This is a genomic window from Sphingobacterium sp. JUb20 (genome assembly GCF_004342035.1).
GTDB lineage: Bacteria > Bacteroidota > Bacteroidia > Sphingobacteriales > Sphingobacteriaceae > Sphingobacterium > Sphingobacterium anhuiense.
Window position 1 is genome coordinate 230,686 of sequence record NZ_SLYV01000004.1, and the last position, 57,671, is coordinate 288,356.

Annotated in this window: 34 protein-coding genes (1 of these 34 running past the window's edge); 29 read left to right on the forward strand and 5 right to left on the reverse strand. The window is 38.4% G+C overall.

Features of this window, described 5'->3' with window-relative positions; all coding sequences use genetic code 11:
- From EDF66_RS08755 to EDF66_RS08795, 9 genes are all read left to right on the forward strand, one after another.
- A protein-coding gene (locus tag EDF66_RS08755) for a TonB-dependent receptor (protein WP_207898542.1) crosses the window boundary here: on the forward strand, positions 1-2,889 show its 3' portion. 582 nt of this gene lie to the left of the window's left edge; the window shows 2,889 of its 3,471 coding nt (coding positions 583-3,471); the start codon falls outside the window, past its left edge; the stop codon is at positions 2,887-2,889.
- A gap of 169 nt (positions 2,890-3,058) precedes the next feature.
- Positions 3,059-4,744 (forward strand): RagB/SusD family nutrient uptake outer membrane protein, encoded by a 1,686-nt coding sequence (locus tag EDF66_RS08760; RefSeq protein WP_132842045.1) that lies wholly within the window; start codon positions 3,059-3,061, stop codon positions 4,742-4,744.
- Positions 4,745-5,273: 529 nt separating this feature from the next.
- The gene (locus EDF66_RS08765) at positions 5,274-6,494 is read left to right on the forward strand and encodes an enolase C-terminal domain-like protein (RefSeq protein ID WP_132842047.1); all 1,221 of its coding nucleotides are present in this window, start codon (positions 5,274-5,276) and stop codon (positions 6,492-6,494) included.
- Positions 6,495-6,505: 11 nt separating this feature from the next.
- Positions 6,506-8,146 (forward strand): sodium:solute symporter, encoded by a 1,641-nt coding sequence (locus EDF66_RS08770; RefSeq protein ID WP_132842049.1) that lies wholly within the window; start codon positions 6,506-6,508, stop codon positions 8,144-8,146.
- Positions 8,130-8,570 carry an L-rhamnose mutarotase gene (locus tag EDF66_RS08775; RefSeq protein WP_243656016.1) on the forward strand — a complete coding sequence of 147 codons (441 nt, stop codon included), beginning with the start codon at positions 8,130-8,132 and terminating at the stop codon, positions 8,568-8,570. The genes EDF66_RS08770 and EDF66_RS08775 overlap by 17 nt, the downstream gene beginning before the upstream one ends.
- Before the next feature lie 152 nt (positions 8,571-8,722).
- A complete protein-coding gene (locus EDF66_RS08780) occupies positions 8,723-11,146 on the forward strand; it encodes a glycosyl hydrolase family 95 catalytic domain-containing protein (protein ID WP_132842051.1) in 2,424 nt (807 codons plus the stop codon).
- An 84-nt stretch (positions 11,147-11,230) separates the two neighbouring features.
- On the forward strand, positions 11,231-12,001 hold the full coding sequence (locus EDF66_RS08785) for an SDR family NAD(P)-dependent oxidoreductase (RefSeq protein WP_132842053.1): 771 nt from the start codon (positions 11,231-11,233) through the stop codon (positions 11,999-12,001).
- 57 nt (positions 12,002-12,058) lie between these two features.
- Complete coding sequence (locus EDF66_RS08790; protein ID WP_132842055.1) at positions 12,059-13,405, forward strand: alpha-L-fucosidase; 1,347 nt, start codon at positions 12,059-12,061, stop codon at positions 13,403-13,405.
- A 223-nt stretch (positions 13,406-13,628) separates the two neighbouring features.
- Complete coding sequence (locus EDF66_RS08795) at positions 13,629-16,427, forward strand: sugar-binding domain-containing protein (protein ID WP_207898544.1); 2,799 nt, start codon at positions 13,629-13,631, stop codon at positions 16,425-16,427.
- Between the two features lie 67 nt (positions 16,428-16,494).
- On the opposite strand, the gene EDF66_RS08800 is transcribed toward EDF66_RS08795, so the two are convergent.
- Together EDF66_RS08800 and EDF66_RS08805 are read right to left on the reverse strand one after the other, a co-directional pair.
- Positions 16,495-18,159: a RagB/SusD family nutrient uptake outer membrane protein gene (locus EDF66_RS08800; RefSeq protein ID WP_132842057.1), complete on the reverse strand. Its 1,665-nt coding sequence runs from the start codon at positions 18,157-18,159 to the stop codon at positions 16,495-16,497.
- A gap of 12 nt (positions 18,160-18,171) precedes the next feature.
- Positions 18,172-21,285, reverse strand: a complete 3,114-nt coding sequence (locus tag EDF66_RS08805) for a SusC/RagA family TonB-linked outer membrane protein (protein WP_207898546.1) — start codon at positions 21,283-21,285, stop codon at positions 18,172-18,174.
- A 492-nt stretch (positions 21,286-21,777) separates the two neighbouring features.
- On the opposite strand from EDF66_RS08805, the gene EDF66_RS08810 reads away from it, so the two are divergent.
- The 8 genes from EDF66_RS08810 to EDF66_RS08845 all read left to right on the forward strand — a co-directional run bounded on the left by EDF66_RS08810 (position 21,778) and on the right by EDF66_RS08845 (position 36,123).
- The gene (locus EDF66_RS08810; protein ID WP_132842061.1) at positions 21,778-24,018 is read left to right on the forward strand and encodes an alpha-L-fucosidase; all 2,241 of its coding nucleotides are present in this window, start codon (positions 21,778-21,780) and stop codon (positions 24,016-24,018) included.
- A 155-nt stretch (positions 24,019-24,173) separates the two neighbouring features.
- Positions 24,174-24,752 (forward strand): RNA polymerase sigma factor, encoded by a 579-nt coding sequence (locus tag EDF66_RS08815; RefSeq protein ID WP_132842062.1) that lies wholly within the window; start codon positions 24,174-24,176, stop codon positions 24,750-24,752.
- Positions 24,753-24,904: 152 nt separating this feature from the next.
- Positions 24,905-26,023 carry a FecR family protein gene (locus tag EDF66_RS08820; protein WP_132842063.1) on the forward strand — a complete coding sequence of 373 codons (1,119 nt, stop codon included), beginning with the start codon at positions 24,905-24,907 and terminating at the stop codon, positions 26,021-26,023.
- A 99-nt stretch (positions 26,024-26,122) separates the two neighbouring features.
- Positions 26,123-29,617 carry a SusC/RagA family TonB-linked outer membrane protein gene (locus EDF66_RS08825; RefSeq protein WP_132842065.1) on the forward strand — a complete coding sequence of 1,165 codons (3,495 nt, stop codon included), beginning with the start codon at positions 26,123-26,125 and terminating at the stop codon, positions 29,615-29,617.
- Between the two features lie 4 nt (positions 29,618-29,621).
- On the forward strand, positions 29,622-31,532 hold the full coding sequence (locus EDF66_RS08830) for a RagB/SusD family nutrient uptake outer membrane protein (protein WP_132842066.1): 1,911 nt from the start codon (positions 29,622-29,624) through the stop codon (positions 31,530-31,532).
- 14 nt (positions 31,533-31,546) lie between these two features.
- Positions 31,547-32,728, forward strand: coding sequence for a DUF5000 domain-containing lipoprotein (locus EDF66_RS08835; RefSeq protein WP_165902409.1), 1,182 nt, complete (start codon positions 31,547-31,549; stop codon positions 32,726-32,728).
- Positions 32,729-32,734: 6 nt separating this feature from the next.
- Positions 32,735-33,910, forward strand: a complete 1,176-nt coding sequence (locus EDF66_RS08840) for a DUF4998 domain-containing protein (RefSeq protein WP_132842068.1) — start codon at positions 32,735-32,737, stop codon at positions 33,908-33,910.
- Between the two features lie 134 nt (positions 33,911-34,044).
- On the forward strand, positions 34,045-36,123 hold the full coding sequence (locus EDF66_RS08845; protein ID WP_132842069.1) for a GDSL-type esterase/lipase family protein: 2,079 nt from the start codon (positions 34,045-34,047) through the stop codon (positions 36,121-36,123).
- 167 nt (positions 36,124-36,290) lie between these two features.
- Here EDF66_RS08845 and EDF66_RS08850 read toward each other — a convergent pair whose 3' ends face one another.
- Positions 36,291-38,534, reverse strand: a complete 2,244-nt coding sequence (locus tag EDF66_RS08850) for a glycosyl hydrolase family 95 catalytic domain-containing protein (RefSeq protein ID WP_132842070.1) — start codon at positions 38,532-38,534, stop codon at positions 36,291-36,293.
- Positions 38,535-38,664: 130 nt separating this feature from the next.
- Positions 38,665-39,531, reverse strand: coding sequence for an AraC family transcriptional regulator (locus EDF66_RS08855; RefSeq protein WP_132770220.1), 867 nt, complete (start codon positions 39,529-39,531; stop codon positions 38,665-38,667).
- A 244-nt stretch (positions 39,532-39,775) separates the two neighbouring features.
- Here EDF66_RS08855 and EDF66_RS08860 point away from each other — a divergent pair, with 244 nt between their 5' ends.
- The 7 genes from EDF66_RS08860 (at position 39,776) to EDF66_RS08890 (ending at position 51,259) form a co-directional block, all read left to right on the forward strand.
- Entirely contained in the window at positions 39,776-42,739 is a 2,964-nt protein-coding gene (locus tag EDF66_RS08860; protein WP_207898548.1) for a glycoside hydrolase family 2 protein, read from the forward strand.
- 18 nt (positions 42,740-42,757) lie between these two features.
- Entirely contained in the window at positions 42,758-44,389 is a 1,632-nt protein-coding gene (locus EDF66_RS08865) for a sodium:solute symporter family transporter (protein WP_132842072.1), read from the forward strand.
- A 32-nt stretch (positions 44,390-44,421) separates the two neighbouring features.
- Complete coding sequence (locus tag EDF66_RS08870) at positions 44,422-45,129, forward strand: RraA family protein (protein ID WP_132770214.1); 708 nt, start codon at positions 44,422-44,424, stop codon at positions 45,127-45,129.
- Positions 45,130-45,215: 86 nt separating this feature from the next.
- A complete protein-coding gene (locus tag EDF66_RS08875; RefSeq protein WP_132842073.1) occupies positions 45,216-48,116 on the forward strand; it encodes a glycoside hydrolase family 2 protein in 2,901 nt (966 codons plus the stop codon).
- A gap of 160 nt (positions 48,117-48,276) precedes the next feature.
- Positions 48,277-49,443, forward strand: coding sequence for a mandelate racemase/muconate lactonizing enzyme family protein (locus EDF66_RS08880; protein ID WP_132770210.1), 1,167 nt, complete (start codon positions 48,277-48,279; stop codon positions 49,441-49,443).
- An 8-nt stretch (positions 49,444-49,451) separates the two neighbouring features.
- Positions 49,452-50,240: an SDR family NAD(P)-dependent oxidoreductase gene (locus EDF66_RS08885; protein WP_132842074.1), complete on the forward strand. Its 789-nt coding sequence runs from the start codon at positions 49,452-49,454 to the stop codon at positions 50,238-50,240.
- Between the two features lie 179 nt (positions 50,241-50,419).
- Positions 50,420-51,259 carry an SMP-30/gluconolactonase/LRE family protein gene (locus EDF66_RS08890; protein WP_132842075.1) on the forward strand — a complete coding sequence of 280 codons (840 nt, stop codon included), beginning with the start codon at positions 50,420-50,422 and terminating at the stop codon, positions 51,257-51,259.
- Positions 51,260-51,330: 71 nt separating this feature from the next.
- Here the strand turns inward: EDF66_RS08890 and EDF66_RS08895 are convergent, their stop codons facing one another.
- Positions 51,331-52,242 carry an AraC family transcriptional regulator gene (locus EDF66_RS08895; RefSeq protein ID WP_132842076.1) on the reverse strand — a complete coding sequence of 304 codons (912 nt, stop codon included), beginning with the start codon at positions 52,240-52,242 and terminating at the stop codon, positions 51,331-51,333.
- A gap of 291 nt (positions 52,243-52,533) precedes the next feature.
- Here EDF66_RS08895 and EDF66_RS08900 point away from each other — a divergent pair, with 291 nt between their 5' ends.
- The 5 genes from EDF66_RS08900 (at position 52,534) to EDF66_RS08920 (ending at position 57,655) form a co-directional block, all read left to right on the forward strand.
- Entirely contained in the window at positions 52,534-53,442 is a 909-nt protein-coding gene (locus EDF66_RS08900) for an AraC family transcriptional regulator (protein WP_132842077.1), read from the forward strand.
- A gap of 66 nt (positions 53,443-53,508) precedes the next feature.
- Positions 53,509-54,819, forward strand: coding sequence for a sugar porter family MFS transporter (locus tag EDF66_RS08905; protein ID WP_132842078.1), 1,311 nt, complete (start codon positions 53,509-53,511; stop codon positions 54,817-54,819).
- Positions 54,820-54,934: 115 nt separating this feature from the next.
- The gene (locus EDF66_RS08910; RefSeq protein ID WP_132842080.1) at positions 54,935-55,723 is read left to right on the forward strand and encodes an SDR family NAD(P)-dependent oxidoreductase; all 789 of its coding nucleotides are present in this window, start codon (positions 54,935-54,937) and stop codon (positions 55,721-55,723) included.
- 3 nt (positions 55,724-55,726) lie between these two features.
- The gene (gene dgoD / locus EDF66_RS08915) at positions 55,727-56,875 is read left to right on the forward strand and encodes a galactonate dehydratase (protein WP_132842081.1); all 1,149 of its coding nucleotides are present in this window, start codon (positions 55,727-55,729) and stop codon (positions 56,873-56,875) included.
- An 18-nt stretch (positions 56,876-56,893) separates the two neighbouring features.
- Positions 56,894-57,655, forward strand: coding sequence for an HpcH/HpaI aldolase family protein (locus EDF66_RS08920; RefSeq protein ID WP_132842082.1), 762 nt, complete (start codon positions 56,894-56,896; stop codon positions 57,653-57,655).
- Positions 57,656-57,671: the final 16 nt, after the last annotated feature.

Here is a 57,671-nt window from a genome sequence, read left to right on the forward strand (position 1 = left end):
TTTGAGCCAAAAGAAGTTACCATCAAAAATAGTGATAATATCCAAGTTTCACTGTTATCAGCGATGAGTGATTTAGAGGAAGTAGTTGTTATTGGATATGGTACTCAGAAAAAAGTAAATTTGAGCGGTGCCGTTGCCAGCGTAGGTTCTAAGAGTCTGGAAAGTAGACCGCTTACTAACTTAGGGCAAGGTTTGCAGGGACTTATTCCTAATTTAAACATCTCGATGAATGGTGGGAAACCTGGTTCCACAGCCAATTATAATATTAGGGGTACAACGTCCATCAACGGTGGCGGACCATTGATCTTAGTGGATAATGTACAGATGGATCCCAATCTTATCAATCCTGCAGATGTCGAAAGTGTTACGGTGTTAAAAGATGCGGCTTCTACCGCGATTTACGGAGTGCGGGGAGCTTATGGTGTAGTTCTGATCACGACCAAGAGAGGGCGTAAAAATATGCCTGTACAGATTGATTATTCTATTGATTATGGATTGACCAGACCCACTAGGCTACCTAAGACAATGAATTCTGTTGAATTTATCAAAGGGCATATGGAGGCCAATAAAACAGGTACGCTTACGAGTGGTCAGACTGCTACAGACCCTTTTACAGCGTTGGATCTTCAAAAAGCTATGGAGTATATCGCTAATCCAATTCCTGAAAATTCGGTATATATACAGAATCCTACGGATGTGCGATATAGATATGTAGGAAATACGGATTGGGTTGCCGCATTGTATAATGGGCACGCCCCACAGGTACAGCAAAATATATCGTTGGCCGGCGGAAGCGAGAGTACTGTATATAGGGCTTCTTTAGGATATTTTGATCAAAAGGGTATTTTAAAAGCTGCTGATCAGGCATATAAACGTTATAATCTTGCACTGGAATTGCGCTCGGATCTTAACAAATGGCTCACAGTAGGTACAAATGTTAAGTTTAACAGAGAGAATGACAATAGTCCTGCTTCGAGATCTATTGGCAATGTGGAAATTTTAAATTCGGGTCTATGGCCTATTGTTCCAATTTATCACCCAGACGGAAATTTTGCTGGACAAGGTGGCTTTACTAGTGAAATAGCTGTATTGAAGCAGAACGGACGTTCGTTAACTTTAGAAAATGATCTTTGGCTAACTGGTTTATTTGAAATCAGACCCATTAAGAACGTAAAGATTATAGGGGATTATACCTGGAATACATATACGTTCAATAATACGAGTAATGTCAAATCATTTCATGAATATGGTGTTGATGGGATCGATCTGGGATTATATCCTTGGACAGCTACTTCGAGTGTCTCAGAAAGAAACAGTAATGATTCCTATAGAGTGTTTAATATTTACGGTCAATATGAGAACACCTTTGCTTCAAAACACTATTTTAAGTTTATGCTCGGATATAATGAGGAGTATAAGTATTTAAAAGGTTTCAATGCTTTGGCGAGAAACTTAATTAATCAGGAAATGCCGGCATTGGGCCTCAATAATGATGTTAAACCAGCAGTTGACGCAGCCATACAAGATCTCGCATTGAATGGTACTTTTTCTAGGATCAACTATATATATGATAATAAATATATAGTTGAGGTCAATGGTAGATATGATGGTACCTCACGCTATGGCAGAGGAAAAAGATACACTTTTCAACCAACTGGTTCGGTAGCATGGCGGATGTCTGAAGAGAATTTCTTTAAGCCGCTCAAATCTGTTTTAAGTGAATTCAAAATCAGAGGTTCTTATGGAACAATTGCCAATCAATACAATGATGCATATTATCCTTATGTAGCAACAATGCCTTACGGTTTAGGTCAATATATATTTGGCAATGAACAACAAACTGCTGTAAATGCTCCGGGGTTGGTAAGTTCTAATTTTACTTGGGAAAAGGTGACTACTGCCAACCTGGGTTTTGACTTTGCTTTCTTAAATAGTAAACTAACAGGTGCGCTTGACATCTATACCAGAAAAACAAGTAATATGCTAGTTGCCGGTTTTCCAGCACCTGCAGTATTGGGGACAGCTGTACCACAAAGGAATGCAGCAGATCTTAAGACTAAAGGCTTCGACTTGAGTTTAGATTGGAAGGACAAAATTGGTGAAGATTTTTATTACAATGTCACACTTGCGCTGTCAGATTACCAGGCTACAATCACCAAATTTGACCTCAATCCTTTAGGAACAATCGGAACTAGATATGTGGGTTATAAGGAAGGTGAAATATGGGGATATGAAACAGATGGTTTCTTTGCGACGGATGAAGAGGCCGCAGCAACCAATCAGTCCCAACTTTTTGGAGGGAAATGGTTAGCAGGTGATATTAAGTTTAAAGATCTCAACGGCGATGAGAAAATAGATTTTGGTAATAATACGATTAGTAATGCCGGAGATAGAAAGCTGATCGGTAACAGTACACCGCGTTATCAGTATAGTGTTAACATGGGTGCTACATACAAAGGTTTTGATTTTACGATGTTCTGGCAAGGAATCGGAAAACGTGATATGATGTTGGGCGGGAATCATTTCTGGGGTTTTACGAGTGAATGGGCGACTCCTTCCGAAGCTTTGGTCGGTAATTACTGGACTCCTGAAAACACAGACGCTTATTTTCCTAGATTACGGTTTGGCGGAGGAGGAAACTTTCAGACACAAACCAAATATCTGCAGAGTGCGGCTTATTTACGTTTAAAACAGCTTACGCTTGGATATACACTATCACCAAAGTTATTGGAAAAAATAAAGGTGAAAAATATTCGAGTATACGCAACCGGACAAAACCTTTTTGAATTCACTAAGCTTTACAAAAATTTCGATCCAGAGCAATTTGACAGAAATAATGATTATCCACTGAACCGAGGATTTTCGGCGGGAGTACAGTTGCGTTTTTAACCTACTGTATTGTTCATGATGAAGCCTATCTATAACGTATGGTGATGCATATTAAGCAAAGTGATATCCATCAAATCGAGAAGGTAAATTTAATAGATGAAAACAGATGTAGCAACTAAAAACAAATGTGAAAATGTTCCTTAGAGCTGACATCATTAAAAATTAAAAAATGAAAAATAAACATATAGTAGTGCTAGGTACATTGCTGACACTTAGTTTTTTGACGGCTTGTAAAAAGGAAGACTTTTTAGACAGATCGCCTCAAACTTCGTTTACAGAAAATACATATTTTAAAACCGAGACGGATTTAAAGTTATATACCAATCAATTTTATGGTACATTGCCCGTGGAGTTTTCATGGAATGATAATGCATCAACTGATAACCTTGTTCCTAACAATCGTAGCACATTATTGGCTGGTACGCTTACCGTTCCGGCAAGCGGTGGAGGATGGGCCACAGGTGATTGGGCTAGTATAAGAGCCTGTAATTTTTTTCTTATTAGAAATGTAGATCCGGGTATCAGTGATGCTCTAAAGAATAAATATAATGCGGAAGTTCGTTTTTTTAGAGCCATGTTTTACTGGCAGAAGGTGGTGACATTCGGAGCTGTACCTATTTATAAAACAGATCTGAATGAAACATCCCCTGAATTGATGAATGGTCGAAATTCGCATAAGGAAGTTATGGATTTTGTTCTGGAAGATTTGGATTATGCCATAGCCAATTTAGGTGAGCCCGCAAATGATAACCGAATTAATAAATACGTCGCTCAAGCTTTAAAGTCCAGGATATGCCTTTGGGAAGGTACATTCAGAAAATATCATGCTTTGGGAGACGAAGAAAAATTTTTAAAGGCAGCCGCTGATGCTTCTTTAGCAATTATTAATTCCAATAAATACCTCATTTATAATACCGGAAATCCTGAAGCTGATTACCGAAATATCTTCCTACAAACTGATTTATCGAATAATAAAGAATCAATACTCAGTAGAATCTATATCACAAATTTAAATACGACCAATTATACACGTTCGCTGAGTGAAGCTGGAACGGGTTTTAGCAAGGATTTTGCGAGGTCCTTTTTGTGTAAGGATGGATTGCCTTTTGCATTGTCACCTTTATATGCTGGAGATGATACACCTGAAAACGAATCTAAAAACCGTGATCCACGTTATAAACAAACTATCGGTACACCGGGATTTGTACTCACTCAAAATACGAATGGTTCTCAAATTGTTCTTGAAAGACCTAATATCAACTCTGCGGCGACTTCAACTGGATACCAAATTATTAAAGGACGTTCCTCAGATCCGGCAATGTTCAATGCAAATCAGGAGACGATAGATCGTTTTATATTTAGATATGCAGAAGTCTTGCTTAATTACGCAGAAGCTAAAGCCGAATTAGGTGAATTGGATCAAAGTATAATAGATATGACTATTAAGCCACTTCGTGATCGGGCAGGGATGCCAAATATTAATTTGAATGCTATAGTTGGCGATCCTAACACCAACTATCCTGATATCAGTTTGCATTTACAAGAGATCAGAAGAGAGCGACGTATCGAACTGGCAGGAGATGGGTTTCGTTTTAATGATCTGTTGCGATGGAAGGCTGGGAAACTTCTGGAAAATCGATATACAATCCTGGGAATGAAACTTACTGATGCCTACAAAGCGAAGTACCCAGCTTCTCAGGGAGTTGATAACTTACCGCGTACGGTGGATGGATATATTCGGGTTTACTCAAATATTGAAAAATGGTCATGGAATGATAAAAATTATTTAAATCCGTTGCCCATAGATCAATTGACCCTTAATCCGAACTTGAAACCGCAAAATACAGGTTGGTAAGGTATTGTAACTTTTAGTAAAAAGGCTACTTCTTTATTGATGAAGTAGCCTTTTTACTATTTTCTAACCAGGTTATTAAATAGTGGTTATTTCGTGCAATCTGTCTTTTTGTTACTCCTAACTCAGCATGATCATCTTGAACAATTTAAAGAAGTGGCGGACGTTTTGAGCGCTCTTATGTTAATATAGTATCAATACTGATTAATAATCCGTCAATCATACGTATTTATTTACGTTAATTTTATGATCATTAAATAACCAATGATAAAAAAATGCCACATCGTGGTAAATAGCAGTTTTTACGGACTACACTTATTATGATTTTTGGAGGAATAAGTTCTCTTTATCCATATTAGTATTCCGAGCTGTCAGTATACAAAAGAATTTTTGAATAAATATATTATGAATTAGTTGTATTGAAAGATTTAAAAATGGTGATTAAAGGGAGTCCCCTCTCCCTTTTCATTTGCACAAGATTGACATTAACGAAATAAACATATAATAATAAAATAACAGTTTAAATAAATAGATGATAACGAGATTTGATATCGAAGATAAACGCTTTCCTTTGAATACAGGAGCTGGAAGTGATGCTGTGCATAAAGACCCAATTTATTCTTATGCCGTAACCCGATTAGTGGATGACAAAGGCCGTGTGGGTACTGGATTAGCCTTTACTATTGGGGCTGGTAATGAATTAGTATGTCAGGCTGCGGCCTTTTATGCTGAACGCTTAGTGGGTAAAGGGATAGAAGAAACGATGGCCGACTTTGGTCGTATATTCAATGCGCTGAGCAATGAACAGCAGTTTAGATGGTTGGGCCCCCATAAAGGAATTGTGCATTTGGCACTGGCTTCAGTAACCAATGCTTGTTACGATCTATGGGCGAAAACCAGAGGTGTGCCGCTATGGAAATTGTTGACCGATCTGACAGCTAAGGAGATTGTGAATACACTTGATTTATCGTATTTAGAAGATGAATTGACCGCTCAGCAAGCGATTGCTTTGTTAGAAACGAATTTGGCCACGAAGGATAGCCGTATGGGTATCATTGATAGTGGCTATACGGGATACGATACTTCAGTGGGCTGGTTTAACTACTCGGATGAGCAAGTGCGGGAGAATTGCCGTAGGGCTTTAGATAATGGTTTTAGTGCGATGAAGCTGAAGGTTGGAAGTACTGACCCGCTCCGTGATATTAAACGTGCTCATATTGTAAGGGAGGTAGCCGGCGATGCCGCTACTGTCATGCTGGATGCAAATCAGCAATGGACACTTCCGCAGGCACTGTCGATCTGTGATGAACTGAAAGCGATGAATCCATATTGGATTGAAGAGCCTACACATCCAGATGATATTTTAGCACATAAGACATTAACAGATGCAATAGCGCCAATTAAGGTTGCAATGGGTGAACATGTCCCCAATCGTATTGTATTTAAGAATTATCTACAGCTAAATGCCGCTGGATTTGTGCAGGTCGATGCTGTCAGGGTAGGTGGTGTTAGTGAATTTATCAGTGTAAGTTTATTATGTCGAAAATATAATATTCCGGTAGTGCCACATGTAGGCGATATGGGACAATTGCATCAGCATCTGGTGCTTTTTAATCATATTTCCATGGGTCATGAAGCATTATTCTTAGAACATATTCCGCATTTAAAATCCCATTTTGTACATCCTGTACAGATTGAAGGGGGCGTGTATAAAACTCCTATGGAAGTAGGAAGTAGTTGTGATTTACTTTAATTAATAATTTGATGTTAGGATCGTTAGACTTAAGTATTGCCATCATTTATATACTACTCATCTTAGCGGTAGGGATATGGGCGGGGGTGAGTCAGAAACTCGAAAATAAAGGTTCTGCCAGTGACTATTTTTTAGCGGGCAAATCGTTGAAATGGCCGGCAATAGGACTTGCTCTTTTTGCAACAAATATATCAACGGTCCATTTAGTTAGTTTGGCACAGAGCGGATTTGATACCGGGTTGTTGAATGGTAATTTTGAATGGATGGCAGCTTTTACTCTTATCCTGCTTGCTTTGTTTTTTGTACCGTTTTATCTGAAGTCAGGTGTTTCAACTTTACCTGATTTCTTGGAACGTAGGTATGATAAAGCAAGTCGTGAATGGCTGACGATGATATCCATTGTATCGGCAATTGTGATTCATATCGCATTTTCGATGTTGGCAGGGGGGATTGTACTTAAAACACTTTTTGGTTTTGATATGTATTTGAGTATTACCGTCATCTGTATTATCACGGGCATCTATACGATACTCGGAGGTTTACGGGCAGTGGTTATAACGGAATCTATCCAGACTATTGTCCTTTTGGCTGGTGCTTTTATTATCAGTTTTGCTGCTTACGATAAGATGGGCGGATGGATTTCGATGAAGGATGTTTTGGTTGATGAAGGTCAGCTTGAACGATTATCGATGTTGCGTCCCCATGGGGACAGCAGTGGTATGCCGTGGTATGCCGTGATCTTAGGTTACCCCATTTTAGGTATCTGGTACTGGTGTGCGGATCAGACGATTGTGCAGCGGGTACTCGGTGCTAAGGATGAAAATCATGGCCGCGTGGGTGCACTTTTTTGTGGGTTTATTAAAATCTTGCCGGTTTTTATTTTTGTTCTTCCTGGATTATTTGCCTACACTTTATTTAAAACTGGGCAGTTGGATCTGACAAGCTTAGGTGTTGACGTTGCCGGAAATGTAAATTCAAAAGGTATCTATACGTTGATGATTACACAATTGTTGCCATCTGGTTTGATCGGGGTATTGGTCGCAGCTTTGCTATCGGGTTTAATGAGTCAGATATCAGGTGCACTCAATTCTATTTCTACAATGGTTAGCTATGATATTTATAAACAAAAACGACCACAGGCAACAGACAAACAGCTGATTACCGCAGGTAAGATTTCAGCAGTAGTGGCGATGGCTTTTTCTTTAGCTCTTCTACCTTTGTTAGATAAGTATGAAAGTATATTCAATGGAATCAACGATGTCATCGCACATATCGCTCCGCCGATAACATGTGTATTTCTTTTAGGAATCTTCTGGAAGAAGGCTTCCGCCGCATCTTCGAAATGGACGCTATGGATTGGATCTGCATTGGGTGTGATCGTATTTATTGCCAATAAGCTTTTTCCGGAAACCTGGATCGGTCAGGTTCCGTTTATGGTGATGGCTTTTTATCTGTTTATAATCTGTGTGTTGATACAAATCATATTTTCTTATCGTTTTCCTGTGCAACATACAGCTGAAAGTAAGGAATTGTACTGGAAAAATCCACTGGAACCTCTTAAGGGAAAAGCTTGGAAAGGTATTGGAAATTATAGGGTATTATCGGGACTATTGTTATTAATTGTTGTGGTATTATATGGAATATTTAAATAAAAAGGTATTACTTCGATTTGTAATCGGGGTAGTGATGGTTTCATTAATCTTCGTCGGCTGTAAAGCCTCCAATTCATCTCAAAAGATGAAAAGGTATGCATCTGTAACCGGACTTAAGGAAGAGAAAATAGAGGAGTATAAAAAGCTCCATGCAGCGGCATGGCCTAGTGTGTTAAAAATGATAAAAGAATGTAATATACAGAATTACTCCATTTACTTAAAAAAAATAGACGGTAAAAACTACCTCTTTAGTTATTTTGAATATGTAGGTGATAATTTTGAATTGGATATGAAGAAAATGGGAGATCATCCAGAGACACAGCGCTGGTGGAAAGAGACGGATCCCTGTCAAATTCCTTTACCAGATGCTGCGGCAAAGGGCGCAACCTGGTCAGATATGGAAGAGGTTTTCCACACAGATTAAAATACATATTGTATCTTAGAATTTTCGCTATCGAAAAATTTATTTGATTTTAATTTCGTTTATGTAAACGAAATTATATAATATATCATTAAACAGAGTGTCATGTGCTCATTTTTACCAATTAAAACCGACACTCATAACTAATAATTGCAATGAATAATACAAAGCAACTTGCTGCTTGTTTACTAATTTTTTGTATTGGTATTTCGACTTTGAAAGCCCAGGATGCAAAAAGGAATAAAATTTGGTATGAAAGTCCGGCTAATGCACTTGTCAAAGATGCGGCAAATGGATGGGAAAGTGATCCCGAATGGCTGAAAGCATTGCCTGTAGGTAATGGTTCACTTGGAGCTATGGTATTTGGCGATGTCAACCATGAACGTATACAGCTTAACGAGATGACGTTATGGAGCGGTAGTATGGATGATGGCGATAATCCGGATGCACCGAACGCACTCAACAAAATTAGGCAATTGCTCTTTGAAGGAAAATACAAAGAAGCGACAGCGCTAACGAATAAAACACAGATAACGAAGGGTAAGGGATCTGGATCCGGAAATGGGGCAAACGTGCCTTTTGGTTGTTTTCAGACATTAGGTGATCTGCGGTTAGATTTTGGATCGGATAAACCATATCAAAACTACTATCGCGAACTGGATCTGATGAGCGGAATAACGCGGTCAACTTTTATTCAGAATGGCGTCAAGTTTACGAGGGAAGTGTTTGCTAGTCATCCGGATCAGGCTATTGTCATTCGTTTGACTGCGGATCGTCCCGGAGCAATTCAGGTTGCTCTGAACCTGGATCGACCGGAAAGGTTCGAGACACGTGTGGTTGACAATAGGCTTCAGATGTCAGGAACGATGGACAACGGTAGAGGAGGAGTTGGAATGAAATATATTGCGCAGGTCACTCCGGTGCTGGAAGGCGGAAAAATTAGTGCATTAGGTAAAGCGATCCAGATTACTGGGGCAAATGCATTGACTCTGATTGTGACGGCTAAGACAAATTATAAGCAGGAATATCCAACATTTGTTAATCCAAATTTTGAAAAAGAGCATGCTCAAATCGTGGCTAAGATTGTGTCTAAAAAATATCCGCTTCTGAAAAAGAGACATACAGAAGATTTCTCGTCTTATATGAACCGAGTGGACTTTCGATTAGGAAATGCAAAGAATGATCAAGCAACAAACACCTTGATGGCTAGTAATGTGCAATCTGGGAATGAACAGGTTTTGTATCCATTATATTTTCAGTATGGTCGATATCTCCTGTTATCATCATCACGAGATGGTGGATTACCGGCAAATCTGCAAGGAATCTGGGCTAATAAAATACAGACTCCGTGGAATGGTGACTACCATACGGATATCAATGTTCAGATGAATTATTGGCCGGCGGAAGTGTCAAACTTATCGGAATCGCATCGACCATTGATGGACCTGATTGCTTCTTTAGTGGCCCCGGGTCAAAAGACTGCAAAAACACAATATCAAATGTCGGGTTGGGCCCTGCACCCGATCACAAATGTATGGGGGTATACTTCTCCTGGAGAAAGTGCGAGCTGGGGCATGCACATTGGTGGTGGCGCCTGGATAGCGCAACATATTTGGGAACATTATGCTTTTACAAAGGATAAAGCTTTTTTAACCAAAGCTTATCCGATCTTAAAAGAGGCTTGTCTATTTTATTTGGACTGGTTGGTCGCTGACCCTAAAACTGGCTTTTTAGTTTCTGGTCCTTCTCCATCTCCTGAAAATTCATTTAAAGCTCCTGACGGTTCTGTGGCACAGATCAGTATGGGCCCATCACATGATCAACAGGTTATTTTTAACCTTTTTGAAAATACGCTTAAATCAGCTGCGATTTTGGGAGGTGAGCAAGATGCTTTTGTGAAAAAAGTACAGGTCGCTAAAGGGAAATTGGCAAGACCAACAATAGGAAGCGATGGCAGGTTAATGGAATGGGCATATGAGTTTGAGGAAGTTGAACCTGCTCACAGGCATTTATCACATCTATTTGCCTTTTATCCGGGTAACGAAATAACGGTGAATAAAACACCGGAGCTAGCTAAGGCGGTACAGAAATCTTTAGAAAAACGGGGTGATGATGGTGTGGGATGGACCTACGCATGGAAAATTGCACTGTGGGCAAGGTTGCATAATGGTGATCGTGCATTGACGATGTTGAATAAGCAGTTGAGGCCGACTGGAGATATGAATACAAAATATGATGGCGGTGGTGGAACATATTATAATATGTTTGACGCTTGTCCTCCTTTTCAGATTGATGGTAATTTTGGTGTGATCGCAGGAATGGCTGAAATGCTTTTGCAAAGTCATGAAGATTTTATAGAATTGTTACCCGCATTGCCGCAAGGCTGGAGTGACGGTGAAGTATCAGGTTTAAAGGCTCGAGGAGCTGTCGAAGTGGATATGAATTGGCAAGGAGGTAAATTGAAGTCTGCTTTTGTCAAAGCAAAATACGCTACTACCTGTAAAGTGAAATATAAGGGTCGTGTAGTTGAAGTCAAACTGACTCCTGGAAAAAGCGTTAATTTACAGAAATTGCTGTAGTCGTGATCACGGTACTGGCATAAAGTTGACAAGAAAAAGCTTAGGGGCTTTTAATAATAAATAGCTATAAAAAGATCGAGTTCAATGAAAGAATTGAAGGATAAAGTAATCTTGATTACCGGCGGTACAGCGGGGATTGGATTGGCCTGCACACAAGCGTATGTTGCTGCGGGGGCGTATGTCGCTGTCATCGGATTGGACGAGCTGAGTGTTGCGGAAACGATAAAAACAATAGGTGGTGAGCATCTGGGAATTTGCTGTGATGTGTCTCAAGACCAGGATGTACGGGAGAGTGTAGAAAAGACAATAGCCCGTTTTGGAAAGCTAGATGCTATTCATAACAATGCCGGATTGGGTTCCCCATCAAAACCTTTGCATACAACAACAGATGATGAGTGGGATCTCTTGATGAATGTGAATATCAAGAGTATCTTGTTGACGACACGTCATGGTTATCCTCATTTAAAAGCGTCGAAAGGCTGTATCATACATACAGGGAGTTTGGTGGGAGAGATCGGACAGGAAAATCATGCGGCTTATTCGGCGACAAAAGGTGCCATCAATGCGCTTACTAAATCAATGGCGCTGGACTATGCAAAAGATGGAGTAAGGGTTAATACTGTGCTTCCTGCAGCAGTAATGACGCCAATGCTTAAGACATGGGCTCAGGAGCAGGCCGATCCCGATAAGGTCTTTGATTTTTTGAAAGATATTCATGCATTGGGCTACTGCCCTGAAGGTGATGTGATCGCTGATGCCTGCGTATTTCTATTGTCTGATAAAGCACGCTTTATTACGGGAGTTAATTTACCCGTGAGCGGTGGTGCAGAGCTTGGTTACAGAAGAAATGTGTAGTGGGAATATTGATTTATAATGAAAATTTCAGTGTGTCTGGATATATAAAATGAATAAATGATAAAAAAAAGTATTCTATTCCTCTGTCTAGCTTTGGTACATGCTAGTTACGGACAGGAAACAGATGCCGCTAAAGCACAGCATACCATCCTTGGTCAGAATGCAGCGGGCTATTCAGGAGCACAAGATGTCAGGATTAATAGCCATCCCGATGCGCAATGGTTTCCTGCTGCTGGTCTCGGTTTGTTTATCCATTTTGGATTGGCAGCTGTACATGGCGGGATCGATCTCTCCTGGGGAATGTATGCTAATAAATCTTGGGAAGATGGTGAGCTGGTTCCTAAAAAATATTGGGGTTTAGCGGATCAATGGGATCCAAAGAATTTCAATCCTAAAGATTGGATCGATCTGGTTGCTCAAGCAGGCTTTAAATATATCGTTTTAACGACAAAACATCATGACGGCTATACCTTATGGCCCAGCAATTATGGTGAGCTAGGTGTAAAACAAAAAATGAAGGGCCGGGATTTAGTTCAGGAAGTGGTAGATGCTTGCCGAAAAAAAGGCTTGAAGATTGGGTTTTACTATTCTCCACCAGATTGGTACTTCGATCAGGATTATATCAATTGGGATTATAGTGGAAAATTGGTCATGAATACTTCGTATGAAAAGATCGGTAAATTGCCACAAATGACCGAACAGCATAAGGCGAAGAAACGGGATCTGGTGAGAGGACAGCTTAAGGAATTGCTTTCAAACTATGGAAAGATTGATCTGCTTTGGTTTGATGGTGGTGCGGGGGAAATGACTAATGATGAAGTCCGGGCGCTTCAACCGGGGATCGTGATCAACCGTCGGAATGGAGAGGTTGGTGATTATGCTGATTCGGAGGGTGTATTGCCAACAAAAAGATTCAATAGCTGGTTTGAGACCTGTGACCCTTGCTGGCCACAGCGCTGGTGGAGTTATTCAACCAGTGACAGGATGATGACGGGCAATGAGGCAATCGAAAAGCTAATCATCTTGAGGGGGTGGAATGGTAATTATTTAGCTAATGTTGGACCTGCTGCTGATGGAAGCATACCTAAAGAGGCTATTGAGGCTTGGAAGACGATGGCTACGTGGATGAAACATTCTGCTGAATCTGTGTTTGAGACCACTAGTGGTGATTTTCCAGAGAAGTCTAATCAACCCGTTACCCGTAAAGGAAAAGATGCTTATGTACATGTATTTCCCAATTTTCATAAGACGGTAGAAATGGATGTAAACCAGTCTCCTAAAAAGGCTGTATTGCTTCGGACAGGTAAATCTGTTCCGTTTGTCGTTGAAAGTGGGAAATTGAAAATGAATATTGAGCCGCACGATCGGACTAGAATGGTTGATGTAGTTAAATTGATCTGGTAACGTGTTTATTCCAGAATGTGAAATTCATTATTATACTTCCTTATGATTTTTTAGGAAGGATTGTAAATGATCAACAAAAGGAAAGTTCATCTACCGGATAGATGAACTTTCCTTTTTTTTTACATGTTTTTGAGCATTTTGTCTATTGTCTATACCGCTGTCTGCTAGCTAAATTTGTGATTGTGTTAAATACACGATGTTGAATAAGGTATAAACAAAAACTATGATAACAATTAAAAACTTTCTTCGCTATGGTCTGCTTCTAAATGGCTTGACCTTTGGTGCTGTTGGTTATGCGCAGGAGAAACTGGATCTCTCCGGCAAATGGTCGGTTGCATTGGATTCTTTGGATGTTGGCGAGAAGCAGGGGTGGCCGACACAATATTTTAAGCAGTCCATGCTTTTACCGGGTACGACTGATGATGCTGGTTTGGGAACTGCAAATACGCTAAAGCCCGCTCTTCAAAAACCACAAGTGTCACACTTGACACGTAAACATGCGTATCTAGGTTCTGCCTGGTATAGTAAAGCTATCGCTATACCCAAGGCTTGGGACAAGAAGAGGGTGATCTTAAAACTGGAAAGAACAATCTGGAAAACAAATGTCTGGGTAGATGGTCAAAAGGTAGAATTGGAGGAAAATAGTCTAATTGCCCCTCATTTTTATGATATAACACCTTATTTAAAGGCGGGAAAAGAGCAACAGATTACAATCAGAGTGGACAACCGTAAGCTTTTTGATATCAGTACTGATAATATGGGACATGCTTATACCGATCATACACAGATTATCTGGAATGGTGTTATCGGTGAAATTAGTCTGCAGGCATTAGATCAGGTTAACCTTTCCGATTTACAGGTTTTTCCTGATTTAGTTCGAAAAATAGTTCGCGTAAAGGTTAAGGCACATAATTTTGATAGTAAGGCAATTAAGGGTACCCTTAATGTGCAGATTGGACAGCAAGCTAAAAATGAAATATACCCGAACAAGAAACTTGTTTTGAATCCCGGTGTAACAGAACTGGAATACGAATATCCGATTGCAGGTGATGTGAAGACGTGGAGTGAGTTTACTCCTGATCTATATACTTGCGAGGTATTCTTGAAAACCAAAAAACATCAATCTAAGGAAAATGTTCGTTTTGGTATGCGCGAATTTGCATCAAAGGGCAATGCTTTTGAATTGAATGGCATGCCTGTTTTCCTGCGCGGTACTTTAGAATGTAATATTTTTCCTTTAACCGGACATCCTCCGATGGATAAAGCGGGATGGGAGAAAGTTTTTATGACGGCAAAGGAATGGGGTTTGAACCACATCAGATTTCATTCTTGGTGTCCGCCAAAGGCTGCATTTGATGTTGCGGATGAAATCGGGATGTACTTGCAGGTAGAGCTTCCGGTATGGTCTTTAACGATCGGACAAGATGCTGGAATGACTTCATTTTTATACCAGGAAGCAAGCCGTATGATTCGTGAATATGGTAATCATCCTTCTTTTATGATGTGGAGTATGGGTAATGAGTTGCAGGGTGATATGAAAACCTTAAATAAGTTGGTCGATTCATTGAAATCGGTTGATAAAAGGCATCTGTATGCTAATACATCTTACACGTTTGAAAGTGGACATGGAGATCGACCTGAATATAATGACGATTTTCTGATTACCCAATATACGAAAGATGGTTGGGTAAGGGGACAGGGTGTATTTAATTCGAAATCACCGGCATTTAATACAAATTATGAAAAAGCGGTAGCGAATTTTCAAGTTCCAATTGTAACCCATGAAATCGGTCAATACGCAGTATACCCTAATCTGAAAGAGATTGATAAATATACGGGTGTATTGGAGCCAATCAATTTTAAGGCGGTAAAAAATGATCTGGAAAAGAAAGGGATGTTGGGGCAAGCAGCGGCTTTCACAGCGGCCTCAGGAAAGTTAGCAGCAATACTGTATAAAGAAGAAATTGAAAGAGCGCTTAAAACGGGTGGAATCAGTGGTTTTCAATTGTTGGATCTGCATGATTTTCCTGGCCAGGGAACGGCTTTGGTTGGATTGCTTGATGCTTTCTGGGATAGTAAGGGTGTGATTGATGCGAAAACTTTCAGCCAGTTTAATGCGCCGATTGTTCCTTTACTCCATTTTCCAAAGGCCACGTACACGAACTCAGAGCGATTTGAAGCGCAGATCGCGGTATCAAATTATGGTGGCAAAATACTTAAAAACCAGGAAATCGTATGGCGGATCAAAGAAGGAGAAAAACTCTTAAAAAGCGGAACAGTTGTTGGTAATCTTTCCAATGGATACAATGCAGGCATTGGACAATTGCAGTTTGATTTGGGAGAAGTACCGACGGCATCAAAACTGTCTGTGGAAGTTGATCTGAAAGGTACTGCATATACCAATAAATGGGATATCTGGGTATATCCTGCATCAGAAAAAGTTTCCTATGGCGATGTGCATTACACAAGAGATGTGAATGAAGCATTTGTACTGCTGAATCAAGGTAAGAAGGTCTTATTGAATCCGGATTGGAAAAAGATAAAAGGACTAGAAGGAAAATTTGTACCTGTATTCTGGAGCCCGGTTCATTTTCCTAAACAGGCGGGAACAATGGGAATGTTGGTTGATCCTAATCACGCGATGTTTAAAAAATTTCCAACAGACTTGCATAACAACTGGCAATGGTGGGATCTGAATATCAATTCCACAACAATGATCGTTGATTCATTGTCAGGTGGTCAATCAGTGATTCAGATGGTGGATAATTTTGCTAACAACCGCAAATTGGCTCTAGCTTATGAAGCGAAGGTAGGGACTGGTAAATTGATGTTGGTGTCGATAGATCTATCTCAAAAATTGGATGAACGTTTTGTGGCAAAGCAATTGTTGATCTCTACGCTGGATTATATGAATAGCAATCAATTTAATCCAACAGTCATTCAAAATCCGGAGCAGATTAAAGCATTGATGATTAAAACAAATAAAGAACAATTGAAAACAGATCCCAAGAGTATTTATTAAAAAAAGTAGTTATATACATAAAAGAGGTGCTATTCTTAATAGAATAGCACCTCTTTTTTTATTAGATCTAATAATTAGGGTTTTGATGACCTTTTAGATTTTTGTTTTGATCGATAACCGATTGCGGTATCGGGAATAGGTAGTTTTTACTTGCGTCAAATTTTCTTGGAAGTCCAAATACTTCGATTTTGTTATATTTTAGTACTCCATTTTCTTCTTTGATCGCAATACCATGCATCGGTTTATTCAGATTGACTTCCGCAATGCGCCATCTGATAAGATCCCACCAACGTTTGTCTTCGAATGCTAGTTCTACCCTGCGTTCACGGCGAATGATCTCGCGCATGGCATCTTTTGATAGTCCTGCTTGAAGATCTGGTATGTCTGCGCGCTTTCTGATTCTATTGATCGCAGCATATACAGACCCGTCTGGACCAACTGCTTCATTTTGAGCTTCTGCATAATTTAATAATACCTCTCCAAATCGGAAGAAACTATAGTTTTGTGGACTGGTATAGCCATCCCAGCTTGGAGCGCCTAAGGTGATTTTATCACTCAAGCGTTTTCTTAAATAATAACCTGTCTGTGTCGCATCATCTTTATCCGCTAGATCGATCTCATTTTTACTGCCAATACCTTGACGCGTAAAGATATTATCATTATACCAGAATGAACCATCATAAACAATGGATTCGTAAAAACGCTTTTCTCTGTTTTTGTAAGGGTCTTGAGGATTATATCCTGAAGTAGGGTCTGTAATTGGTTTTCCATTCTCCATAGCATAATCATCGACTAATTCTTGAGTCGGATTGACAGCTCCCCAACTCGTTTCTGCTCCGGATGCGGTGAAAGTAGGGCCGAAGATACCTTCTATGTTACCACCGGTAGCACTTGATCCCGGTATGTATTCCTTATACATAATGGATTCTTTACTCTCATTACCTTTTGTCAGGAAGAATGCGCCATATTGAGGATGCAAATCATAAGGAAGTTCATCCATTATTTTTTTATTGCTGGCGGCAGCATCAGCCCATTTATTAGCAAACAATTCACACCAGCCCTTAATGACCATAGCACTACCTTTTGACATTCGTCCAGAGGCAGGTGTTGCCGGAAGATCAGCATAAGCTTCTGCACATTCTTTCGTGATGAAAGCTAATGTTTCATCAAAAGTATTTCTTGCTCTAAAGATATCATCACCCTGTTGTGCACTGTTCAATACATCTGTTATGATTGGTACACCACCATAAGCCATCCACAGCAAATGGTAAAAATAAGCACGTAGCACTCTTACTTCAGCAACACGTAGTTTTTTGTACTCTTCTGGCAGTGGGGAGGTTTCGATATTTTTAATGAATATATTACATTTTCGGATGATGTTGTAATTGCCCCAATTGTACATGCCGCCTATTTCGCCGAAAGATAAATTATTTGGGGTGTACATCCCTTGTAAAACTTCCTGCTTACGGGAACTCACCCAGCCAAAGCCACATACCGAATTGTCGGACCAGTTGTCAAAAGTCTCTGTCCAGGTATTTCCAGAAGGTAAGTTTTTGTAAATATCATTTAAGAATAAGTCGGCAGCACCCTTATCTGTCCAGACGTTGCCATCAGAGAACCGATCACGTGGTTCAACTTCAAGCAGTGTGTCTGGTTTTTGACAAGATTGAAAGCTATATGTAGAAAGAAGGCTAAAAGCCAACACATATTTTAATGTTTTTAATTTATTCATGTTGATGGAGATTTAAAAATTGACATTTAGACCAAATGATACAACGGACTGTTGTGGGTAATAGTTACCATTGGAAGCACTGATTTCGGGATCAAAATCTTTGATTTCTTTACTCCATGTCAGTAGGTTTTGGCCTGAAGCATATACACGTACAGATTGAATGTTTTTAATCCAAGTTGACGGTAGTGTATAGCCTAGTTCGATAGATTTGAGACGCAGATAGCTTCCGCTTCTCATCCAAAAACTTGATGTCCTACTATTATTATCAGTTGGTGTGGGAGTAAGTCGTGGATACTGAGCGTCTGTGTTTTCAGGTGTCCAATAATCCATTGTAGATTTTAATGCCGAACCTGAGTTGAAAAATGGATAGGCCGCCTGTCCATTGATGTAGAAATTTCTTCCTGTTGCTCCTTGAAACAGCATGTTAAGATCTATATTTTTGTATGAAATAGAAGGTGAAAATCCATAAATAACAATTGGAGTTGTTGGTTTGCCGATTTCAACCTCATCATCAGGTGTAATCTTATTATCGCCATTGACATCTTCATACTTGATATCACCAGGTCTCAATGTTCCGAATTGCGCAACACCATATTCAGAAGATTGGATGATACCATCGCCATCTAAATCATCACTTGCCTGAAATAATCCTAATGAGCGGTAACCAAACTGTGTGCCTAGAGGTCTTCCGGTACGGCTTCTATTTGGATTGATTTTAGTCACTTCATTTTCAAAAACTTCAACAAGTTTGTTCTTCGCAAAAGTGAAATTTCCTGCCAATTGTATTTTGATATCATCAGCAATCGTGAATCTGCTGATTGCACTGAAATCAAAACCACGGTTTTTCATACGACCGGCATTGCGTTGCGCAACTCCAATTCCGTACTCGGATGGAAGAAGTACCTGCGGTGCAGTTAGCATGTCGTTTCGGTCTTCAGTGAAATAATCGGCTTCTATACTGAATAAACCTTTATAGATCGATAACTCAAAACCGATATTAGTTTTTTTAGCAGTTTCCCAGGTGATATCAGGATTTGCTTCTACTGTTTCATAAAGACCCTGTGTGGTTACACCTTCCAGGACTGCACTAGGGGTATAAGCAGCATATGACGATAAGTATTGAAAAAGAGCGAGGTTGCCATCAATATAAGGTAAAGCACCGCTTATACCATAGGAAGCACGTAATTTAAGATTGTCTAACCATGCTGTTTGACCTTGCATAAACTTCTCATTTGATATACGCCAACCTAATGATGCAGCAGGAAAGAAATGATATCTTTTATCTGGAGCAAAGGCATAATGACCGTCCATTCTACCTGATACTTCGAAAAGATATCGGCTGTCATATGCATAATTTCCTCGGAATATAAAACCATTTTGCTTTGATTCACTTGATGATCCGCTATTACTTAGATCGGTAGCAACTGGGCTACCATTATTAATTTCCGGAATGTTTACATTATAATTGCGACGGCCGGCAGCTAGATTTAAAAATTTTCCATTTCTGTACTCGTATACAGCTGTTGCACTCACATCATGCTTACCAAATGTCTGTAAATAATTTAGGAAAGCTTGATAAGTAAGCGCTTGATTTTGCGCATAGCTCATGTCATAAGAAGGTTTTGCAGGACCATCTGTACCGGCTTGTGGGTAAGTGTAAGGATTCGTCTTGGTATCTACTGTATAATAGGGAATAGGAGTAAGCCATGTTTTTGATAATCCAGCTCCATTTACATCGTTTAGATCATAACTGAAAACTGCTTTTGCGCTCAGACCTTTTAAAAATGGTAATTGTTGGTCGATAGTAATCTGTGATAATAGTACCTGCTTTTGACTTTCTGAAGAACCACTTTGGAATATGTTTCCATAGGCAGATCGACCAATGTATGAACCTGGTAATCCGTTGCTAAATAAAAGTGGTGCAGTCGGTGGTGTTCTATATAATTGATCAAAAATAGATGAAGCACCTTTTCCTGGGTATTTTTTTTCTTCTATACGACCGCTTAGATTAAGGGCAAATTTGGTTGTACTGGTCGCTTGAAGTTCAATGTTAGAGGTCATATTGTACCTTTTGAAACCCGTTGGTCCCCACATACCATCTTGGCTCATGTATCCTAAAGCTCCAAAATAGCGAATCTTTTCACTACCTCCAGAAATGGACAGATTATGACCCATGATCGGTGAGTTTTTATTGATAAGTTCATTCAAGACATCGTGATTTGGATATACGTCAGGATCTGAACCATCTCTATATTTATTCAGTTGTTCTTCGGTATATACTGGCGCTGCACCTACGTTGGCATTTGCTGCATTTCGCATCGTTCCATATTCAAATGAATTGACCATCTTCGGAAGCATGGTTGGATTTTGTAACCCATAATACCCATTGTATGATAGATTTGTACGCCCTACTTTTCCTTTTTTTGTGGTTACGAGTATAACGCCATTTGCTCCGGCTACACCGTATGGCGCGACTGCTGCTGCATCTTTTAAAAATGTAAAACTTTCCACACTATTGGGATCAAGTTGATTGAAACTTCTCGGTACTCCATCTACGATGACAAGTGGCGATGCATTACCAGTCGTGCCGGTACCCCGTATCAGCAGGCTAGAACCATCTTGACCAGGTTCGCCACTATTCTGTTTAAAGATTACTCCTGGTACGCGACCTCCAATAGCATTGCTTAAGTTTGCGACAGGTACACGTGTAATCTCTGAACCACTTAAGGTAGAGACAGCCGCAGTTAGCGATGTTTTCTTTTGGGTACCATATCCAACAACGACAACTTCATCAATTGCTTGTTCTGTTGATTGTAAGGTGATATTGAAGTTTCGTGTACTGCCAACTTTTACTTCTTGCTTGACCATGTTCAAGTAGGAAATGGATAAGATGGATTGCTCATTAGGCGCTGTAAGTGAGAACTTTCCTTGAGCATCTGTTTGGGTACCAGCAGTGGTTGTTTTAATCGCTACTGTTACTCCTTCTAAGGCAATACCTTTTTCATTGAAAACGGTACCATTGATTTTAATCGCTGTCTGTGCATACAATACATTTAATGATAATAAGAATGACACGATTGAGAACAAAAGTCTGTTCTTCTTGAAAAGTATTCGAAATGGTTTCATGATCCCAATCGAAAATTTGAATTGGTAATTATACATAAGATAGTGATATAGTTAGTTTTGTAACAAATGTATATACATGGTGTTGGGTAAAAAATGTATAAAACACGCAAAAAGATGTATTAATATCGAGTTGATAGTAAGTAAGAGATGGTGGATATTTTTTTATTGTACATACATAGACGTTAATCTGTGCTGCAACAGTAATTCTCTTACGCTTGATCAAATTAATAATGAAGTGCTATGAAGATCGAAATTTATTATTTATCGTATTTTAAGGAAGTTGTATTAGATATCAGAGCATGTTTAAATTAGTTCCTTCAAGGAAAAGTAGAATTTAATACCTTTTTGAAACTTTAAAATGGTAATATAGGCTTAGTATACGTTAATTTAGTATTCATCTTTTCCAGTAGTACAAAGTAAATTGCACATTGAATAATGCTCAGTACTATTATTCAAAATCTAAATAACTATGTTAATCAAATTATTAGAATTATGAATAAATCTATCCTATTGACATCTATGTTAGGGCTTGTTTCTATATATGGTCATGCGCAAGTGAATAGTAAGAAAATACCTGTTAAGAATACGTACGAAATTAAGAGTACCGATAGTCCTGAAGATATATTAAGGAAAGCCGTTCATGTTGTGCCTACAGCAAATCAATACCAGGCTTTAAAAAATGAATTTATTGCTTTTATCCATGTTGGTCCCAATACATTTACTAAAATGGAATGGGGAAATGGTATGGAAGACCCGAAGATCTTTGATCTCAAAAATCTGGACACCGACCAATGGTGCGAGGCAATGAAAGCCGCGGGTATGAAAAAAGTAATCATTACGGTAAAACATCATGATGGTTTCGTTCTTTGGCAAAGTAGGTATACGAAACATGGTATTATGTCTACCGGATTCAGAGAAGGAAAAGGTGATATCTTGAAAGACTTAACAGCTTCCTGTAAGAAGTATGGATTAAAACTGGGGGTCTATTTATCTCCAGCAGATCTTTTTCAAATTGAAAGTCCTGAAGGGCTTTATGGTAATTTAAGCGAATACACGCAACGAACAATTCCCCGTGAAGTGGCAGGAAGACCATTTAAAAATAAAACAAAATTCAATTTTAAAGTAGATGATTATAACGAATATTTCTTAAATCAACTGTTTGAATTACTGACGGAATACGGTCCGGTACACGAGGTCTGGTTTGATGGTGCACATCCGAAAACAAAGGGTGGACAAAAATACAATTACGATGCGTGGCGTGAACTGATTAAAAAGTTGGCTCCGGAGGCAGTAATTTTTGGAAAAGAAGATATCAGATGGTGTGGGAATGAATCTGGAAACACCAGAAGCACTGAATGGAATGTAATTCCATATCATGACGATCCTGCAGGCCTTCAGAATTTTCTTGATCTTACAGATGAAGATTTGGGAAGTCGGGCGAAGGTATTAAAAGCTAAATACCTACATTACCAACAGGCCGAAACAAATACTTCGATTCGAGAAGGATGGTTTTATAGAGACGATACGCATCAGAAAGTGAGAAGCACAGATGACGTTTTTGATATTTATGAACGATCGGTCGGCGGTAATTCTACGTTTCTTCTGAATATTCCGCCGAATAGAGATGGAAAATTTTCACCTGAAGACGTTAAGGTGCTACATGAAGTAGGAAGCCGTATTAAAGAAACTTATGGTCAGAATCTTTTGCGGGGAGCAAAAGGAAGCAAAGAAACATTGGATGACAATATGGAATCTTTTACCCTGTTGTCGGATAAAAATCCGGAACTGATTTACACAACAGTAAAACCTGTTAAAATAAATCGTTTTGTTATTCAGGAAGCAGTAAGCACAAATGGTGAACGTATTGAAAAGCATGCTTTAGATGCTTGGATTGATGGTCAATGGAAAGAGATCGCGCATGCGACTAATGTGGGCTACAAACGTATTCTCCGTTTCCCTGAAGTGACATCGGATAAGTTTCGTATACGAGTATTGGAGAGTCGGGCAACTCCGATTGTCAGTAACGTTGCCGCACATTATGCTCCGGGAAGACCTCCGCAATTGGTCTTTAATCGCAGTGTAGATGGTATGGTTGCTATTGTTCCTTTGAAGAGTGAATTTGGATGGAAACCCCATGGTGAGGATATTCTTAAAAATCTAAACACCAATTTTAAAATACACTACACGTTAGATGGCAGTCAGCCTACAGCACAGTCGTCTGTGTATACGCAGCCGATCGATGTAAAAGGTGGTCAGATAAAAGCTGTAGCAATCAGTGCTGATAAATTGGTCGGTGCGGTTGCAGAAGAAACAATTGGCATTGCTAAAAAGCAGTGGCAAATTATCGATAATAGCAGTGAGGTTGATAAGCATGGTGCGAAGTTGGCTTTCGATGCAGACCCAAAAACGTATTGGCAATCTAATGATAATGGCGCTGCACAACATATTTCGATAGATCTTGGACAGCAGTATAATTTAACGGCATTTAGTTATACACCACAAAAAGAGCACGGAAAAGGAATGATGGCTAAAGGTGTGATAAAAATTAGTAATGACGGAAAGAATTGGAGTGATGCTGAACGATTTGAATTTGGAAATCTAATTAATGATCCGACAAAGCGCACACATCGATTTTCTAAAAATATCCAAGCACGATACATCACGGTTGAATCGACAGAAATAACTGGAGGAGGAAAACTTCTTACTGTAGCGGAACTGGATTTTATTGAATAACCGATTTACATTTAATGTCTATGTTTGAAAAACCAATAAATATCAATTATACGCTTGATATTTATTGGTTTTTTTTATAATTTGATACTCCAATTTGACTTAATATGAAATCTGCCTAAGTAGGTTGACAACTTACTGCTTTAAAATTTATTCCAATGAAAGATATTAGTGACTATTCGCTTTGCCAATTGATTAATGAAGGCTCTGAAAAGGCATATACTGAAGTCTATAATAGATATTGGGCTAGTATTTATTTAGTTGCAAAAAATCGTACGCGTGACAATGAAATTGCAGAAGAGATCGTTCAGACTATTTTTTTTAATCTATGGCGAAGAAGAACTAGTGTTCAGATCTTAGACTCATTTCAGCCCTATTTGGCAAAAGCTGTAAAGTATGAAATTATAAATTATTATGCACGGAGTAAACATCGGGAGAACTATTTAGATTGGCTTTCAAAATATAGGAACCAATTGGATTTTACGATTGAGGAAGAACTTGACGCTAAATTTCTAAGTGAAATCATTGAAAGAACAGTATGTGTGTTACCTGAAAAATGTCAGCTTATTTTCCGGCTACGGGTAGAAAGTGGGTATACGCAAAAAGAAATAGCGACGGAGCTGGAAATTTCTGAGAAAACAGTAGAAACGCAATTATTGAAAGCACGAAAGCGAATTCGTACCGTTTTAGGTACAAGCGGTGCATTGAAAGCACTATTGATATTCTTAAATATTTAAAGTTATTTTTAGATCCAGAGTGCAAAATTTATGTTTGCAAACTCTCGTAAATTCTTAAATGTATTAGATTTTTTTAAAAAATAATATTTTGGAGTAGGGGATAAGGTCTTTACGATTGGTAGGTAGTATAATAAGCCTAAGTACCAAATCATATGAAGGACCAATTATCCTTAAACCGAATTCAAGAACTTTCAAAAAAAGTTCTTGATAAAACTATTTCTGAAGAAGAACTGATCGAACTCGACCAGTGGTATACTTCCTATAATGATAATGAAGTAACTGAATTATCAGAACAGGAATTGCAGGATCTCGGGCGCAAGCTGTATACCATCATAAAGGAAAAGAATAATCCACCTAAACAAATCAATTTTATTCGAATTATCTCAAGTTGTGCCGCTGTTCTGGCAATGCTAATTATTGGTTATTGGGTATATCTCTCTTTTAATAACGGAAACGAACATGCGCATGTAGAAAACAAACAGGCAGTTATAAAAGATGCTAAAGGAAATGAACACACTTTTGATGATCTACAAGTAGGTGAACAGCGCCAAGTAGGTGATCTTGTTTACACCAAAGAGAAAGATGGTTCTATCGTCTTTTTGGAAGGCAATACGAATCAATCCAATAATGAAGTGTCGACAGTCATTACACCAAAAGGCGGTGAATATAAAATCCATCTCCCTGATGGAACTATGGTGTGGATGAATGCCGATTCAAAATTGGAATTTAATGTTGCTTTTTCCAAACATGAGCGTTACGTAAAACTGCAAGGTGAAGCTTACTTTGAAGTAAAATACCTCCACAATAAACCTTTTATTGTAGAAACACCTCACGAAAAAATTAAAGTACTCGGAACTAAATTTAATGTCTATGCTTACCGGTCGGGGCAAAAATCAATTACTTCGCTTACTGAGGGAAGTGTACAGGTTGCGCCAGTACGTCGTGAGGAAAGAGGTATTGTATTAGCTCCTGGTCAACAGTCAGTAAGATCTGGAAATAATGTCCGAGTGCAAGATTTTGATGTGAATGAAGTTCTTGCATGGAAAAATGGAGAATTCATGTTTAACCAAGCTCGTCTGGAGGACGTTACGGAGGCTCTTTCCAGATGGTATGATGTTGAATTTGAATTTGCTGATGCTGAATTGCGGTCAGTAGAAATCTGGGGAACATTGTCTAAGTCTGAAAAATTGGAAGAAAATCTGCTTGCGCTGCAAAAGACACAGAGTGCAAAATTTGAAATTAAAGGAAGGAGGGTGATGGTGATAAAATGATTTACTTATGATGAAGCTAGAGAGGGGCAACTCTCTAGCTAACTGATAAAAATAACCAATTAAAACGTACTAGTTAATTTTTAAATCTAACCAAAGATAATGAATAATGTAGAGAACTGCTATCGGTGCTTTGAAAAGTATCCGGGTGTAAGCAAGTGGAAAAAACTGAAGCTTGTTTTTACGTTCGTATTCCTAATGGTCTTACATGTAAATGCGAATGCATTTAGTCAGACCATTTCGTATTCCAAATCAAATGTTTCCTTAACAGACTTTTTAAAAGTCGTTAAATCAAAGACCAATTATAATATAATCGCGAAAGGAAACCTGCTAAAGGGGAAAGTGCTCAAAAATGTAAAATTAGTAAATACTCCGTTGGAAGAGGCTTTACAACAGGTGTTATTTCCGCTGGATCTTCAATATATTATGGAGAAAAAAGCCATTATCATCATCGAAAAAAAAGAAGAAGTGCGAAAGATGAGTGCTGTGACTAAAATCAATTATACTCCTATACAAATTGCAGCACCTCTAAGTCAGCAAGAGAAAATAGCGGTGTCTGGTACGGTGAAGGATTCTTTGGGAACTTCTATATCAAGTGTATCTGTTACGGTAAAAGGCAGGTCTGGAACGGGGACAACCACGGATCAAAATGGACGTTATATTCTAGATATTAATAAAGGAGAAACACTTATTTTCCGTTCTGTGGGATATGCAGCGCTTGAGATTCCGAATGTTGAAAAACCTACTCTTGATGTAATGCTGACGAGTGTCAATCAAGGTATAGAAGAGGTGGTTGTAACGGGATTTGGTACAACACAAAAGAAGGAGAGTCTGGTGGGAGCTGTGACGACGATCAGCCCTAAAGAACTGAAGACTTCATCGAGTAATCTGACGACAGCTTTGCAGGGGCGGGTAGCAGGTATGATTGCTTATCAAACTTCGGGAGAACCAGGGCAGGATAATGCGCAGTTTTTTATCCGTGGTGCAGCCAGTTTTGGATATAAAACAGAACCCCTGATATTGATTGATGGTTTGGAGCTCAACTCGACAGATTTGGCCCGTCTACAGCCAAATGATATTGAAAGTTTTTCGATTTTGAAAGATGCTACGTCTGCCGCAGTTTATGGTGCTCGAGGTGCCAACGGTGTAATTTTAGTAACAACAAAAAGAGGTCGAGAAGGAAAGGCAATCTTAAACTTTCAACTGGATCGTAATACTTCTGCACCTACCAGAAATTTAGAATTAGCCGATCCTATTACGTACATGATTAAGGCCAATGAGGCGGCGATAAACCGTAGTCCCGAGGCTGTAACGCCTTACTTTCAAAGTAAGATCGATGCAACAATTGCGGGAATGGATCCTAATCTCTATCCGGCTAATGACTGGATGGGCATGTTGCTCAAGAAAAGTACAACCAATACCAAAGCCAATATGAGTATAAGAGGGGGCGGGAAGGTAGCTTCGTATTTTGTGACGGGATCAATGAATACCGACAACGGTATTTTAAATGTTGATAAGCGTAATAATTTTAATAATAATATCAAATTGAATTCGTACTCCCTGCGATCAAATGTGGATATGAAATTAACATCTTCGACAGACTTGGCTGTCAGGATGTATGGTAATTTTGACGACTATAATGGTCCCTTGAATGGGGGAAGTGCTGTTTATTCGAGTATTGTGAACACCAATCCAGTTCGATTTCCGGCATACTATAAGCCAGATGAGGCAAATGAATTTACCGAGCATATTTTGTTTGGAAACTATCAATCAAGTGAAGGTGCTGGTTTTTACAACAATCCATATGCAGAGATGGTAAGAGGATACCAAGATTATTCAAGGTCCTTGATGCTGGCTCAAATGGAATTAAAACAAGATTTGTCTGAAATTTTGTTACAGGGGCTGAAACTCAGGTTTATGGCGAGTACCCAGCGACGTTCATATTTTTCTATTAACAGAAAATACAATCCATACTACTATATGCTGGATGAAGGGAGCTTGATGAACGGTGTTTATAATCTCATTCAACTAAATGAACTATCGGGTAGTAATACGCTTGACTATACACAATCACCTAAAGAAGTCGCAACTTCTTCATATGGAGAGTTAGCATTAAATTATGATCAAGTATTTGCAGACAAACATTCCGTAAGTGCTTTGTTGGTTGGTATTTTAAGAAATAGTATTGAATCTACTGCAGAGACAACCTCATTGCAGACTTCTTTGCCTTACCGAAATCTAGGAGTTTCAGGAAGGGCGAGTTATGGTTATGACAGCCGTTATATGTTTGAAGTCAATTTTGGGCTAAATGGTTCTGAACGTTTTCATAAAGATAGCCGTTACGGTTTTTTTCCCTCTGCTGGGGTAGCCTGGAATATTGCAAATGAAAGTTTTTGGAAACCCATGTCGGATATCGTCAAACAATTTAAACTGCGCGCTACCTATGGTTTTATCGGTAATGATGCTATTGGTGGTCCTGAAGACCGGTTTTTTTATTTATCAGACGTTCAACTGAATAATACAGCAATGAGTTATACATTTGGGGAAAATTTTACTCGAAGCCGTCCAGGTGTGTCGATCAATCGATATGATAATGTCTTAATTACTTGGGAGAAATCTAGACGTTTGAATCTTGGTATAGATTTGAATATTAAAGACTTTTCGATTGTTGCCGATTATTCGACCGATTTACGTACGAATATATTGATGAGCCGTGCGTTTATTCCTAGTACGATGGGTTTAGCCGCCGCAGTTAGGGCAAATGTTGGAAAAGCTAAATCGGAGGCTTTTGAAGCTTCGGTAGATTATAATAAAGGTTTCGCTTCAGGTTACTGGTTGGGATTGCGTGCGAATTTTACGTATGCAACTAATCGATACCTGGTCTACGAGGAGTCCGAGTATCCCAAAGGAGAAGAATACCGAAGTGTTGTCGGTAATCCACTTAGTCAAGGCTATGGCTTAATTGCCGAACGTCTGTTTATCGATGAAGAGGATATTCGTAATTCGCCTTTGCAAACCTATGGTGAATATATGCCTGGCGATATAAAATTTCGGGATATCAATAGAGATGGCCGGATAACAGATGCAGATCGTGTTCCGTTAGGTTTCCCAACTTCTCCGGAAGTAACTGTGGGTTTCGGTTTTTCCATGGGATATAAAGGTCTCGACTTTTCATCCTTTTTCTCTGGATTAGGGAGAAGGTCTTTTTGGATTAACTATGGGGCTACAAGTCCATTTATCGGCGACCAACGGGCATTCCTGAAGGCATATGCTGACGATCATTGGTCTGAAGAGAATAAAAATTTGTATGCCCTTTGGCCAAGATTAAGTTCTGCCGTTAATAATAACAATGCACAACAAAGTACCTGGTTTATGCGTGATGGTTCGTTCCTGAGATTGAAACAGGTGGAGTTGGGATATACACTTCCTGAACATTGGCTTTCTAAACTTAAAATATCAAAATTAAGGGTATATGCTCTTGGAAATAATTTGCTGACGTTTAGCAAGTTCAAGCTATGGGATGTTGAGTTGGGTGGAAATGCGTTTAATTATCCGATTCAACGTGTTTACAATTTTGGTATCAATCTAACTTTTTAAACTTATGAAAACAAAAAATATACTATCAGGTATTTTGATAACAATTGTTATAATGGTCAGCTCTTGTAAAAAGTTTCTGGATGTGGTGCCAGATAATATTGCGACGATACAGGATGCCTTTGTAAGTAAAGCAATGGCTGAACGATATTTGTATACCTGTTATTCTTATTTACCCGTTGATGGTGATCCAACGACAAACCCTGCATTTCTTGGCGGTGATGAAATATGGCTGTATGAAGGGATCGATCAAAATCCTATTATTGATTATAGAGCATGGCTTATTGGTCGTGGAGAAATGGGAATCACCGATCCGGTACTGAATTACTGGGATGGAGAATATGGAGGTAAAGATCTTTATCAGGGAATTCGGGATTGTAATATTTTTCTAGAAAATATTAATATTCCACGCGATCTTAATTCATTTGAACGCGATCAGTGGATCGCGGAAGTGAATTTTTTGAAAGCCTATTATCACTTTTATTTATTTAGGATGTATGGTCCTATTGTTTTGGTAAAGGAGAATCTACCTATTTCATCAACACCTGAAGAAGTAAGAGTGTATCGTGCTACAGTTGATGAGACAGTTGACTACATTGTAGAAACTTTGGATAAGGCTATTCCAAATCTTCCGGATAAAGTAGAAAGCCCGATTAATGACCTGGGAAGAATTACAAAACCAATTGCACTGGCCATTAAGGCTCGTGTATTATTACTCGCTGCGAGTCCATTATTTAATGGGAATACAGAAATGGCTTCATTGATGGATAATACTGGAAAACAGTTATTCAATCAGGTAGAAAAGAAAGAAAAATGGACGATTGCGATGGATGCGGCGAAAGAAGCGATTGCTTCGGCAGAAGCCAGTGGTGCCAAACTGTATGATTTTTTACCTACAGCAGGAACAGGAACGCTTTCAACTGAAACACGTACTTTATTGTCAATACAGGGGGCAATAACTGAAAAGTGGAATCCCGAAATTATCTGGGGATTGACAAACAGCAATACATCTACTTTGCAAGATGCCTCTATGGCTCGTGTAGTTGGGAATTATAGCATTTTATCGTGTATTTCACCTACTATGAAAATGACAGAGCTGTTTTATTCAAAAAATGGGGTGCCGATAAAGGAAGATAAAACCTATCCTTTCGCTGATCGATTTGCCTATCGCGTGGGAGAGGTTGATCATAAATACTATGTGAAAGAAGGTCAGTCTACCATACAATTGCATTTTGATCGTGAACCTCGGTTTTATGCGGATATGGGATTTGATCGGGGAATCTGGTATGGGCTCGGGAAATATGAAGATGGAACTGTTAATACGAATTACGTCAAAGCCAGATTTAAAGAGACCGCAGGAAAGACGAATATCCGTAATTTTTCTGCAACAGGTTATTGGCCTAAAAAATTGGTTAATTACCTGAATACCATGTATGAGGGGAGTGATTACAGTATCCAACGTTATACCTGGCCGAATGTCCGTTTGGCAGATTTATATCTGATGTTTGCTGAGGCTGCTAACGAATCGAATGGTCCTAGCGATGATGCGCTTGTATATCTGGATAAAGTACGGGTACGCGCTGGTTTGAAAGGAGTAAAGGAGTCTTGGACAAATTATTCGTCTAACCCTAATAAGCCTACAACAAAAGAAGGACTTCGGGATATTATACGGCAAGAGCGGTTAATTGAGATGGCTTTTGAAGGTAGCCGATTCTGGGATTTAAGAAGATGGAAAACTGCACCTGAAGAAATGAGTCAAACGATTAAAGGTTGGGATATCAATCAGGAAAGTATGGAAGGATTTTATAGAGAAAGGGTGTTGTTTACTCCTCAATTTGAAATAAAAGATTATTTCTGGCCGATCATGGATAATAATATACTAGTCAATAAAAATTTAGTTCAAAATTTGGGATGGTAATTAAAAGATCTATTATGAAAATTAAAATATTACGGTTGATCTTACTTGGTTCGATGTTATGGACTATTAGTTGTAAAGAAGATCTAGGTACAACAGAACCGCTATCATCGGATGGGAAAGGTCCAGGAGTGGTCAATGACGTTAAAATAGAAAATGGTCCCGGACGTGCTGTGTTACATTATAAAGTCCCGACTGATGTGGATTTGTCCTATGTGAAAGCGAGGTATGAGATCCGACCCGGAGTCTTTAGAGAGACTAAATCTTCGAAAAATAATGACTCGTTAGTGGTAGATGGATTTGGAGAGGAAAAGACGTACAAAGTAGAATTAACGGCTTTTGATAAAGGCGAGAATAGTTCTGCACCTACTGTTATAGAGGTCAAGCCCACAACGCCCCCGATTATATCGTTAGCAAATACGATTGGACTGATCGATGATTTTGGAGGAATGGGAATTATTGTCAATAATCCGTCGGAATCAGATTTTAGGATTTTGGTTTCGCAAAAAGTGCCAAGTTCAAATATGGAAAGACCTATTAGTACTTTTTATACAAAAGTAAAAAATATCTCTTTTAATATTAGAGGTTATGAGCCTGAACCTGTCACTTTTGTAGTGGTCATCAAAGACAAGTTTGGTAATACTTCCATCCCTATTATTAAAGATATATTACCGATTGAGGAATTGCTTTTGGATCGGAATCTGTATCGGGCCATTAAGTATGATAATGACACGCCACCTTTGGGTTCTGGTCGTGATATTCCTGCGATTTGGAATAATACTTTTGGGGACGATGCTTGGCATTCAGGAGATGGCAAGATGCCGATGTCTGTGTCTTTTGATCTGGGTAAAAAAGTGAAGTTAAGTCGTTTTAAATATTTTCCAAGAACGTCAAGCAATAGTTTCATATTTAATCATTACAACTTAAAGCGATTTGAAATATGGGGATCTAATAATCCTTCTAGTGATTGGTCAAATTGGGAATTGGTTGGGACTTATGAGTCTAAAAAACCTTCTGGTCTGCCAACAGGGCAATTGACTAATGATGATATTGTCTATGCACAGGCTGGAGAGGAGTATGGTGTTTTAACATCTGCACCGGAGGTGCGCTACATCCGTGTTAAGATGCTAGAAAGTTGGTCAGGTTTAGATGGAGGGCAAATATCTGAAATGCAGTTTTGGGGACAGTATAAAGAATAATAAAATATGAAAAATATAATAAAATTATGGTATTTGTCGAGCATATTATTGACTGTAATAAGTTGCTCTAAAATGAACGATCCTATTGCGCCATTTATTGAAGGAGGAGAAATCAGTTATGCTACCAAGGTGGATTCTTTAAAAAGTTTTTCGGGACGTAATAGAGTGGGATTGACATGGGAACTTCCCGCTAATCACTCTGCTCATCAAGTGTTTGCCTTTTGGAATAAAGATCAGGATTCTGTAGAATTGCTATTTAAACCTGTTAAAGGAAAACTTTATGAGGCAGAAATCAAAAATCTGCAGGAGGCAACTTATTTATTTGATATATACTCTTTTGATAAGGAAGGGAATCGGTCTATTAAAACCTTGACTTCTGTCAATGTCTATGGCGAGCGCTACGAGGCAACCCTTTTAAATAGGATTTTATTGAGCGCTAAGATTGATGTAAATGATCAATTAATAGCTGTATTTGCAAATGCTGAGGAAGGAAATGTAGGAACTGAAATTGTTTATACGGATATTTTGAATAAACAGAAAAATGTAAATGTGGACCGCTTGCAAAATGAGATTGTTATTGCAGATTGGAAAATAGGAACTCCGGTTTTATATCGATCTTCTTATAAACCAAAAGCAAATGCTATCGATACTTTTTACGTAAAAGAGGCGGAGACTATGAAGATAACAAAAGATATTTCTGCGCAATATCTTAAAAATTTTCAACAACCTTTTTTACCTGTTCAACAAGCTGGCCGGTTTCGGGATCCGTTAAACTGGATCGTTAATGCTGCTGTACAGAATCATAGCGGAATGGGGGGCTGGAGTACGGATGATAATACGGTATTGAATATGGAGTCGGGTTGGGGAGCTCCTCATATTGTTAACGGAAAAATGTATCAGACGACTACGCTACCTAAAGGAGATTACAGTTTGCTAGTTGAATTGGGAGCATTTGGTTTAGGAAGTTCAACGGTAAAAATAGCGGCTGTTCCCGGGCAGGTGATGCCTGATTTTGATAGTAATAAGCAGGTGCCAGGTGCTTATGGAAGTATAAATTTGGAACTTAAAGGTTTTGATTTTACAGTATCAAATGATGGTCCGGTTACGATCGGGTTTATTGCAAATATGACCGGGGATCAATATTGGCGAGTTCGAAAAATAATGCTTTATCGGAATTACTGATTTGTCAATTTTTTAAAATTACATTGCAATTGAAAGTTTAGTCAGGATGTTTATCCTGACTAAACTTTTGCTTTTTTTGGCTCTTTTCGTAGGATGTTTTTTTTATCTTTACATGATATCTAAACCTAAATCTGATGATTAAAAATTTATTGTCTACCTGTATCAAATGGATCTTTATTATGTTGAGTTCCATGACGATGCTGTATGCCCAGTCGAAAGTTAAAATATATTGTATTGGACGGGAATTCACTATGGGATCTGCGATGTTTATGCCTGAAAAAAATAACTTTCCTACACAGTTAGCCACGATGATGGGGCAAGATTATCAGGTCATGTTAAATGGGAAGGATGTCACTATGAACGAACCAATATTCATTGAAAATCATATAGAAGAAAGTATAAATAATCTTGTCGTAAAGAAAGGTGATCTACTCATTCTAGATTTGAATCAGGATGCCGATTTTTCCAAAAAAGATGATGATGACAAGTTATTGAAAGGTATTACTTCATTAATCAATAAAGGTGCTCGAGTGGTATTGCTATATACTCCTAGTAACTCGAATGAAAAGCAACAATTAACTGCGAGAATACAATTACAGACGCTTGCTTTTAAGAGTAACTGCGAAATCGTGGATTTATCCCCTGCTTTATATGGAGGTGACGCTTATCTGGATAAAGAGAAAAGGCTAACGTCTATCGGTGCTAGTTTTGTTGCAAAGCGATTATATGAACTTATAAAAACACCAGTAACCGGTGCTTCAAGAATTAAAATAAAGAATGGAAAGCGTGAGTCTTTTTATGGATTTTCTACTGAAACATTCGATTTTGAAGGTAAAGAAGCGAGAGTTGTCAAACCAAAATTGGTGGCCAAAGGGAGCCCCTGGATATGGCGTGCCCGGTTCTGGGGACATGAACCTCAATTGGATATTGCGATGTTGGAGCGAGGATATCATATTGTTTACTGTGATGTATCCGAACTTTTTGGCAATGAGGAGTCATTACAAATATGGAATAATTTTTATAAATTCTTACAGCAATTCGGACTGAATAAAAAAGCAGTTATGGAAGGTATGAGTCGAGGAGGTATATACATATACAATTGGGCTCTACGTTATCCCGATCGTGTTAGTGCCATTTATGCTGATGCACCGGTGTTAAATTTTAAAAGCTGGCCGGGAGGTAAAGGAACGGGAAAAGGAAGTCCGGAGAATTGGGAAATCTTTAAACAGGATTATAAACTGACAGAACAACAGGCTCTTGATTTTAAAGATGCACCTGTGGATAGAGCATCTGAAATCGGTGCGTTAAAAATTCCGACGATTCATGTTATCGGTGATGTGGATGATATTGTACCGCCTGATGAAAATACGCTTCCTTTTGCTAAAGCTTATATTGCCGCTGGCGGGAAATTGGAAATTATACATAAACCGACAGTGGGTCATCATCCGCACAGTTTAGCTGATCCAACGCCACTGGTAGATTTTCTGCTAAGAGCAGATAGGCGTAAGCTAAACTTTGCAGCTATTGCCGCAGCTGGCTCAGAATATAGGAGTGGAGCGGGTTGGAGTCCAAATATGGGCTGGTGGGGAGAAAATGATGATATTAACCGTATTTTGGACAGTAAGAAACAACACTTGGACATTTTATTTGTCGGTAATTCCATTACACAGGGTATTGGAGGTACAAGGTCACATCTTCCTTATAAACCAGGTTACACTGCATTTGAATCCGTTTTTTCATCATACAAATGGGATTGTGCAGGAATAGCGGGCGACCGAACACAACATGTACTTTGGAGGTTGATCAATGGTAAATATAAGGAGGCTGCTCCTAAAGTTGTTGTCGTAACAATAGGTGTCAATAATTTCTTAGATGGTGATACGGCTGAAGAAATTGTAGCAGGTATCCTTGAAATAAAAAAATGGATACGCACGAATATGAAGAATTCTAAATTGATCTTAACGGGGCCATTGCCTGTAGGCGTGGAAAGTACGGATCCCCGAAGACGAAAATATGAGGATATACACCGTCTTTTAGCGATTCAGGCTAAAGATCAAAGTTGGATCTATGCCCCGCTATCTGATACGTTTATAAAAGCTGACGGTAATTTATCGTTGGATGATTATAGCACTGACGGCATCCATCTTTCTGGAGGGTATACAAAATGGGCGCAAAGTTTGTCAAAAATAATTCAAAAGGCATTAGGTGAATAATTTTTTGAACTCTAATGTTCTATAAAAATATAATTTATATTAAGGGATAGAATATTAAACAGGACATTTTTTTATAAGGGGAGCCCAATATTTATTGGGCTCCCCTTATTTTTTAAAAACTTCCAATTTTTTCTGTTTATATCATACTAAGGAAGCTTTATATTTAATTAGATTTTTTGAAGTTCTATTTTTTCGCCTGCTTTTAAAGAGATGTTATACGTATCTCCTTCTTTACTGATCATTTTATTAGTTTTTGATTTTAATGGTTGCTCATAGCGTAATCTTAAAGTACCGGTTTGTTCTGCTTTAATGATCAATTTATCAAGTTGACCGTTTGTTTTAGAAGCGCTAATTAAGAAACCACCTTCAGCTCTGAGATCAGTAAAGGAAATGTTTTTCCAACTTATCGGGATTGCTGGGAATAGCTCCACATAACCTTGTTTGCTCTGTAGCAGCAATTCATGGATACCTTGTGCAAATGCAAAATTACCCTCTAATGTAAACGGCCGGTAAGTAAAACCTGAGTATTGTCCACCTTTCTGATCCCCGTTGACATGAAAGGAATTGGTCGAACAAAAGTTGTTTGCAAATTTTTGGAGATTAAGAACTGCCTGTTCCCCCTCTTTTGCACGGGCATGTAAACAAGCCATCCAGCTGAAGGAATAACCAACCCAAGCACGAGTGCCTAATTTTTCTAAATGGCGCATTGATTTTGTGATCTGATCTTTATCTTCTGCTTTATTGATATCCAAAAGACCTAGTGGGTAAATCGATAAATAGGGTGACATATGACGATGGGAATGCTCCATAGGAACATCGACCGCAACCATTAATCCTGTTTCGTTTTTTGCATAACCTGGTAGTTGCGTTTCTACAGTTCTCCATGCTTTGGCATCGTTTACTTGTCCGCTAGCTTCGCTTACTTCTGCCGCAGCTTCAAATAGAAAATGGGCAAGAGCGAGATCAAAATTGGTCCAATCTTTAAACCAGGCATTTGTGCTATTATCATTATATTCAGGACTTGCGCTAAGTGGAAGATAACGTTTTCCATTGCGTACCTCTGTAATGTTGCGAAGGTAAGTGGCCGATTCGATAATGTACGGTAATGCTCTTTCCTTAAGAAATTTCTTATCCATACTGTACTTCCATTGCATATAGAAATGGTGTGCGGTCCAAGCGCTTACTGTTGGTGAAAGGGCATATTGAACCCAGCCGCCCATGGGGATTCCACTTAATGTCAGAACGCCGGGAATGTTAAGACCTTCAACACCAAAATACTGTTTGGTGTAAGCTAAATTGGCAGGTCTGATTTTCCATAACCAGTCTGTGAAAGTTTCGGCTTCAGCAAGTCTATTTCCTGTATAGGTGGGCCAATAGCTGAGCTGTGTATTGAGATCATTATGAAAATCTCCTTTCCATGGGGGTAATCCACCATTATCTGCAGTCCAAACTGCTTGAAGTGTAATGGCTGGAGCTCCTTTTCGTGCTGCAGCACCGAGTTTATACATTTCCAAATAGTACTGTCTTTGTAATAAAGCATCAGGTATGTTTATCGCTGATTGCTTCCAGTAGGTATGCCACCAGGAGAGATGAGTTTCTGTAAATTTGTTGGTGGTTTTTGATTGGATCTCTTTATTTAAGTTTGCTTTTTCATTATTGGCTACAGTCCACATACCAATAAGCTTATTGGGCGAGACTTCTTTCCACTCCAATAATACTTCATAAAACCTATTTTCATAGGTCGGCTGGTGAATAAGCTGGCTGTGTGTTGATGTGGTCAACTTCCCTTGTTTATAGCCGAGTCGTGATAGACTTTGTCCATCGACTACGGACACTTCGTTACTATTATCAGAAGCCAACGCATATTGATGTGGAAGTAATTTGGGAAGGGCATTTTGTATATTTTGACCTGTAATCTCAAAATAACCCACTGGTTTATCTGCATGAATAAAGCAAGTAAATGTGTTTCCGTTGTCAAAGCGGACGGTGTTTGTTGCAGTTTTTATATCCAGTACATTGGAGACTACCTTGCCTAAAGAAGCGAGATCAAAAGACATAGCTGCGGCAGGAAGTTTGGTTGGGTAGGGATAATCCCCATAAGGATTGTCACCCCATTTTTGTACTTCGGTATATTGCCCCGAATGAAGTTTTTGCTGTACCCATTTGAAGTCATGTTGTTCAAGTTGAAATGCCTTACGCTCGTCCCATAAATCGGCACGATCTAAAGATAGTCTTAAGGTATTATCTTTTTGCCAGATTAATGCGCCAAGCATACCATTTCCTAAAGGGATGGCTTCGTCCCAACGGGTTGCTAAATGTTCGGATTGAAGATTGTCCTGCTTAGAAGGTTGTGCGTATAGCGGATAGGTTAGCGTAGCTATCGCTATTAATGATAATAAATATGATTTCATTGAAAGCTCTAATGGTTCTTGCCAAAGTTAAAGAATTCACTAAAGTTTGTTTGGATGTTTATTATCAATTATTGATGCAAAGTTAACCTTTTATAATTTATCAACGTGTATTAATACCTGTATTAGGGAATTACATGTCCATTTCTTTACGATATTCCCGTGGACTTTTTCTCATAATAGTTTTAAAGAATTTATTGAAGTTGGTTAGATTTTGATAGCCACTTTGGTAGCAGATTTCAGAAATTGACAGTTGTTTATTCATCAGCAATTTGCACGCATGTCCGATACGCATTTCATTAACAAATTTAGAGAATGATTTTTGGGTATGGCGTTTGAAAAAACGACAAAAGGCATTGGGTGTCATATTAACCAACTCTGCGGCTATTCCTAATGAAACTTCTTCTCGGAAATTTTGCATAACATAAATGTATACATTATTAATGCGATTGGTTTCTTGTTCTCCAAAAGTAGGTTTATAGCCTTCTGAGGCTAAATTTTCGCATTCTTCTGCCTGATGGAGTAATTCAATAAGATTTAGAAATCCTGTGATTCTAGAAAAACTCTTTTTCTGTGCTAGACTTTTGATTAGTTCGGTAGCTTGTTCTAAGGTTTGTCCATGAAATCTCAATCCTCGTTTTGATCTTTTGATGAATTGCTGCATAGCACTAATGGTTGCTTGATCATCTGTAAGTCGTAGTAAGAAATCCGCTGGAAAATAGAGTACGATTGCTCTTGCACGTTCATCATGTTGGGGATTAAGAAAAATATCGTCATTACGCCAGATGTGAGGGATATTTGGTCCCATTAGCACAAGATCTCCAGCACTAAAGCTATCGACATGATTGCCAACGACACGTTTTCCATAACTCTCTAAAATTAGGACGAGTTCACATAACTCATGGAAATGTAAGGGGTTACTCAAAAACTCCTGATCGACCTGCTTGATGAGGATTGTCTTCTCGTTAGGGGGAGACAGTTCAATAAATTGTGCTTTCATAATAGGATATGATGATTAATAATTGTCAAACAAATATAAGTAATAATTTTTCGAATAAAACAATACTGATTATTTTGTCATGTTAAATTATGAAGATGGGTGTAAAAAGTTTTATTTCATGTGTATCAAGTTTTAGTTTGTTGTCTTCAGGAGCGATAACTTTGAGTTCTATGTTCGCGTGTTCGCTTCATATACCTTTATAGTAAATATTTTATGTGTATAATAACCAATTTTTAAAATGAAGATGTTGAAATTAGTAGTGATATTTTTGTTTTTGGCTGTTTCTCATCTCGGTGTTTTGGGACAGGAGTTAGCTTATGAGTTACCAAAGAAAACAAACCAGGTTAAAAGTCCTGTACTATCGCTCAACGGAGAGTGGCAGTTTCAATTTGATAAGCAATCCGATTGGGCACCAATACAAGTACCTGGGGAAGCCGTGATGCAAGGGTATGGAATAGAACATGATAAATCATTTTTTTATAAAAGAAAGTTTACACTGCCCAAAGACTTTAAAGGGAAAAAGATCGTCTTGCGGTTTGATGGTGTCTATAGTCAAGCGACATTAAGTATTAATGGTAAAGTGATCAGAACGCATAAAGGAGGATTTACACGCTGGGAAACCGATATCAGTCCTTATGTTAATTTTGATAAGGAAAATGAAGTTTTTCTGGAAGTTCAAGATAAACTGGATGATATATCTTACGCTTCGGGGTATGCACATCATCCGATTGGAGGGATATTAAGAGATGTTACCCTATTTGCAACTGCTGTAAATAGCATACATGATTTTGGTGTTGAAACAGATTTGGATCAGCATTTTAAAGATGCTGTCTTAAAATTAAATTATACGTTGCAAGAGGCGCAAGGTGTTACTGTTCATTATGCATTATATGATAGTAAGAATAAACTCGTTCCCGAGTCTGAACAACAATTTGTGGTAAACAAAGGTCACAATAGCAATAGTTTTCCAATAGCTAATCCTTTGAAATGGGATGCTGAACATCCTAATCTTTATCGTCTTGATGTTAAAATTAAAAAAGACGGTAATGATACGTATGCGTTTAGTAAAGCGATCGGATTTCGTGAAGTTAAGATTATTGAAGACCAGATGTTTGTGAATGGGAAACCTGTTAAATTAAGAGGGGCTAATCGTCATGATGTTCATCCTACTTTAGGTCGTGTTAGTGTACCTTACTACGATAGTTTGGATGTTAAATTGTTTAAAGATTCTCATATTAATTTTGTAAGAACTTCACATTATCCGCCATCAGAACGATTTGTTGAGTTCTGTAACCGCTATGGAATTTATGTAGAAGTAGAAACAGCTGTTTGTTTTGTTGATACTTATAGACAAAAGAATTATGCACCTGGCGCTACTCAAAATGATGCTAATCATACGGATCAATATCTGAGCCAATGTCGCGAAATGGTCAATACTTTTAGAACACATCCATCGGTTATTATCTGGTCTATTGGAAATGAATCTATCTACGGAAGTAATTTCAGAAAAAGTTGGGATTTGGTTAAAAATGCTGATCAAACCAGGCCTGTTATCTGGAGTTATCCAGGATCGCAATCTAGTGATGCGAAGATTTATGAAATACTGAGTATGCACTATCAGGATGTTAATGGTAATCTGACACAGTTTGGAAAGACAACTAAAGGATATGAAGGACATGGTATACCAGCTTTGTTTGATGAATGGGCACATCCTGCTTGTTACACGTATCAGACCTTACGAGATGATCCGAATATCAGAGAATTTTGGGGAATCTCGATGGATATGATGTGGGGAAGATTATTTCCGACCAAAGGTGGATTGGGTGGTGCAATTTGGGGATATGTAGATGATACCTTTAATATTCCTCAAACCTTGAAAAAAGGTACACCATTTTGGAATGAATTTGCAAAATCTGCAAAGCCGGAAGGATATCAAGGTCATGCTGTAGGATATGGAGAATGGGGTATTGTAGATGTCTGGAGAAGGCCCAAACCTGAATTCTGGTCGACGAAGAAAGCACAGTCTCCTATTCGGATCTTGAACGAGGGCAAGGTTGTGAAAAACTTTTCTGCTCATAAACAAATTCTATTTGATGTGTACAATCGGTATGATCACACCAATCTGAATGAAGTGAAATTAGCATATACTTATGAAGGACGTACTAAGACAATTGGATTGCCTTCCATTGAACCCCATTCTAAAGGACAATTTGAATTACCGGCGGAAGAATGGAAAGAGGGGAGATCGGTACGCTTAAACTTTATTGATCAGGATGGTCGTGTAGTGGATACTTACGAATACTATTTTGGTGAACGACCTATAGATATGCCTGAAGCTTCACATAAGGGTAAACTTAAACTTGTGGAAACTAAAGAAAATTTTATCATCAAGGGACATAATTTTGAAATACCTATTTCGAAGGAAACAGGGTTGATTGAAGGTGCAACTACTAATGGGAAGGTGTTTATTGAAAAGGGGCCTTTCTTGAATATGGATGTAAACCTGAATCATTTAACGGGAGCAGAGGTTAGAAAAAGCGCGAACAAATATTTGATTTACGATAAAGATTGGAAGAAGACCTCTGTGAAATGTGAAATTAAAGATGGTGTTGCGTTACTTGCTATTGCTGGAACTTATCAAGGATTACAAGTATATTTTGATATTTTGATCAAGTCTGGAGGAGAAATGACGACTAATTACCGTACTGCTGGAGAACCTAACGGCTATCTAAGAGAGGTTGGTATAAAATATTATATGCCAAATGATCTGGACCGTTTGAATTGGAAAAGAGATGGATATTGGAATTACTATCCTGAAGGAGAATTTGCCGGAAATGAAGGGAGTGCTGATCTTTATAAAAGTAAACAGGCTGCATATGCTGAGAAACCTACTCAAGGGTGGGACCAGGATACACACAATTACTATTACTGGTCGGATAAAGGCGCTCGAAGTGAGCATCCTTTGACCAACAAAGCAAAAAGTATGAAAGAGAATGCTTTTTATTATACACTTTCTTCTGGTAAATCAACCCGGGTTTCTGTGATAGCACCAAAGGGTGATGTTGCTTGTCGAATAGACCGTATGGAAGGTGAGCAAGTTATACTGTTTGTCAATAATAAATGGGATTATCCTGAAATCGCATGGGGGAACTATTGCAAAACGTTAGAAGCGTCTCCATGTAACGGTGCTATAACCTTAAGATTTTAATTATAAAATTATCTACATATGTTAACTTGGATTGATCAATTGATTTATGTTCTGTACTTCATTCTTGTGGGTGGATATGGATATTATATCTATAAGAAAAAGGAGACGTCTGGCTCTTTAAGTCATGATTTTTTCCTCGCAGAGGGATCATTAGCATGGTGGGCGATTGGAGCGTCCATCATTGCTTCTAATATATCTGCAGAACAGTTTATTGGGATGTCCGGCTCCGGATTTGCCTTGGGTATTGCAATTGCTTCTTACGAATGGATGGCAGCCCTAGGATTGATCATTGTCGCGATATTCTTCTTGCCCATTTATCTGAGGAACAAGATTTATACGATGCCTGAATTTCTGAGGAAGCGGTTTGATAACCGGGTGAGTATGATCATGGCTGTGTTTTGGGTGCTGGTATATGTTTTTGTTAATCTCACTTCGATCCTATATTTGGGAGCTTTGGCAATACATGCAATTGCGGATATTCCATTTGTGTGGTGTATCTGGATTTTGGCCATATTGGCTGGGTTTATTGCATTAGGAGGAATGAAAGTCATTGGTTATACGGATGTAGTACAGGTAGTCCTGTTAATTATCGGTGGCTTGACCACAACTTATATTGCGCTTAGTTTAGTTGCAGATGCTGAAGGATTGTCAGGGTGGTGGAATGGCTTGAAAGTATTGAAAGCAGAGGTGCCTTCTCATTTTCATCTTTTTATTGAAAAAGGACAATTGACTAAACCTGATGGTGGTGATGCTTACATGGATCTACCGGGGTGGTCGGTACTTATAGGTGGTATGTGGATTATGAATCTTTCTTATTGGGGTTGTAATCAGTATATAACGCAACGGGCATTAGGAGCTAAAAATCTAGCCACTGCGCAACAGGGTATGTTGTTTGCCGCATTTATGAAATTACTGATGCCTTTGATTGTCGTTTTACCAGGTATTGCTGCATTTTATCTATATCAGAGTGGGAATAATCCGCTATTTCAAAACGGTATGATGGACGGAGATATCGTTAAGCCTGATAAAGCGTATCCATTACTGTTATCGATTTTGCCTACTGGATTTAAAGGAATGGCTTTTGCCGCATTGACGGCAGCTATTGTGGCTTCATTGGCTGGGAAAGTGAATAGTATTGCTACAATTGTATCGCTGGATATTTATAAAAATACGCAAACCAAATCGATTGAAGAGTCTTTTTTAGTCAAATTGGGTAAAATCTCGGTTGTAGTTTCGCTATTTATTGGAGCTGCATTAGCACCATTATTAAGTAATCTAGATCAAGGGTTTCAATTTATTCAAGAATTTACCGGCTTTATAACACCTGGTGTACTGGCTATTTTCTTAATGGGTATTTTAACAAAATGGACAACTTCTAACGCCGCTATTGGTGGAGCGCTATCGACTTTCTTTTATTCGATTTTGTTTAAAAATGTATGGTTGGATCAGATGCCTTTTATGAATCGTATTCTTGTGGTTTTTGTCTTTACAGTGATCACGATGACGGTCATTAGTGTCTTTGATAAGAAAAGAAAAAATCAGCAGGCATTGATCTTGGAGAAGGAAATGTTTGTGGTGTCAGATTTGTTTAAAGTGGTTAGTTTGTTAATTATAGGCGTGTTGACCGCCTTGTATATCGTTTTTTGGTAATCAATAATAATAGCAATAATAAAAAATATAAAATGGAGACAAATTTGCAAGTAGAGTGGAACAATGATAAGGAATTATTCGCGCTGATCCGCAGAGAATTATTTACAGCAGTCATTGGTGATATTATGGATAAGATGGGGATGTACCATCAGTTTTTACCACCAAATATCCGTTCCATTCGTGACGATATGTTTGTTGTAGGAAGAGCAATGACTGTATTGGAAGCCGATGTAAGTTCATTGGGAGAGTCAACATCTAAAAATCCGGTTCTAGCTAAAACCTTTGGTTATATGCTGGAAGCTTTGGATGATCTTAAAGAGGATGAAATCTATATTTGTAGTGGTTCATCACCGAGCTATGCACTATGGGGCGAGATTATGAGTGCACGAGCAAAAATGCTGGGTGCTGCAGGTGCTATTGTAAATGGCTATTCTAGAGATACGAATGGTATATTAGCACTAGATTTCCCTTGTTTCTCAATGGGTAATTATGCACAGGATCAAGCTCCTCGTGGTAAGGTGATTGATTGGAGAGTGCCAATATGCATCAACAATATTATGATTCAAGATGGAGATATTTTAATCGGAGATATTGATGGTGTTTGTTTGGTGCCGAAGGAGCATGAAGTCGAAGTTTTTACTCGGGCATTGGAAAAAGCTCGAAGTGAAAAAGTTGTTCTGAAAAAGGTTTTAGAGGGTATGGGTGCTAAGGAAGCTTTTGATACCTATGGTATCATGTAATAAGCTTTTTGTTACTCATCAAAGATCGATTTTTCTAAAATTATACATAAACCGAGCGTGTGAGCTCAAGATGTAATGTTATTCCGATGAATATAAAAAAGATTAACGCAGTAATGGTTGTGCTGCTACTGGGGTTTGGACACTTGGGTCTAGCGCAGCAAAGTGCTAACATAAAAATACTTTCTCCTTTACCTGCGAAGGTGGAAGGTATCGATCAACCGCAGATCTCATTAAATGGAGTATGGTCCTTTCGGGTTGAAAATGGAAAACCTGCGACTATAAAAGTTCCTGGTGAATGGGAAATGCAAGGATATGAGGTTAAAGCGGGTGAAAAAGCGGTTTATGAAAAACAGATTTCTATTCCCGAATCTTGGAAAGGTAAACGTATTGCTCTAAAATTTGATGCTGTTAGTTCAAATGCTGTGGTGAAAATGAATGGGCAATATATAGGAGAACATGAAGGAGGTTTTGTTGCTTTTGAAATGGATGTTACGAAAGCAGTGAAGTCTGGTACTAACGTCTTGACTGTTGAGGTACGTGCCAATACGATCAGTGATATTCTTTCGTGTGTGTCCCAGTACGCAGCGCATACGGTTGGCGGTATTTTGAGGAAAGTGACTTTATTTGCGCTTCCTGAGACTCATGTTGCTGATTTAGATGTGGAGGTTAAATTTGATCCTAAATATCAAGATGCTAAACTTCATTTGCAGGCACTTGTGGCTAATAACACATCCGGAAATCAAGATCTAGCTATTCAATATACGCTAAAAGATAAAAGTGGTAAAACTGTTTTTGAAAAGAAAACAGCTAAAAAATCGGCGACAGGAAATCAGACAATACCGTTTGATCTGGATATTCAGGTATCAAAGCCTAAGCATTGGACTGCTGAAAGTCCGTATTTGTATGAATTGACTACTTCATTGTTGAATGGAACTCAAGTGGTACAATCGAATATACAAAAAGTTGGTTTCCGTGACATTAAGATTCGAGGTAATGAACTTTTGGTTAATGGTCGTCCGGTTAAGTTGAAAGGGGTAAACCGTCATGCTGTACATCCGTTAATGGGTAGAGCATCTGATCCAGTTTTGGATAGAAAAGATGTTGAAGTATTTTTAGCGGGTAATCTCAACTATATCCGTACTTCCCACTACCCACCTTCGGAAGAGTTTTTAAATGCGGCAGATGAACTGGGCTTGTATGTTGAAAGTGAATCGGCTCTAAACTGGATACAGCACCACGCTTCACCTATCTGGCGTCATTGGAATTATCAAGATCCGAAATTTTTGCCTACAATGCTACGTGCAAATATGGATAATGTCGTGAGTAATAGAAAGCATCCATCTATCATCTTCTGGTCATTGGGTAATGAGTCTAGGTGGAGTGACTTATGGGCTGAAGTAAATAAGACCGTAAAAGCGTTGGATAAAACCCGACCTACTGTATTTCATGATCAAACTTGGGGAAGTTTTAACAATGCTGGTAGTAAAGCTGATATTGCTAATTATCACTATCCTGGAATCAATGGACCAAAGGCTACAGATACAATGAGCAGACCTACTTTGTTTGGTGAATACGCCCATTTATCGGATTATAATAGAAGAGAACTATTGACGGACCCAGGGGTAAGAGATGCATTTAATGCACCAATGGTCACTTATTTTGACTCGATGTATGTTCATAAAGGGAATTTGGGCGGAGCAATTTGGAGTGGTATTGATGATACTTTCCATATGCCGGATGGACGAATTGTAGGTTATGGACCTTGGGGACCAATTGATGGCTGGAGAAGAGAAAAACCAGAATATTTTGGGATGAAAAAAGCCTATTCTCCAGTACGTATTTCTAATTTGAAAAGTAATTCCAATAATATCACCTTCGATGTTGAAAATCGTTATGATTTCCGTTCATTAAAAGATGTGGAAATAAAAGTGATGGTTGATGGTAAATTAATTCCGGTAACTTCTAATCTGCAAGCTCGTTCAGCAGGTAAACTTGTTGTCCCAAATGCTTCGGGTGTATTCAATAAGGTTGAAATTATCGTCAATGATGATCGTGGTTTTGAGGTTGAACATGAGATTTTTGAAACGCCAAAAGTAGTAACAGTAAATGGAACAGCTAAAGCGTTAGCTTTGAAACAGGATTCGGCATTTGTTTATATTACCCAAGGAGATGTTGTGTATACCATCAGCAAAACTTATGGATTAATGACTGCTGCTAGAACTTCTGGTGAACAAGTCCTTTCCAAAGGACCATCTGTGGCGATTATCGCTGCAAATGCTGAGGATGGTGGAAAACCAAATGTAGCAGGGGAGACGTATCAAAATAATATATACCCGATCAAGCATTATGAGCAATACACTTTGTTTGCTACACAGGTACAGGCTCGGGATGATAAAGATAGTATCGTTGTCGATTTGGATCTGACGTATCAACAAGGTACAGGTAAACAACAGTTCATTTTTACAAAAGAAGGTCTGTTTAAAACAAACTATGAGATGAATTATCAGGCTGGTGAAGTTTCTGTTTATCAATATGGTTTAATGTTAGAACTACCTTTGCACTATGATGAACTTAAATGGTCTAGAAAAGGAGATTTCTCTTATTATCCAGAAAATCATATTGGTCGTAATAATGGTGTAGCGAAGTTAAATGCGAACAACGTATATGAGGTTGAAGCGCATGGCGAGCCGGTTGCGAAAGCTTGGAAAGATGATGCAAATACGATGGGATCAAATGATTTTAGGTCTACAAAGGCTAGGGTGATAACCGCTTCTTTAACGACTGTTGATCGTAAACAGGTGAATCTATTAGCTACAGGCAAGCAAGCTTCCCGTACCTGGAAACAGGATGAACATATTCAATGGTTAGTTGCTGATTATACAAATAGCGGTTCTGAGCCCTTTTATGGAAGTCCCTTTACAGACGGTCGGATTACGCTTAAAAAAGGTGATGTGATAAAAGGTAGTATGATCTTACAGATTGATTAATACGTAACTTTATATAGAAAAATAGGCATAAACTCTCTTTAGAAGAGTTTATGCCTAAATGAATGAAAATGGACTAGTTTTATAGTTCTTAAAAATTAAGAAAAGTGTAACGAGCTGAGGATGTCGTTGAAAAAAATAGACTCATAAATAATATATTCAAATGAAAATAGTTGATGTAAAAGTCTGGTTGGTAGAGGGAGTAAAATACAACTGGACACTATTAAAAATTTATACGGATACAGGTCATACTGGTGTTGGGGAAGCAACAAATTGGCCAGGAAGTCCTTTGGTGTTTGAAGCAGCAAAACATGTAGGTCAGCGTATAATCGGTTTAGATCCGATGCGGACTGACTTTATATGGACAAAGCTCTACCGCGATTTAAATTGGGTTGGTCCCTACGGTGCTAGTATGTGTGCCATCAGTGGAATAGATATGGCGCTCTTGGATTTAAAAGCTAAAGTGTTAGGAGTGCCTTGTTACGAATTGTTGGGAGGCGCTTTCCGTAAAGATATTTTGCTTTATGCTAATTATTGGTTCACTGGTGGTGGACATAATGGCGAAGATTATGCCGCACAAGCGCTTAAAGTAAAAGAAGCTGGTTTTACCGGCCTTAAATTTGATCCATTTGCGCATACTAATTATTTATATGGAGAAGATCTTGCTCCTAATTTAACCTTGACTTCGGAGCAACAGGATTTAGCATTTAATGTGAGTAAAGCTGTACGTGATGCCGTTGGTCCTGATTTTGATATTATGATCGAGACACATGCGATGTTGAATTATCGGGTTGCAGTGAAGATGGCACAACGCCTATCAGCATTAGATATTACCTGGTATGAAGAACCTGCAGGTCCGGAAAGTGCGGATACTTTACGAGCTATGCGTGAACGGATTCCTTCAAACGTATCTATTTGTGTCGGTGAACGTCACTATACAAGACATGGTATCCGACCTGTTTTAGAAAAAAATATCTGTGATATTATGATGCCCGATATTACCCGTTGTGGAGGACCATCCGAAATGAAGCGTATGGCAACGATGATGGAGGCTTATAATGTTTTGTTAGCGCCACACAATCCAAATGGACCTTTGTCGACATTGGCAAGCGCACATGTATGTGCTTCTGTTCCTAACTTCTTTAGACAGGAATTTATGTTTAACGATGTTGCTTGGAGAGATACTGTTATCGATCATCCAATTGCGGATATGGTTCAAAATGGTGTTCTATCTTTAAGTGACAGACCTGGACTGGGAGTGGATCTTGTAGAAGAGGAAATGGAAAAACATCCAGGAATATTAGAACCAAGACCTGGATTTTACGTTTAATAGTTACGATGGCATTATCAATTGATTTAAAAGGGAAGACTGTATTAGTCACGGGAGGGATATCTGGTATTGGACTTGGTACTTCTATCCTATTTGCTCAAGCCGGAGCTCGCGTTATTGTATGCGCAGAGCAACCTGCTGATGGAGTGCAGGTACAATACTATCGACAACAGATGAAGGTCTATACTGATGATGCAATTTATTATCAGGTGGATTTAACCAAGGCTATAGAGATTCAACTGTTCGCAGATGAGTTGGTTCAAAGTTATGGAAAACTTGATGTGGTCGTTTCTAATGCAGGAATGAATGTGTTTGATACTGTTGAAAACTGTGATCAGGAAAAATGGGATCTCAATCAACATCTTAATCTTGAATCACACTGGCAGGTGGGAAAAAAAATGAAACCATTACTAGATCAAGCTGATCAAGGTGTTTTTATTATCATGACATCTAATCATGCTTATTCTTCTATGAAAGGTTGTTTTCCATACAATGTAGCTAAAGCAGGGTTATTGGCTATGGTGAAGGCCATGGCTATTGAATGGGCTCCTCATATTCGTACTGTAGGTATTGCTCCTGGTTTTATTGATACACCTGGAAATCAAAAATGGTTTGATTCTTTCGATGATGCGGACAAAGCAAGAGCTTCTACCGTTGCGCTTCATCCTGTGAAACGTTTAGGAACCCCTGAGGAAATCGGTGCTTGGTGTGTGTTTTTAGCGAGCGATTATGCAGCGTTTGCGAATGGAACGACCTACCTTATTGATGGTGGCAGAAGTGCTTTGATGCAAGACTAAGGGAACGGTTGGAATGCATAAGATTATACATCTTTATGATATTTTAGTATATGGTAAAGGATTGGATAAGATGGTAGTTTTACTCATCTGATCCAATCCTTTTACGTTTAATCGGATTTAAGATAACACCATCTAAGTGATAAACTGAGTTTAGTAAACTCAAACATAATTATATTCTAATGAAAAATGCACAATTATTGGTCAAATCAACCTGTCAATTAGGAGAAAGTATTTTATGGGATAAGCGTAATGCTAGTATCTATTGGGTTGACATCTTAGGTAAACAAATTTATAAACATAAGTTTGGTGGTGAACAGACGAGTATCTGGAATTTGGATGACTATGTCAGTAAAATTGTATTGAATGATCGTCACGGTTTTATCTTAGGCATGCAGGGGATGTTGGCATCTTGGGAAGAAGCTACAAATATAGTAAAACCTATTATTGATATTCCACACGAGAATGGTCAGATCCGAACAAACGATGGTGGCCTGGATCCGGACGGTAATTTTTGGATCGGAACAATGCATATGGATGCCATTTCTGGGCGTGGAAAGTTATATTGTTATAAAGATCAAAAACTGCATGTCATGCTTGATGCGGTCTCTATACCTAATGGAATTGTATGGAGCGGGAAATTACCCTATACTTATTTTATTGATACTTTTACTAATGAAATACGTCGGTATGATTTTACAAAAGATACTAATGAAACTGCTCATTATGATGTGTTGGTTAAAATTCCATCGGAATACGGTTCTCCGGATGGTATGTGTATAGGTCCTGATGGAAACTTGTGGGTTGCCCATTGGGGAGGGTACGGCGTATACTGTTGGGATATAAATACAGGAAAGCTTTTAGATAGAATATATGTTGATGCACCCCATGTTACTTCTTGTGTTTTTGGCGGACCTAATAATCAAGATTTGTTTATTTCAACGGCAAAAGTAGGACTAGACGAACAGCAACTTTTGAAATACCCTAATAGTGGTTCGGTGTTTCATTATAAAATTTCATAATAAAAAATGAATGCGACTTATCATACTCTATGAAAGTGTGATAAGTTGTATTTCGTTTTATCAATCAATGCTTATTGATTGATTTGCTCGGTCGGTATGTAGTATTGCTGACGATAAATTTTGGGAGTGATACCCATTTCTTTGTTAAAACTTCTTGAAAAATGATAAGGATCAAAATACCCTAACTTAAAAGCGATTTCTTTTATTTTATAGGATGAATATTTTAGATATTGACATGCTTGTTCGAGTCGGATCCGATTATAATAGGTCATTGGTGAGCTATTCATCTTTTCTGTAAAAAGTCGTGTAAGATGTGAAGACGAATAACCTATCAAGTTAGATAATTCCTGAAGTGTTAGCTTTTTTTCTAAATTTTCTTTCATAATTGCAATGCACTTATTCATGATATTTTCGCTATTCAGACGACTATTACGAAGATATTGCTCTTGATACTTTAAGGATGCTAAGAAGTAAAGAAGTGTAAAACTAATATAATCCAATGTCTCTGCATGATAACCAAATTTCAAATTTTCATAAATATTATGAAAAAGATCTAGGCTGTGTTTTTTGCTCTGTGACCCTGTGTTTTTTAAAGAAAGTGGCTTGCCCTTTAAAGAATGAACCAATCCGTTGTCTTCTCCTTTGAAATGTAACCAATAAATGCTCCATGGATTACTATCTTTACTCCCGTAGCTATGTGGCTCGCCTGCAGGTATAAGGTAATAGGTATCCGCTGATAAATGTACTGTTCTATTTTCATGTGTTACCCATCCCATACCCTCCGAACAATAGATGAGAATATGTTCGTTGCATCCCTGATCTCTGTTTCTAAGATGATACCTAGCTTCAGGATAATAGCCAATATGGGTAATAAATAGATTTTTTTTAGCTGGTAGCAGTTTCTGCATTTGTAGAATATCCAATGGTAATGCTATCGCTTCTTCTCCTTTAAATCCTTCAGAAATAGAAATTTTTTTAGTCATAATTAGTCGGATTGTTTTCGATGGTTATAACATGTCTTTACAATTTAAACTAGAGGTACAAGCTATTTTATGAATAATTTTCAAATCTTCAATATGCAATTTTGAAGCGCTTAAATCTATATTTTCATCATAATAGGGTCCCTAGTTATAAAGGTGTATTTATTAGGGATTATTGTTACCTTTGGTAATATGCTTATAATCGTTTTGCTTTACCAAAGATAATGTTGGTTTAACATGAATAGATAGCGTAAATTTTCATTTACATGGATTATTTTCTTTTATAAATTTGAAATGAAGAAATTTGAAAATAAAAAAGATGGCTTTGATGGCGAGGTGTGCGTTGTCGTTCCCCCAATTGTTGTTAAACAGAATAGTTTGGAAAAAATTTCTGGTAATTTTTACATTACAGATATTGGTTATTTTCCAAAAGCAAGGTTTCATTATCGCCAACGAGAAGAAGGATGTATGCAACATATTCTGATCCATTGCGTGGATGGGAGAGGAGAAGTTTCTATTGGCAACGACTTATACCATATCCAGGCGAATGAATATATTTTAATTCCGGCCAATACTGCACATACCTACCAAGCGGATCATAATAATCCATGGACAATTTACTGGATACATTTTAACGGTAGAAATGCGACAGATATTGTTAACGGAATATATAAGAATGTTTTGCTTAACAAAAATTCATTTGTCTTTGGAGAGGAAATGAAATCTATTTTTGAGAAGATGTATACATTACTTTTAAAAGGATATGGTCGTGAGATTATGGAATGTCTAACGATGACTTTACCTTATTTTTTAAGTGGATATCTTCATCGTGAGATTTCTAGTAATTGGCAACTGGAGAATAAAGGGGATATTATAAATAGCTCCATCTTATACCTTAAAACTAATTTTAGTACAAAAATTAGTTTAAAAGATATTGCTGCTAATAGTAATCTTTCTGTTTCACATTTTTCAAAGCTCTTTAAAATGCGTACTGGTTATTCTCCGATTGAATATCTGAATCACCTTAAAGTACAGAAAGCCTGTTATATGTTGCAGTTTTCGGATAGCAGGATATCGGAGATTTCATTCGATCTCGGTTTTGAGGATCAATATTATTTTTCAAGACTTTTTAAAGATCATATGGGTGTATCGCCTTCTCACTATCGTAACAGTGTTAAATTGGATGAGAATATAATCCATTAATTCACACGAATTATACATCCTTAAGTTTGTATCTCTTTCTAATTTAGTCATTCTAAAACCAAGTTTATGAATGCTAGAGAAAGTAAGGTATTATTATATAGTTTGATTGCCTCTTTAGGAGGCCTGCTGTTTGGCTTTGATATTGCCATCTTTTCGGGGACTATACCTTTTATTGTGCCACATTTTAACCTTGAACCTGATCAGTTGGGCTGGGTGGCAAGTTGTTTGTACGTTGGTTGTATCTTTGGGGCTATGGCCTTTGGAAGAATCGCACAGCGATTAGGAAGAAAGCCTTCTTTAATTCTAGTATCCCTCATTTTTATTGTATCATCTATTTTCATGGGAATAGCCAATACCGTTGATAGTATTATCTTTTGGCGTATTGTGGCGGGGTTTAGTGTCGGCGGAGCTTCTATTCTGTCACCACTTTATATTGCGGAAATAAGTCCGCAGAAGATCCGTGGTAAAATGGTTTCCTTAAATCAGATGGCTATTGTAATTGGAATTTTGTTGGCATATCTGTCCAATTATTTTCTTTCAGGAATAGAAGGGAATTGGCGATGGATGTTTATAAGTGGTGCAATTCCTGCAACCGCTTTTTTGATCGCATCATTTTTCTTTCCGGAGAGTCCAAAATGGCTGATTTATAAGGGTAGACTTGCCGAAGGTAAACGTATTCTTGAAAATACCGTAGATGAGAAGGAATTGGTTAATGAGCTGGAATATTTACAGAGTCAAAATACGAAGGGAAAAGATTCTATCGGCGCGATCTATCGCTCCATCTTTCAAAAACCACATTCTTTTTTGTTACTGATAGCTATCGTAATCGCTGTTTTTCAGCAAATATCGGGTGCTAATGCGGTCTTGTTTTATGCACCAATTATTTTTGAAAAAGTTGGTATGGACGTTGAAAATCAGTTGTTAATACAGATTTTGATTGGTTCGGTTAATCTGTTGTTCACATTGGTTGCTATTCGAACAGTCGATAAAGTTGGACGAAAAAAACTGATGATGATAGGTGCAGGTACCATGGCAATTTTATTGCTCTTGATTGGGCTTTCTTTCCAAGGTGATTTCATTCCTCAAAAATTTGTAAGTGTACTTGTTCTTCTTTTTATTGGAACATATGCGGCGACATTGGCACCGGTTACCTGGGTTATTATTGCTGAAATTTTTCCATTAAGAATAAGAGAACAGGCCATGTCCATTGCTTCTGCCTTTTTGTGGGTTGCATGTTTCGGAATTACTTATGTTTTTCCAGTCATGATTGCCACATTGACCACATTTCAGACATTTACCATATTCGGTGGTTTATGTGCGATCTATTTCTTATTCCTGTGGCTTTATGTGCCAGAAACTAAAAATAATCGGGTCTAACATCATTGAGATGTTTTAATTGGTGAAAATTTAAACTCCATGAGTTGAAAATGTATTTAGCCTTCAGACGCTAAAGAATTATATAAATATTAATAAACAAGCACACATTATTTTAATGAACGAAGTAAAAGATAAAGTCGTCATCGTCACGGGGGCAGGGAAAGGTATTGGTGAGGGTATTGCAACATACTTCGCTGCATGTGGTGCTAAAGTCGTCATCGCTACCATTAACAATCAGGAAGGTGAAGATCTACAAAAAAAACTGACTGATAAAGGTTATCAGGCTTATGCTGTACAAACTGATGTTTGTTCTGAAGAGAGTGTGATCAATATGATTGCAAAGACAGAACAATTTTTTGGATCGATCGATATATTGATCAACAATGCGGGTATTACGTTGTTTAAATCAATTTTGGAGGCTACAATAGAGGACTGGGATCGTGTTATTAATACGGATTTGAGAGGTGTATTTTTGTGTACTAAGTATGTTGCCCAGAGTATGATAAAGCACGCTAGCCATGGATCAATTATTAACATATCTTCTAATCATGCTTTTAGAACTTTGCCCGATACAGAAATGTATGCAGCAGCTAAAGGCGGGGTCAATGCCATGACAAGAAGTATGGCGCTAAGTCTCGGGAAATATGGAATCAGGGTTAACTGTGTATGTCCCGGGTTTACGGATACTTACCACTATCAAAACTGGTTGGCTGATAAGGATAATCCATCACAAGTCGAGGCTGATGTTGTGAAATTGCATGCAACTGGTAAAATTTCGACACCATTAGATATTGCTCATATGGTTGCGTTTTTAGCTGGTGAAGCAAGTTCTAATATAACAGGTGGTGAATTTATGGTTGATGGAGGATTGACTGCTGGTCTTTATCATGCGGATAAATTTTAATCTATGAAAATAATAGCATACGAGCTTTTTAAAGTACCACCGAGATGGTTGTTTTTAAAAATCGTCACAGACGAAGGGATAATCGGTTGGGGTGAACCTGTTTTAGAAGGTAAAGCGGACACGGTATGTGCTGCTGTGCGTGAGCTTATGGATACACTTATCGGTAAAAATCCGATGGATATTGAAGACCACTGGAATATGATGTATCGAGGTGGGTTTTACCGTGGGGGGCCTATTCTCATGAGTGCAATAGCAGGCATAGATCAAGCACTTTGGGATATTAAAGGTAAATTTTATAATGCACCAATTTATGAATTACTTGGAGGGAAATGCCGTACTGAGATTGAAGTTTACTCATGGGTAGGTGGCGACGAACCGCAGGTTATTTTGGAGGAAATTCAAAAGGTGGTTGATCTCGGTTTTCGGACGATAAAAATAAATGGCACCAATAGCATGCGCTATTTGGATTCTTATGCTGAAATCGATGCGCTTTTGGAGCGGATGGCTTTGATAAGAGAACGCTTTGGTCATCAGATCAATGTCGGAATTGATTTTCATGGTCGGGTACACAAACCCATGGCTAAAATATTGGTAAAGAAACTGGAAGAGTACAATCCTATATTTATTGAAGAGCCACTGCTTTCTGAAAATATGGAAGGCATAGAGCAATTGGCAAAATTGACTCATATTCCTATTGCGTTGGGAGAGCGGTTATTTTCACGCTGGGATTTTAAGAAAGTATTGGAGAGTCGCGCTGTTGATATTATCCAGCCAGATCTTTCTCATGCTGGAGGGATTACGGAATGTCGGAAAATTGCTTCCATGGCTGAGGCTTATGATGTAGCAATAGCTCCTCATTGTCCTCTAGGACCTATAGCACTTGCTGCCTGTCTGCAATTGGATGCTGTGGCTCACAATGCTGCGATACAGGAGCAGAGTCTAGGTATTCATTACAACACTTCTAACGATCTTCTCGACTATGTCTCGAATAGTGAGGTTTTTTCGTATGAAAGAGGGATGGTAAAGATACCAAGTGGTCCCGGATTAGGTATCACGGTTGATGAAGATTATGTTAAAAAGATGAGCTTGATTGGTCATGACTGGCATAATCCAATATGGAGAAATGAGGATGGTTCAATAGCCGAATGGTAGTTTATAAAGATTAAGATTATGAATTTTGAAGATAAATTGAAAAATAAGGAAGTGGTGATCGGACCCTTTTCTAAGACCTCTGATGCGGGGATGATTGAAGCGATGGGATATGCGGGTTTTGATTTTATAATCATTGATTTGGAACATGGACCTAATGATGTTTTAAACGCGCAAAATTTGGTTCGAGCGGCTGAGATTTCACATACGTTTCCTATTATCCGTGTTGCAGAAAATGGCCCAACGGAGATTGGAAAAGCGCTCGATATTGGTGCAAAGGGAGTGCAAGTTCCACAGATCACAAATGCTTCTGAAGCAAAGCAAGCTGTTCAGTATGCTAAATTTGCACCATTGGGTATGCGGGGTGTGTGCCGCTTTGTACGTGCGGCAGCGTATTCCAATACAGACCGATTTGAGTACTTTAAATCGGCAAATGATAACTATTTGATTTTGCAACTGGAAGGGGCTGAGGCTATTCAAAATGTGGATGAAATTATTGAAGTGGAAGGTGTTGATGTAATTTTTATAGGTCCCTATGATCTGTCTCAGGCTTTGGGTGTGAGCGGTCAGATCAACCATCCTTTGGTACTGGAAAAGATGAAAGTTATTATTGATAAATGTCGGACAAAGGGATTAGCAACCGGTGTATTTACGGATAACTTGAAAGATGCTAAATCGTGGATCCAATTAGGGGTCAATTATATTTCTTATTCTGTAGATGTTGGTATTATTCAAGAAGCTTCGAAAGCGATTTTGCAAGAGCTGACAAGCACGAAGAGATAGCTATATAAATCTCCTT

What these genes read in the sequence shown, in the direction of transcription:
- EDF66_RS08910 (WP_132842080.1), top strand. Translation starts at nt 54,935, where the DNA reads ATGAACGAAGTAAAAGATAAAGTCGTCATCGTCACGGGGGCAGGGAAA.
- EDF66_RS08820 (WP_132842063.1), top strand. Translation starts at nt 24,905, where the DNA reads ATGAAGGACCAATTATCCTTAAACCGAATTCAAGAACTTTCAAAAAAA.
- EDF66_RS08905 (WP_132842078.1), top strand. Translation starts at nt 53,509, where the DNA reads ATGAATGCTAGAGAAAGTAAGGTATTATTATATAGTTTGATTGCCTCT.
- EDF66_RS08875 (WP_132842073.1), top strand. Translation starts at nt 45,216, where the DNA reads ATGAATATAAAAAAGATTAACGCAGTAATGGTTGTGCTGCTACTGGGG.
- dgoD (WP_132842081.1), top strand. Translation starts at nt 55,727, where the DNA reads ATGAAAATAATAGCATACGAGCTTTTTAAAGTACCACCGAGATGGTTG.
- EDF66_RS08890 (WP_132842075.1), top strand. Translation starts at nt 50,420, where the DNA reads ATGAAAAATGCACAATTATTGGTCAAATCAACCTGTCAATTAGGAGAA.
- EDF66_RS08760 (WP_132842045.1), top strand. Translation starts at nt 3,059, where the DNA reads ATGAAAAATAAACATATAGTAGTGCTAGGTACATTGCTGACACTTAGT.
- EDF66_RS08835 (WP_165902409.1), top strand. Translation starts at nt 31,547, where the DNA reads ATGAAAATTAAAATATTACGGTTGATCTTACTTGGTTCGATGTTATGG.
- EDF66_RS08795 (WP_207898544.1), top strand. Translation starts at nt 13,629, where the DNA reads ATGATAACAATTAAAAACTTTCTTCGCTATGGTCTGCTTCTAAATGGC.
- EDF66_RS08770 (WP_132842049.1), top strand. Translation starts at nt 6,506, where the DNA reads ATGTTAGGATCGTTAGACTTAAGTATTGCCATCATTTATATACTACTC.
- EDF66_RS08865 (WP_132842072.1), top strand. Translation starts at nt 42,758, where the DNA reads ATGTTAACTTGGATTGATCAATTGATTTATGTTCTGTACTTCATTCTT.
- EDF66_RS08845 (WP_132842069.1), top strand. Translation starts at nt 34,045, where the DNA reads ATGATTAAAAATTTATTGTCTACCTGTATCAAATGGATCTTTATTATG.
- EDF66_RS08855 (WP_132770220.1), bottom strand. Translation starts at nt 39,531, where the DNA reads ATGAAAGCACAATTTATTGAACTGTCTCCCCCTAACGAGAAGACAATC.
- EDF66_RS08830 (WP_132842066.1), top strand. Translation starts at nt 29,622, where the DNA reads ATGAAAACAAAAAATATACTATCAGGTATTTTGATAACAATTGTTATA.
- EDF66_RS08805 (WP_207898546.1), bottom strand. Translation starts at nt 21,285, where the DNA reads ATGAAACCATTTCGAATACTTTTCAAGAAGAACAGACTTTTGTTCTCA.
- EDF66_RS08860 (WP_207898548.1), top strand. Translation starts at nt 39,776, where the DNA reads ATGTTGAAATTAGTAGTGATATTTTTGTTTTTGGCTGTTTCTCATCTC.
- EDF66_RS08775 (WP_243656016.1), top strand. Translation starts at nt 8,130, where the DNA reads ATGGAATATTTAAATAAAAAGGTATTACTTCGATTTGTAATCGGGGTA.
- EDF66_RS08765 (WP_132842047.1), top strand. Translation starts at nt 5,274, where the DNA reads ATGATAACGAGATTTGATATCGAAGATAAACGCTTTCCTTTGAATACA.
- EDF66_RS08870 (WP_132770214.1), top strand. Translation starts at nt 44,422, where the DNA reads ATGGAGACAAATTTGCAAGTAGAGTGGAACAATGATAAGGAATTATTC.
- EDF66_RS08810 (WP_132842061.1), top strand. Translation starts at nt 21,778, where the DNA reads ATGAATAAATCTATCCTATTGACATCTATGTTAGGGCTTGTTTCTATA.
- EDF66_RS08840 (WP_132842068.1), top strand. Translation starts at nt 32,735, where the DNA reads ATGAAAAATATAATAAAATTATGGTATTTGTCGAGCATATTATTGACT.
- EDF66_RS08785 (WP_132842053.1), top strand. Translation starts at nt 11,231, where the DNA reads ATGAAAGAATTGAAGGATAAAGTAATCTTGATTACCGGCGGTACAGCG.
- EDF66_RS08815 (WP_132842062.1), top strand. Translation starts at nt 24,174, where the DNA reads ATGAAAGATATTAGTGACTATTCGCTTTGCCAATTGATTAATGAAGGC.
- EDF66_RS08885 (WP_132842074.1), top strand. Translation starts at nt 49,452, where the DNA reads ATGGCATTATCAATTGATTTAAAAGGGAAGACTGTATTAGTCACGGGA.
- EDF66_RS08900 (WP_132842077.1), top strand. Translation starts at nt 52,534, where the DNA reads ATGAAGAAATTTGAAAATAAAAAAGATGGCTTTGATGGCGAGGTGTGC.
- EDF66_RS08880 (WP_132770210.1), top strand. Translation starts at nt 48,277, where the DNA reads ATGAAAATAGTTGATGTAAAAGTCTGGTTGGTAGAGGGAGTAAAATAC.
- EDF66_RS08850 (WP_132842070.1), bottom strand. Translation starts at nt 38,534, where the DNA reads ATGAAATCATATTTATTATCATTAATAGCGATAGCTACGCTAACCTAT.
- EDF66_RS08790 (WP_132842055.1), top strand. Translation starts at nt 12,059, where the DNA reads ATGATAAAAAAAAGTATTCTATTCCTCTGTCTAGCTTTGGTACATGCT.
- EDF66_RS08920 (WP_132842082.1), top strand. Translation starts at nt 56,894, where the DNA reads ATGAATTTTGAAGATAAATTGAAAAATAAGGAAGTGGTGATCGGACCC.
- EDF66_RS08825 (WP_132842065.1), top strand. Translation starts at nt 26,123, where the DNA reads ATGAATAATGTAGAGAACTGCTATCGGTGCTTTGAAAAGTATCCGGGT.
- EDF66_RS08780 (WP_132842051.1), top strand. Translation starts at nt 8,723, where the DNA reads ATGAATAATACAAAGCAACTTGCTGCTTGTTTACTAATTTTTTGTATT.
- EDF66_RS08800 (WP_132842057.1), bottom strand. Translation starts at nt 18,159, where the DNA reads ATGAATAAATTAAAAACATTAAAATATGTGTTGGCTTTTAGCCTTCTT.
- EDF66_RS08895 (WP_132842076.1), bottom strand. Translation starts at nt 52,242, where the DNA reads ATGACTAAAAAAATTTCTATTTCTGAAGGATTTAAAGGAGAAGAAGCG.